The sequence below is a fragment of the Streptomyces sp. NPDC002076 genome, from assembly GCF_053593835.1.
On record NZ_JBSFDI010000016.1, the window covers coordinates 171116 to 228786 of the forward strand.

Annotated in this window: 48 protein-coding genes (2 of these 48 running past the window's edge); 30 read left to right on the forward strand and 18 right to left on the reverse strand. The window is 65.4% G+C overall.

What is annotated here, in order from left to right; genetic code table 11:
- Positions 1-439 carry the beginning of a tyrosine-type recombinase/integrase gene (locus tag ACWCQS_RS30480; RefSeq protein ID WP_451007424.1) on the reverse strand. Its footprint begins 1445 nt before the window's first position, so the window shows 439 of its 1884 coding nt (coding positions 1-439); it begins with the start codon at positions 437-439; its stop codon lies beyond the left edge, outside the window.
- A 154-nt stretch (positions 440-593) separates the two neighbouring features.
- Here ACWCQS_RS30480 and ACWCQS_RS30485 point away from each other — a divergent pair, with 154 nt between their 5' ends.
- Both ACWCQS_RS30485 and ACWCQS_RS30490 read left to right on the forward strand, forming a co-directional pair.
- Complete coding sequence (locus ACWCQS_RS30485) at positions 594-842, forward strand: DNA-binding protein (RefSeq protein WP_451007425.1); 249 nt, start codon at positions 594-596, stop codon at positions 840-842.
- 134 nt (positions 843-976) lie between these two features.
- Entirely contained in the window at positions 977-1924 is a 948-nt protein-coding gene (locus tag ACWCQS_RS30490; protein ID WP_451007426.1) for a recombinase family protein, read from the forward strand.
- On the opposite strand, the gene ACWCQS_RS30495 is transcribed toward ACWCQS_RS30490, so the two are convergent.
- Together ACWCQS_RS30495 and ACWCQS_RS30500 are read right to left on the reverse strand one after the other, a co-directional pair.
- Positions 1921-2688, reverse strand: a complete 768-nt coding sequence (locus ACWCQS_RS30495; protein ID WP_330340116.1) for a hypothetical protein — start codon at positions 2686-2688, stop codon at positions 1921-1923. The genes ACWCQS_RS30490 and ACWCQS_RS30495 overlap by 4 nt on opposite strands.
- A gap of 4 nt (positions 2689-2692) precedes the next feature.
- The gene (locus tag ACWCQS_RS30500; protein ID WP_451007427.1) at positions 2693-3235 is read right to left on the reverse strand and encodes a hypothetical protein; all 543 of its coding nucleotides are present in this window, start codon (positions 3233-3235) and stop codon (positions 2693-2695) included.
- An 846-nt stretch (positions 3236-4081) separates the two neighbouring features.
- On the opposite strand from ACWCQS_RS30500, the gene ACWCQS_RS30505 reads away from it, so the two are divergent.
- The 14 genes from ACWCQS_RS30505 (at position 4082) to ACWCQS_RS30570 (ending at position 17251) form a co-directional block, all read left to right on the forward strand.
- Positions 4082-5230: a ParB/RepB/Spo0J family partition protein gene (locus tag ACWCQS_RS30505; RefSeq protein WP_451007428.1), complete on the forward strand. Its 1149-nt coding sequence runs from the start codon at positions 4082-4084 to the stop codon at positions 5228-5230.
- 202 nt (positions 5231-5432) lie between these two features.
- On the forward strand, positions 5433-5846 hold the full coding sequence (locus ACWCQS_RS30510; RefSeq protein ID WP_451007429.1) for a hypothetical protein: 414 nt from the start codon (positions 5433-5435) through the stop codon (positions 5844-5846).
- Positions 5847-5979: 133 nt separating this feature from the next.
- Entirely contained in the window at positions 5980-7314 is a 1335-nt protein-coding gene (locus ACWCQS_RS30515; protein ID WP_451007430.1) for a putative antirestriction adenine methyltransferase, read from the forward strand.
- Positions 7315-7316: 2 nt separating this feature from the next.
- Positions 7317-8249: a ParB N-terminal domain-containing protein gene (locus ACWCQS_RS30520; protein ID WP_451007431.1), complete on the forward strand. Its 933-nt coding sequence runs from the start codon at positions 7317-7319 to the stop codon at positions 8247-8249.
- Between the two features lie 281 nt (positions 8250-8530).
- Positions 8531-9121, forward strand: coding sequence for a hypothetical protein (locus tag ACWCQS_RS30525; protein WP_451007432.1), 591 nt, complete (start codon positions 8531-8533; stop codon positions 9119-9121).
- Between the two features lie 267 nt (positions 9122-9388).
- Positions 9389-9811 (forward strand): hypothetical protein, encoded by a 423-nt coding sequence (locus tag ACWCQS_RS30530; RefSeq protein ID WP_451007433.1) that lies wholly within the window; start codon positions 9389-9391, stop codon positions 9809-9811.
- Positions 9812-9864: 53 nt separating this feature from the next.
- Positions 9865-11301 (forward strand): terminase large subunit domain-containing protein, encoded by a 1437-nt coding sequence (locus ACWCQS_RS30535; protein WP_451007434.1) that lies wholly within the window; start codon positions 9865-9867, stop codon positions 11299-11301.
- An 86-nt stretch (positions 11302-11387) separates the two neighbouring features.
- A complete protein-coding gene (locus ACWCQS_RS30540) occupies positions 11388-12266 on the forward strand; it encodes a GNAT family N-acetyltransferase (RefSeq protein WP_451007435.1) in 879 nt (292 codons plus the stop codon).
- Positions 12267-12387: 121 nt separating this feature from the next.
- Positions 12388-14166 carry a hypothetical protein gene (locus tag ACWCQS_RS30545; protein ID WP_451007436.1) on the forward strand — a complete coding sequence of 593 codons (1779 nt, stop codon included), beginning with the start codon at positions 12388-12390 and terminating at the stop codon, positions 14164-14166.
- A 91-nt stretch (positions 14167-14257) separates the two neighbouring features.
- Positions 14258-14965 (forward strand): hypothetical protein, encoded by a 708-nt coding sequence (locus tag ACWCQS_RS30550; protein ID WP_451007437.1) that lies wholly within the window; start codon positions 14258-14260, stop codon positions 14963-14965.
- A gap of 106 nt (positions 14966-15071) precedes the next feature.
- Positions 15072-15488, forward strand: coding sequence for a head decoration protein (locus ACWCQS_RS30555; RefSeq protein ID WP_451007438.1), 417 nt, complete (start codon positions 15072-15074; stop codon positions 15486-15488).
- Between the two features lie 15 nt (positions 15489-15503).
- Positions 15504-16553: a major capsid protein gene (locus tag ACWCQS_RS30560; RefSeq protein WP_451007439.1), complete on the forward strand. Its 1050-nt coding sequence runs from the start codon at positions 15504-15506 to the stop codon at positions 16551-16553.
- The gene (locus ACWCQS_RS30565) at positions 16553-16840 is read left to right on the forward strand and encodes a hypothetical protein (RefSeq protein WP_451007440.1); all 288 of its coding nucleotides are present in this window, start codon (positions 16553-16555) and stop codon (positions 16838-16840) included. Before ACWCQS_RS30560 ends, ACWCQS_RS30565 begins: the two co-directional genes overlap by 1 nt.
- Positions 16841-16918: 78 nt before the next feature.
- The gene (locus ACWCQS_RS30570; RefSeq protein ID WP_451007441.1) at positions 16919-17251 is read left to right on the forward strand and encodes a hypothetical protein; all 333 of its coding nucleotides are present in this window, start codon (positions 16919-16921) and stop codon (positions 17249-17251) included.
- A 668-nt stretch (positions 17252-17919) separates the two neighbouring features.
- On the opposite strand, the gene ACWCQS_RS30575 is transcribed toward ACWCQS_RS30570, so the two are convergent.
- The gene (locus tag ACWCQS_RS30575; RefSeq protein ID WP_451007442.1) at positions 17920-18507 is read right to left on the reverse strand and encodes a VUT family protein; all 588 of its coding nucleotides are present in this window, start codon (positions 18505-18507) and stop codon (positions 17920-17922) included.
- 484 nt (positions 18508-18991) lie between these two features.
- Here ACWCQS_RS30575 and dpdE point away from each other — a divergent pair, with 484 nt between their 5' ends.
- From dpdE to dpdD, 8 genes are read left to right on the forward strand one after another with little or no spacing between them, the layout of a single operon-like run.
- Positions 18992-22273, forward strand: a complete 3282-nt coding sequence (dpdE, locus tag ACWCQS_RS30580) for a protein DpdE (protein WP_451007443.1) — start codon at positions 18992-18994, stop codon at positions 22271-22273.
- On the forward strand, positions 22263-24863 hold the full coding sequence (gene dpdF, locus ACWCQS_RS30585; protein WP_451007444.1) for a protein DpdF: 2601 nt from the start codon (positions 22263-22265) through the stop codon (positions 24861-24863). Before dpdE ends, dpdF begins: the two co-directional genes overlap by 11 nt.
- The gene (gene dpdG, locus ACWCQS_RS30590) at positions 24863-25792 is read left to right on the forward strand and encodes a protein DpdG (protein WP_451007445.1); all 930 of its coding nucleotides are present in this window, start codon (positions 24863-24865) and stop codon (positions 25790-25792) included. Before dpdF ends, dpdG begins: the two co-directional genes overlap by 1 nt.
- A complete protein-coding gene (dpdH, locus tag ACWCQS_RS30595; protein WP_451007446.1) occupies positions 25785-28886 on the forward strand; it encodes a protein DpdH in 3102 nt (1033 codons plus the stop codon). The genes dpdG and dpdH overlap by 8 nt, the downstream gene beginning before the upstream one ends.
- Positions 28883-29569, forward strand: coding sequence for a hypothetical protein (locus ACWCQS_RS30600; protein ID WP_451007447.1), 687 nt, complete (start codon positions 28883-28885; stop codon positions 29567-29569). Before dpdH ends, ACWCQS_RS30600 begins: the two co-directional genes overlap by 4 nt.
- Positions 29566-34068, forward strand: coding sequence for a protein DpdJ (gene dpdJ, locus ACWCQS_RS30605; protein WP_451007448.1), 4503 nt, complete (start codon positions 29566-29568; stop codon positions 34066-34068). Before ACWCQS_RS30600 ends, dpdJ begins: the two co-directional genes overlap by 4 nt.
- A gap of 17 nt (positions 34069-34085) precedes the next feature.
- Positions 34086-34583 (forward strand): phospholipase D-like domain-containing protein DpdK, encoded by a 498-nt coding sequence (gene dpdK / locus ACWCQS_RS30610; RefSeq protein WP_451007479.1) that lies wholly within the window; start codon positions 34086-34088, stop codon positions 34581-34583.
- Positions 34580-36619, forward strand: coding sequence for a protein DpdD (dpdD, locus tag ACWCQS_RS30615; RefSeq protein ID WP_451007449.1), 2040 nt, complete (start codon positions 34580-34582; stop codon positions 36617-36619). The genes dpdK and dpdD overlap by 4 nt, the downstream gene beginning before the upstream one ends.
- Before the next feature lie 55 nt (positions 36620-36674).
- Here dpdD and dbpB (ACWCQS_RS30620) read toward each other — a convergent pair whose 3' ends face one another.
- From dbpB (ACWCQS_RS30620) to ACWCQS_RS30635, 4 genes are read right to left on the reverse strand one after another with little or no spacing between them, the layout of a single operon-like run.
- The gene (gene dbpB, locus ACWCQS_RS30620) at positions 36675-37772 is read right to left on the reverse strand and encodes a DGQHR domain-containing protein DpdB (protein WP_451007450.1); all 1098 of its coding nucleotides are present in this window, start codon (positions 37770-37772) and stop codon (positions 36675-36677) included.
- A gap of 49 nt (positions 37773-37821) precedes the next feature.
- Complete coding sequence (gene dpdA / locus ACWCQS_RS30625; RefSeq protein ID WP_451007451.1) at positions 37822-39057, reverse strand: tRNA-guanine transglycosylase DpdA; 1236 nt, start codon at positions 39055-39057, stop codon at positions 37822-37824.
- Positions 39054-40196, reverse strand: a complete 1143-nt coding sequence (gene dbpB, locus ACWCQS_RS30630; protein WP_451007452.1) for a DGQHR domain-containing protein DpdB — start codon at positions 40194-40196, stop codon at positions 39054-39056. The genes dpdA and dbpB (ACWCQS_RS30630) overlap by 4 nt, the downstream gene beginning before the upstream one ends.
- On the reverse strand, positions 40193-40990 hold the full coding sequence (locus tag ACWCQS_RS30635) for a hypothetical protein (protein WP_451007453.1): 798 nt from the start codon (positions 40988-40990) through the stop codon (positions 40193-40195). Before ACWCQS_RS30635 ends, dbpB (ACWCQS_RS30630) begins: the two co-directional genes overlap by 4 nt.
- 202 nt (positions 40991-41192) lie before the next feature.
- On the opposite strand from ACWCQS_RS30635, the gene queC reads away from it, so the two are divergent.
- Genes queC through ACWCQS_RS30655 form a run of 4 tightly spaced genes read left to right on the forward strand, consistent with a single transcriptional unit; the run spans position 41193 to position 43667 of the window.
- Positions 41193-41903 (forward strand): 7-cyano-7-deazaguanine synthase QueC, encoded by a 711-nt coding sequence (gene queC / locus ACWCQS_RS30640; protein ID WP_385013924.1) that lies wholly within the window; start codon positions 41193-41195, stop codon positions 41901-41903.
- Positions 41904-41905: 2 nt separating this feature from the next.
- Positions 41906-42541, forward strand: a complete 636-nt coding sequence (gene queE / locus ACWCQS_RS30645) for a 7-carboxy-7-deazaguanine synthase (protein ID WP_451007454.1) — start codon at positions 41906-41908, stop codon at positions 42539-42541.
- Positions 42541-42897: a 6-carboxytetrahydropterin synthase QueD gene (gene queD / locus ACWCQS_RS30650; RefSeq protein ID WP_451007455.1), complete on the forward strand. Its 357-nt coding sequence runs from the start codon at positions 42541-42543 to the stop codon at positions 42895-42897. Before queE ends, queD begins: the two co-directional genes overlap by 1 nt.
- A 2-nt stretch (positions 42898-42899) precedes the next feature.
- Positions 42900-43667: a GTP cyclohydrolase, FolE2/MptA family gene (locus ACWCQS_RS30655; protein ID WP_451007456.1), complete on the forward strand. Its 768-nt coding sequence runs from the start codon at positions 42900-42902 to the stop codon at positions 43665-43667.
- Between the two features lie 250 nt (positions 43668-43917).
- On the opposite strand, the gene ACWCQS_RS30660 is transcribed toward ACWCQS_RS30655, so the two are convergent.
- From ACWCQS_RS30660 to ACWCQS_RS30700, 9 genes are all read right to left on the reverse strand, one after another.
- Complete coding sequence (locus tag ACWCQS_RS30660; protein WP_451007457.1) at positions 43918-45444, reverse strand: amino acid permease; 1527 nt, start codon at positions 45442-45444, stop codon at positions 43918-43920.
- Positions 45445-45489: 45 nt separating this feature from the next.
- A complete protein-coding gene (locus ACWCQS_RS30665; protein ID WP_451007458.1) occupies positions 45490-46341 on the reverse strand; it encodes a hypothetical protein in 852 nt (283 codons plus the stop codon).
- A 526-nt stretch (positions 46342-46867) separates the two neighbouring features.
- Positions 46868-47620, reverse strand: a complete 753-nt coding sequence (locus ACWCQS_RS30670; protein WP_451007459.1) for a TylF/MycF/NovP-related O-methyltransferase — start codon at positions 47618-47620, stop codon at positions 46868-46870.
- Entirely contained in the window at positions 47617-48585 is a 969-nt protein-coding gene (locus tag ACWCQS_RS30675; protein WP_451007460.1) for an LLM class flavin-dependent oxidoreductase, read from the reverse strand. The genes ACWCQS_RS30670 and ACWCQS_RS30675 overlap by 4 nt, the downstream gene beginning before the upstream one ends.
- A complete protein-coding gene (locus ACWCQS_RS30680; protein WP_451007461.1) occupies positions 48582-49670 on the reverse strand; it encodes a phosphotransferase family protein in 1089 nt (362 codons plus the stop codon). Before ACWCQS_RS30680 ends, ACWCQS_RS30675 begins: the two co-directional genes overlap by 4 nt.
- Positions 49671-49687: 17 nt before the next feature.
- Positions 49688-50734, reverse strand: a complete 1047-nt coding sequence (gene trpS / locus ACWCQS_RS30685) for a tryptophan--tRNA ligase (RefSeq protein ID WP_451007462.1) — start codon at positions 50732-50734, stop codon at positions 49688-49690.
- 11 nt (positions 50735-50745) lie between these two features.
- Entirely contained in the window at positions 50746-52788 is a 2043-nt protein-coding gene (locus ACWCQS_RS30690) for an aminotransferase class I/II-fold pyridoxal phosphate-dependent enzyme (RefSeq protein ID WP_451007463.1), read from the reverse strand.
- Positions 52785-53642 (reverse strand): hypothetical protein, encoded by an 858-nt coding sequence (locus ACWCQS_RS30695; protein ID WP_451007464.1) that lies wholly within the window; start codon positions 53640-53642, stop codon positions 52785-52787. Before ACWCQS_RS30695 ends, ACWCQS_RS30690 begins: the two co-directional genes overlap by 4 nt.
- The gene (locus ACWCQS_RS30700) at positions 53627-54247 is read right to left on the reverse strand and encodes an HAD-IA family hydrolase (protein ID WP_451007465.1); all 621 of its coding nucleotides are present in this window, start codon (positions 54245-54247) and stop codon (positions 53627-53629) included. Before ACWCQS_RS30700 ends, ACWCQS_RS30695 begins: the two co-directional genes overlap by 16 nt.
- Positions 54248-54818: 571 nt before the next feature.
- Between ACWCQS_RS30700 and ACWCQS_RS30705 the strand changes: the two genes are divergently transcribed.
- Together ACWCQS_RS30705 and ACWCQS_RS30710 are read left to right on the forward strand one after the other, a co-directional pair.
- The gene (locus ACWCQS_RS30705) at positions 54819-56057 is read left to right on the forward strand and encodes a helix-turn-helix domain-containing protein (RefSeq protein ID WP_451007466.1); all 1239 of its coding nucleotides are present in this window, start codon (positions 54819-54821) and stop codon (positions 56055-56057) included.
- Between the two features lie 548 nt (positions 56058-56605).
- A complete protein-coding gene (locus tag ACWCQS_RS30710; RefSeq protein ID WP_451007467.1) occupies positions 56606-56800 on the forward strand; it encodes a hypothetical protein in 195 nt (64 codons plus the stop codon).
- Positions 56801-57060: 260 nt separating this feature from the next.
- On the opposite strand, the gene ACWCQS_RS30715 is transcribed toward ACWCQS_RS30710, so the two are convergent.
- On the reverse strand, positions 57061-57671 hold the 3' portion of the coding sequence (locus tag ACWCQS_RS30715; RefSeq protein ID WP_451007468.1) for a hypothetical protein. It continues 373 nt past the right edge of the window; only the last 611 of its 984 coding nucleotides appear in the window; its start codon lies beyond the right edge, outside the window; it ends in the stop codon at positions 57061-57063.

The following is a 57671-nucleotide window of genomic DNA, read 5'->3' on the forward strand; positions in this document are numbered from 1 at the left end:
GACTCACCTTGAGGTCACGGCGCTTGATGTGGCCGAGGTGAGGGACGAGGTAGTTGGTGATGTGCTCTTCGTAGCCGTGGCGAGTGGTGCGGGCGAGGGACTTCTTCGCCTTGATCCAGCGCAGGAAGAAGTCGCCGCACTTCTCGTCGGACAGCACGTCGGTGCCGGCGGTGGCGGCGTCGTACAGCTCCTTAGCCTTCTTCTTCGCGTCGTCCTTGGTGGCGAAGCCGCCGCGGCGTACGCGCTGGCGCTTGCCTCCCTCGCCTGCTTCCAACTCGAAGTAGAACGCCCAGGTTCCGTGCCCCTTCCCCAGTTTGGGACATGTTGTGCCGATGGAGCCGATCTTGGGATTGCCCTCGGCGTCGAGGATGGGCTTGCCGTCCTTGTCCTTGAGTGGCCCCTTGCACTGACATCGCCGGTAGTAGCTCGGCGAGAACATCCGACCCCCTGCTATCAACTGGCTCGCTGCCAGTCGCCGTTGTACGCACGTGTCCGTACGTGTCTTGCTTGCTCTCTCTCGATCTTGCTGGGGCTGTCGGACACTGTTGTAAAGTCGCCTACAAGTTGGCGTGGGGGAGATTGCGACCAACGAAATGACTGCTCAGGAAGCGGGCGGGCAGGCTTCGGCCGGGGCGATGAGCCTGGAGGAGCTCCTGTCTCTTCCGGCCACGGTCAACGTGACAACTGCTGGGCGTGCCCTCGGGATCGGCCGTGACAAGGCGTACGAGCTGATCCGCAACGGGTCCTTCCCGGTCCGCACGCTCACGTTGGGTCGGACGGTACGTGTGCCGACGGCGGAGCTGTGGAAGCTGCTCGGATTGGAGGAGCGGCGCGGAGCGTGATGAGTCGAGAGGTGTTCGGACGATTTAGCAAGATTGTGACCTATCTCCTGTAAAGTTTTACGAGTGGGGGGGTCGGTAGGAGGGGCGAGGAGATGCCAAGGCTGTACGGCTTCGACGACATGGCGTACCGGCGTGTGCGCGAGAGCGAGGCTGAGGGCATTCGGGCTGCCGCTTCTCGGCGGCTGCTCAAGCAGAGCTACCCCGCCATCTGCGAGTGGATGAACGCGGAGGGGTACCGCACCACGCGGGGCGGTCTCTTCAAGCCGGACGTCCTGGCGAACGTCCTCGACCACCCGGCCATCGCCGGCCTGGCGGAGGACGAGAACGGTGAGTTGGTCGAGACCGGCGGCCCGGCGATCATCCCCCCCGAGGACTTCGTGGCTATCCGCGCGATGCGTCCCTCCAACAACCCGGACACCAAGCGGGCAGCGCAACGTGAGTACCTGATCTCCGGCCCTCTGGGTGTCTGTGGCCTGTGCGCGACCACGCTCAGCGCCTCGCCCTCGAACAGCGGTACCCGCGGCCACCGCTGTGCTCCGAGTACCGCGCAGCATCCCGGCGGATGCGGCAAGGTCCGCATCAATGCTGACCTTCTAGAGATCTACGTGGCTGAGCACGTACTGGCCGAGCTGGCCAAGCCGGAGGTCAGTGCACTGATCGGGCAGGCACGCGACCAGTTGCTGGCCGAAGCCGCTGAACTGCGCAAGAAGGCGGCTGCCGCGCGGCGGCGGCAGAAGAAGCTGGGCGAGGAGTACGCGACCTCGTCGGGCATGTCGATGAAGGCATTCAAGGCGGCCGATAGGGAGCTTGCACAGCAGATCCGTGCGGACTCGGCACAGGCCCGCTTCCTTGAGCAGGCCAAGCACGTCCCGGTCGGGGCTGTGCCGGACCTGGTTCGGTGGTGGAAGCACGCACCGCTGGTCGCGAAGAGGGGGGTCTTGGTCCTCATGCTGGAGCAAGTGGCTGTGTACCCGGCCGCGTCCAGGGGCTCGCGCACGGTGGACGCGGACCGGGTAGCACTGCACTGGCGCCGGTGGGGTGACGCCGAGTATGGCGAAAAGGTGGACGAGAAGTCCGCCTAGCCTCTACTGCCCACGCGCCTGCGGCTGGCGTCCGCTCTGACGGTGGCCAGGGAGAGGCCGATGGTCACGCATCCGATGGCCAATCCTGCCAACGCGGGGCTGATCGCGTTCTCTACAGACAACGGCCATGCGTGGCCGGCGTGGACGGCAATGAGGTAGCTGCTCCGGCTCATGGCGTAGGCGAGTCCGAACGCGCCGCCTGCCGCGCAGATGCTCAGGCCGAGGGCGGAGGCATGGCCGCGCAGCCGCGTGCGGCGGGCAAGGAGTGCGGAGATGGTGCTCACCTCCAACGCGGCAGCTGCGGAGAAGGCTAGATAGGTGAGCAGATACACGGTGACCTGGTGGTCACGCGCGTAGACCGTGGACAGGTCGACGTGTGCCGTGTCTATGCGATGGAACTCCCACAGGAGAAGCACGATGACGGCGCATGTGGCCGCCACGCGCTTCGTGACACTGGCGTTGACGCGCTCCCTCGGGTGCCGCCAGTCCACCACCATGACCTGGAGTCCGGCGCCGAAGACGACCGCCGCGAGGTCCGATGCCAGCGTGGCCAACTCATTGCACTTGGCCACCTGATCGACTGCGTCGGCAACGGTGGGGATTGCAAGAAGCGAGCCGATGAAAGCACTCAGAGAGGCGATGGCCCGCGCTCGCCGGGCCAGGCGGTACTCGGGCTTATGCCGACGCTGGAGGGTGGTGTACAGGCACAGCGCGCTCGTGAGCGCCGTGAGCAGGGCACAGGCGCTGAAGATTGGGCCGTCCAACGGGTCAACGTCCTTCCAGATCGGCCGCTGCCCTCTCAGCGGCTTCGTCCCAGCTCAGGTGGCGCCGCGGTCGCCCCTCGCGGGGCTGGTCGACGCCGGGGGGAGGTGGGGGGATCGCGGGGACGTCGTTGGACAGCCCTCGTCGACCACGGATCTCCCGGAGCCTTATGTTGATTTCAAGAATGTCCTGCACCTCAAGGCCCTGCATTAAACGCAGAGTCTCACGAGCTTCGGGGCGCTCCCGGTACACGGTGAGCGCAGTCAGGTCGTCCCACTCTGCCCCTGGCAGCAGGAACGCCGCCGGGGCGTCAAGCGCCCCAGCAAGAGCGGCAATTGTAGACGACGTCGGGTTGCTGCTCGTGCCGTTCAGCAGGCTGTTCACCTGACCATGGGACAGAACTGGTTTGCGGTGTCCCGGGGTTGACGTTGCCTGTGCAACGTCGCGGGCGCTGGGAGTGAACCCGTCCGGGTCTCGTCGCAGGCGCAGCAGGGCGAGCAACTTCGCGCTCAGGCTGCTGGGTTCGAGCCCGTCAGAGGTGTCTTCCATGCCCCGCCAACTCTGCTGTGTCGTATGCTCACCGGCAGGTGACTGGCCGGTAAAGAGCGTCCCACCTCTTACAGTACCTTGCAGGTCGGACGGGTTATAAGGTCTATCGGACAGTTCCCGGGGAGTGTCGACGTGTGTGCGGCGGGCGCCGCGACGCTCCTGGCGTCTGCTCGGCGGCAGGCGTTTCGAGGGGGAGTTGCACAGGGCGGGCGGTGGCGGCGCGCTTGCCGTTCACGGGAGGAATCGCATGTCCGGGATAGACGAGCGGCGGGTCGCTGCGCTGGCGAAGATGCCCCCGAGGATCCTGCGAGGGCAAGGCGGGGCCAAGGATCTGGAAGAAGCGCGCAAGCTCGTGGAGTGCGTAGCCCTGATGCATCGGGAGAAGCCCAGTACCAACCCTCAGGAGGGCGGTCACGCTTGAACCGTCGCGGCATCGCCGCGATTGAGCAAGAGATAGGTGACATTATTGAGAGCCTGAGGTAAGTTCTAAGGCGTCGAGGCGGGTACAGCAGCCGCAGGAACCCGCACGGCAACGTCGCGCAAGCGGCATCCTTCCCTACTCCTCGCCGGGCGGCCGACCCCCCGCGCCCCGCCTGGCGAGGAGTCGGCTGTCCGGTGCGGCCGTCGGGGTGTGTGACGGGAGCCAGCCCGCCATTGACCGCTCGGTCGTGGCGGGCTCTCTCGTATCCGCAGCCGAATGGAATCTAGAAAAACGGGGGTGTTTCCTTTTTGAATTCCCTTGAATTAAAAGGATTTCCCACTTGCCTTGGCGGTATCTGCCATTAAGATATAAGTGTAAGAACAAAGGGAAATACCCTCTAAAGAGAATTCAGAAAGGCGCGGGAAATGACCGACACCAGCAAGGTCGCTTTCGTTAACATCAAGATCAGCGAGATCGCCCCCAACCCGGAGCAGCCCCGCAAGTTCTTCTCCGAGGAGGCGCAGCAGGAACTGACCGCCAGCATCAAGGAGAACGGCCTCCTCCAGCCGGTCGTCGTCCGGCCGGTCGAGGGCGCCAAGGTCCCGTACATGCTGATCGCGGGTGAGCGCCGCTGGCGGTCTTGCAAGGCGGCCGGCCTGGAGGTCATCCCGGCCAAGGTGGTCGAGGGCGCCTCCGAGGAGGAGGCGTACGTCCTCAGCATCGCGGAAAACGTGAACCGCGCCGACATGACCATCATGGAAGAGGCCGGCGCGTACGCCGACCTCAAGGCCGCCGGTTGGACCCCGGCGAAGATTGCCAAGCAGTTCGGCAAGACGGAAACCCACATCACCTGGCGGCTCGGCCTGCTCACCCTGCGCCCCGAGGTCGCGGAAATGGTCGACAATGGCCAGATCAAGAACAACCTGGCTTGGCACATCGCCCAGCTCACCCCGGCCAACCAGATGGTGGCTGCCATGCGGTACGTGCGTGGCGACTTCGACAGCGAGGCTGAGGCGCAGCACTTCGCGAATGGCCTCAAGCTGATGGAGCAGCAGACCTCCCTGACCAACGAGAAGGCTCCGACAGCCGAGGAGCAGGAGACGCGGAAGAAGGCCAAGGCCAAGGCGAAGGACGGGCTCGGCAAGGCTGAGGAAGTCCTGATCCCGCTGCTGGAGGAGCTGGCCGAGAAGAAGCCGGAGGACCTGGCGGTCATCCTCGGTGACGACCTCAGCCGCCACGTGCGCGTCGTCGGCCGCCTGTACGCCAAGGTGCAGATGGTGCGGAACCTGCTGAGCAAGGCCCAGGGCATCCAGCGGGCCATGGAGGCGGAGTTCAACAAGGCTGCGATCGAGGTCCAGCAGGAAGCGGCGGCGAAGAAGGCGGAGGTTGAAGCCAAGCCGGAAGCGGCCGAGGCGGAGATGCCCAAGGCGAAGGAGGCGGCCAAGCCGTGGCCGGCAGCGAAGAAGACGGCTGCGAAGTCCACCATCGCGAAGCCCGCGGCGCCGACGGCTACCACGGCAAAGGTCCCGGCGCCTCGGACGGTCGCCAAGAAGGCCGCAGCGGCAGCGAAGTAGTCAGAGGGAGGGGGGTCGCGCCCAGCGGGCCCCCTCCCTGCTGGCATGTATGGCCACTCGCCGGGCCCGCAGGGGTCAGCTCCCTGCGGGCCCAGTGCCGCTCAGGTCCTCGGCGGCCTGAGCGGAGCACTGACGACATCCGGGCGCCCGTCGGCGGCGCCGACGGGCGCCCGGCCACTGAGCACAGATGAAAGGAAGCTGCGTGCTCACCCTGTTCACCAACCGGTTCCAGGCGTTCCAGCCCCCGCAGGGAGTGCCGGTGCGCATCACCCTGGGCGCTCCCCGCTTCAAGCTCCCCTACTCCCTCACCCACTCGGTGCGGGAACTCGCGCCGCGTCGTGACTACCTCTCCAGCCCCGAGCCGGAGTTCATCGCGGCCTACCGAGCCGACCTCGATCAGCTCGGGCCTGAACGGATCACAGCGCGGCTGCGGCAGATCACTCAGGCGGAGGGTGATCACCGTCTGGTTCTGCTCTGCTTCGAGGACCTGGCCAAGCCGGGCCTGTGGTGCCACCGCCGAGTGTTCGCCGCGTGGTGGAAGGATGCTACGGGGGACGACGTACGAGAGCTGTCCCCGATGGAGGATGGCCACTACCGGCAGGGCACCTTGATGTGAGCGTCGGAACCGCGCCCACGAGATAGGTGACATGATTCCAAGGGGCTGCCTGCTCCTTGTGTAAGGTTCCAGCGCAGCGCCCGGCCCGGCATCCCACCGAGGCCGGGCGTTGTCGTACGTCGGGAGGCGAGAGATGTTCCAGGGCACCATCCCGGGCCCAATGCGCTCCATCGTGCGCGAGACCGCCAGTCAGTGGCCGAGCGGCCCGATGTACGTCCCGTGCTGTGGCAACTTCACCATCGAGCGCAGCGTGGCCGGCATGGGCTTCGCCCTGCACTCCTCCGACGTGTCCATCTACACCAGCGCGGTCGGCCGGTGGCTCACCCGCCAGCCGCTCGGCATCCAGCTCCGTGAGGAGAGTCGAGACGAACTCGGCTGGCTCGCCGACTCCTTGGACGACGGCGTCGGAACCGTTGCCACGCTCATGCTCGGCACACGGTTCCTCGCCAGCGTCGGCCGCGAGGGGCTGTGGCACGAACGGGTCGTCCGCTCCTACCGGGAGCAGTGGAAGGCCAAGCACGCAGAGACGGTCGAGCGGCTGTCCGGCTCGAACATCGAACTCGCCTCCTACGAGGTCGAAGACGTGCGCTCCTGGCTCCAAAAGGTGCCCAGGGACGCCCCGGTGTGCTCCTTCCCTCCCTTCTACGGCGGTGGCTACGAGAAGCTGTACGAGCCGCTGGAGGCGCACTTCACCTGGGACGCGCCCGAGTACGAGCCGCTGTCGGATGACGACGTGATCAGCGTGCTCGGTGCGATCACGGACCGGCCGTACTGGCTGACGGCCTCCAACCACGACGTGCCCGAGCTGCACCGCTACCTGCGCGGGGTGATCAAGGCGACGCCGCGTGCCGCTCCGTTCTACGTGTACGCCAGCGAGGCCAGGACGAGGATCGTCGCCCCACGCCAGCCGATCGAGCCGGTGAAGGCCCCGCGGCTGCGACAGGGGCAAGAGCTGGTCGGCCCGCTCACCCTGTCGCTGCTGAAGCCGGGCCAGTTCAACGCCCTGCGTTCCCGGTACCTGAATCCGAAGATCGCGCCGGGTGCGGCGAACCTGGCCGTGGCGGTGAAGGACGGCAGGGGCCGGGTGCTCGGCGTGTTCGCGATGGCACCGAGCTCGTACACGCCGGACGAGGCGTATGTGCTGTCGGACTTCGCGGTCGCGCCGACCGACTACCCCCGGCTGTCGAAGCTGATCGTTCTCGCGGCCACCAGCGCCGAGGCGCAGCTGCTGTGCCAGCGGGCGTTCTCGCGGCGGATCCGGTGGGTGTCCACGACGGCGTTCAGCAACAACCCGGTGTCGATGAAGTACCGCGGGCTGCTCAAGCTGACCAAGCGCGGTCCGTCGAACGAGGACGGCTGGAAGTTCCAGCTCCAGTACCAAGGGGCGATGGGCGAGCACACACTGGCCGACGGCCTGGAGAAGTGGGCGAAGCGGTGGGGCGCCCCGATGACGAAGACGGGAGTCTGACCATGGAGGAGACCACGCGCCTCGCCCCGCCGCAGATGATGCAGGGCGACCCGCGCACGCTGACGCTGCTCGACGTCAACGCCAGGTTCCTGCCACACGAGCAGTTCCGGCAGCTCGTGGCCAACATCGCGCGCGACGGCTGCCTGACCTCGACGCCGCTGGTGTGGAACGACCGCGAGACGGGGCGGCTAGTCGTGCTGTCGGGCAACCATCGCACGCTTGCCGCGATCGAGGCCGGCCTGTCGCAGATCTGGTGGATGCAGATAGACGAGCCGCTGCCCCGCCAGCGGCAGATCGCGCTGCAGCTGTCGCACAACGCGATCGCGGGCCAGGACGATCCGGCGATCCTCAAGGAGCTGTACGACGAGCTGGAGTCGGTGGAGTGGCGGCAGTACACGGGTCTGGACGACAAGGCGCTGGACCTGTTGGAGAAGGTGGACGTCGCCTCCCTGGGCGAGGCGAATCTCGACTTCGCCAGCGTGCAGTTCATGTTCCTGCCCGATGAGCTGGAGCGGGCCGAAGCCGCGTTCGATGCCGCCCGGTCGACGGCGACGGCGGACCAGCGGTGGCTCGCCGGGCTGGAGCAGTACGAGCCGGTGCTCGATGCGCTGGAGACTTCCCGGGCCGCGTACAAGATCGGCAACAGTGCGACCGCGCTCGGCGTGATCCTGGCGGTGTTCGAGCGGCACCTGAGCGAGCTGGCCGAGGGCTGGTTCGACACAGCCTCTGGGGAGCCGAAGCGGGCGGGGACGGCGCCGCTGGAGACGGTGTTCGGCGTACGGGAAGTGCCGGTGGAGACAGCGGCCGTCGTACGAGCCGCCATCGACCGACTTGTGAAGGACGGCAGCGTGCCTGCGGTGGAGCCATGGCGAGCTCTCGAAATCCTCGCTCGTGGAGCTCATGATCAGACGGCTGAGCCCCGATCTCATGTCTGATACGCCTCAGCCAGGTCGCGGGCTGGCCGAGGCGCCAGCGCCGCATCGGTTGGTGGCCTAGTCGCCCTATGCTGCCACGCTCAGTGCCGGCACAACTCATGCGGACGGTACCAGCGCATTGTCATCGGAGTCGGCATCGGCCAGGCAGCAGGTCATTCAGGCCGGTCCCGGTCAGCCGCCGAGGAGACGAGCCGTTGGCGGTCCCGGTTGGCAGGGGAGCAAGGCGCAGCCTTTGGTCGAAGCGTCCGTGGGCTTCGAGCCGGAAGGGCCGCTGGTGCATCATGAAGCTGTGGGTGGCCGACTGGGAACAGTCAGTGTTTGCTGGGGGTCTCATGCCGCATGTTCGCGGATATTACCGAGCCGACGGAACCTGGGTGTCGCCGCATGAGCGCGGTGCACCCATCGGAGCGCGCATTACCGGCGAGGAGGACGGGTCCAGCATCTGGTACTGGATCATGGGGTTCACTGCCCTCACCTTGCTGCATGTCGGTCTGGCAGTGACCGCCGCCCCTGACTACCTGATGGGAGCTGCCCTTTTCGGCGCAGCCGACGTCGGCGCTCTTCTTATTGCGAAGCGCATAGGCGCTGAAAGGCGGGTATTGGAAGCGGAGCGGTTCCGTCAGCAGAGTTCGCAGAAGGATGAGGCAGAACGCGCGCGCCGTGAACTCGATGCCTACGTATCGGACTTAGCTGCGGCAGGCGCCGAACACGTGAGGGAGCGCATCCACGACTTGGAGCAGTGGCAAACGCCGGATGGACGACCAGGGCCCTACGCACCGACGGTGCGGCCGCCCCGCCCGACCTGCCCGCGTTGTGGAACACAGAAGTACGGCCACCCTGGCTCGGAAACCTGTTTTTGGTGCGGACAGTGAACGACGGACGACCCGGTAAGCGTTGGTCGCACCGACAGTTGGAAGGGTGCCTGGGCGAGGCCAGACACCTGCTTCCCGCCCCGCTGCTGTCTACTCTTGTGCCCTGGACGTGGCTGTCAATCGGTGGCGCTGGGGGAGAAGGAAGGCTAACCGGTGGCTGACCGGGGCCTCGCCGACCCATGGGAGCGGCAGGCGCGTGAGTCTCCTCAGGCTTTCGAGGCATTCGCTATGTACCGCGATCTCGGGCCCGGGAGGAGCGTCACAAAGGTGGCACGCGAGTTGCATAAATCTCGCGCGCTCTTGGGCAGGTGGTCGCGTCAGTACGCCTGGGTGATGCGGGCGACAGCGTACGACCGTGAGCAAGACCGACTGTTTCTCGCGGAGCAGGCGCAGGCGCGGCGTGATCTGGCGCGCCGGCACGCGAAGTTGGCGCAGGCCGTGCAGAGCAAGGCGGTGGCCCGTCTTCAGATGCTGGACCCGCGGGAGTTGTCGCCGTCTGAGTTGCTGCGCTACATCCAGGTTGCGGCGGAGATCGAGCGGCGGGCCGTGGGTGAGGCGCCGGAAGCCGGGGTGGTCGAGGACCGCGACCAGGGCGCGGACGTGGCTGCGCTGTCCGATGAGGAGCGCCGGGCCCGGATGGATCAGCTGCGCCGTGAGCTGGAGCGGCGGTTGTCGGAGGGCGCGCAGTGAGTCGGGGCCGGGCCAAGCGCCGAATGGTCGAGGGGCTCGCGGACCCGTCGGTGATGAGCGAGGAGCAGCTGCGGGCCGAGGTCGCCGCGCTGATCCGCGCCGATGAATTGTCGGCGCGACGGTGGGCGTGTGAGGTTCCGGACTGTGACGGGCTACCGCACGCGGACTGGCTGCACCACCATGCGCGTGCGGCGCAGCGTCAGCCGCTGTGGCTGTGGACGGTGTGGATGCTGCTCACCGGCCGCGGCTGGGGCAAGTCGCGGACGGCGGCGGAGACGGTGAGGCAGTGGGCGCAGACGCCAGGGTTGCAGATCGCGGTCGTGGCGAAGAACGCCACGCTGGTGCGGGACATCTGCTTCGAGTCCCCCAAGAGCGGGCTGCTGTCGGTGTTCCCGCCGGAGGAGGTGGCGAAGTACAACTCCAGCCTGGGCGAGACGACGCTCCGGCTGACGAACGGCACGCTGATCCGGGGGTTCGGTGCGGAGACGCCGGACAACCTGCGGGGCTGGGCGTTCGACAAGGCGTGGTGCGACGAGTACGCGGCCTGGTCGCGGCACACCGCCCAGGAGGTCTACGACATGCTGTGGTTCTGCCTGCGTGAGGCGGACACCCCGCAGGTGGTGATCTCCACGACGCCGAAGCCGCTCCCGCACGTCAAGCGGCTCGTCGAACGTGGCCGGGTCCAGGAGAATGCGCACCTTGAGGGTGGGGCGCCCCCGCGGGTGGTGCTGACCCGTGGGCACATGCGGGAGAACGACGCGAACCTGTCTGCTGCGGCGCGCGAGGAGCTGGAGCAGGAGTACGCCGGCACCCGGCTGGGGCGGCAGGAGCTGTCCGGTGAACTACTCGAGGACGTGGAGGGCGCGCTGTGGAAGGGCTGGATGCTGGAGGTCGAGGGCTTCCGTCCCCGGCCTGAGTACCTGCCTGACCTTCAGCGGGTGGTGGTCGCGGTCGACCCCGCCACGAAGTCGCACGAGAACGCGGACATGACCGCGTTCACGGTGGCGGGGCGCGGGTTCCCGGCGGAGACGATGTTCGGGGACGACCGGCCTCGCGGGTATCTGCTGCACTGCGAGCAGGACCGGTACACGCCGACGCAGGCGATGAAGCGGGCCGCCGAGCTGTATCACGAGCACCGTGCGGACTGCGTGGTGATCGAGGCGAACAACGGCGGTGACTACCTGCCGGCGCTGCTGGAGCAGGTGGACCCGACGGTGAACTGGCGAATCGTTCACGCCACGCGGGGGAAGCGGGCGCGGGCGGCACCAGCGGCCCAGATGTACGAGCAGGCCAGGGTGTCGCACGTCGGTCCGGCACGGTTGTTCGCGGAGTTGGAGGAGCAGATGACGACGTTCGTCGGCCAGGGCGAGACCGAGGACTCGCCGGACCTGCTGGACTCGGCGGTGTGGGCGCTGTGGGATCTGTTCCTCGACCCGACGATGCCGCCTCCGCGGGGTGCATCTGATCATCGACTCGACAGCCGACGCTGAGGAGCGCGTTGGTGCACTGCTCTCTGTCGCCTCGCCTCAGCGGAAAAACCGCAGGCGTAGGCCGACAGCACGAGGGATCATGAGACATGCGCCCGGATGGCTGGCACCTCACGGAAGACCTCGACGACTTTCTGGCCCGAGCCGGAGAGTTCCTGCGCTCGCGCCCCGCCCTGCACACCGTCCCGCTGACGGTAACCGAGGCGTTGCGCACGCGCGGGGCGCATGCGTACGGCGCTGAAGCCCCCGTCTTCGGCTGGCTGGAGCAAGCGGGCGAGGTTCGCGCGGCCTTCTTCCGTACCCCGCCCCGACGCCCATACCTCACCCCTCTTACCCCCGAGGAGGCCGACAGCCTCGCCGCCGACCTGTCCCGCCTCGGTCGCCCTCTCCCTGGCGTCAGCGCGGACCACGACACCGCCACCGCCTTCGCCAAGGCCTGGCAGCGGCACACGGGCGCAACGCCAACGCTCTACGAGCGCGAGCGCCTATACCGCCTCGACACGCTGACGCCACCGGAACTGCTCCCGGAGGGACGGGGTCGAATCGCGGGCGAGCAGGACCGCGAGCGACTCATCCGTTGGCACCGCGAGTTTATTGCCGACATCGGAGGAACTCCCACTGCGGACAGCAGCTCGTGGGCGGATACGCGCATCGCCCACGGACGCGTCACGTTCTGGGAGACCCCGGACGGCACCCCCGTCTGCATGGCGGGCGTGACCCCGATGGTCGCCGGCCAGATCCGCGTGGCCCCTGTCTACACCCCGGCCCACCTGCGCGGCCGGGGTTACGCGGGCGCCGCGACGGTCGAGGTGAGTCGGGCCGCGCTGGCTGCAGGCGCGGCGGAGATCTTGCTGTTCGCGGACCTAGCCAATCCCACAAGCAACGGTCTCTATCAGCGGATCGGGTACCGCCCGGTTACCGACTTCGCGGTGTACGACTTCTCGTGTGCCGCGCCAGAAATCCGTTGAAGAACTCTGGACGGCCCCGTGAGGGTAGCGAACACTTCTGCCCTCAGGAGACCTCGCTGCGGACACCGGAGCCATTGTGGGCGGTACGGTTTCTGCGGCGCGGGGCCGACTGCCAGGAGACATGGTGGGCCTGCGCCAAATTGTGATCGATGCATGGTCGTGGCTGAACTACAAGCCGGTGATGGCGGAGGCCGGCCGTCCGGGCAGCCGCGCGTTCCCAGAGCTGGCCAAGGCGTGGGTCCCGCCGCACGAGTTGCGGCGGCTGGCCGCGTACAAGGTGCTCGCGTCGTACGACAACAATCAGGCCGGGCAGCTCGCGGCGGCCGGTGGTGATGCCAGCGCACTGGAGCGGCGGGAGCTGGGAGACGCGGCGAAGCTGGTGGATACCGCGCTGGGCTACCTCCTGGGCTCGGAGCAGAGGATCACCGTCGAGGGGGCGGAGCACGCCGACGCGGAGGCACCGGCGCCCGGTGCGGCGGAGGCCGCAGCGGTGCAGGACCGGTTGCGGAAGTGGGGGGATAAGGAACTACTGACGTTCCGGATCCAGCAGGCGGAGCGAGGGGCAGTGCTGCTCGGGGACAGCGTGATGGTGCTGGCGTGGAACCCGGACAAGCAGCGGCCGACGCTGCGGGTCTACGATCCGGGGTTCTTCTTCCCGCAGTGGGGTGACGAGGACGAGGACTTCCCGAGCCGGGTGCATCTGGCGTGGGAGCTGCCGGCGGACGACGAGGCGGGGTTGAAGGCTCGGGTGCGTCGGGTGACGTACGAGCTGGGGCCGATCGCCGAGGGCGTGGGCGGCGAGGACGTCGAGGGCGGCGGCAGCACTGCGGGGATACGCACGTACCCGTGGGAGCCAGGTCGGGCGTCAAACGTCACGTGCTACCTGACGGACGCGGAGTGGCTGCTGGAGGACCTGAAGAACGGCGAAACGCTGGATCAGCTGCCGATGGACAAGGCCGCGTACCGAGTGCGCCCTGACGGCACGGAGCTGAACCGGCTGGATCTGATGATCGACTTCGTGCCGGTGGTACACATCGCGAACACCATCCCGGACGGCGGGGAGCACTGGGGGCGCTCGATTCTGGCGCGGGTTCTGCAGGCGCTCGACGAGCTCGCGGCCACCGACTCCGACAGCTCGGCGGCTTCAGCGACGACGGGCACGCCGATCATCGGGCTCGCCGGGGCGCGCCTGCCGGTAGACCGGGCCACGGGCAAGCCGCAGGAGCTTCAGGTGAAGGCCGGTGCGGTGTGGCAGCTCGGGGAGACGGGGCGGATGGATGCCTTGGACACGTCGCCGCAGTTGGCCGAGCTGCGAGCCCGGGTTGATCACTTGCTGGAGCGGATCGCGGCGAACAGCAGGGTGACGGCCGCCGGGCTTGGGACGCTGGACGCCACGGAGGTGCCGTCGGGTTACGCCCTGAAGCTGGCGCTGGGCCCGCTGGATGCGCTGGTCGGCATGATGCGGCTCGCGCGGGAACATAAGTACCGGCTGCTGTTCAAGATGGTGCAGCGGTTGTACCAGGCCGGGCGGGCGGAGGGTTGGTCGTCCGGGGAGACCCTGCCGGCGCGGCTGGCGTGGGCGCCACACACTCCTACCGACCGTGCCGCGGTGCTGGAGGAGGTCGTCACGGCGTACGGGGCCGGGGTGCTGTCGCTTGAGACGGCCGTAACGATGCTGATGGAGGCCGGATACCCGATCAAGGACGCGTCGCAGGAGGTGGCCCGCATCCGGGCGAAGGCGGACCAGGAGGCCGAGGTGCGGATGGCGGAGGCTGCTGCTCGACGCGGGCACGACGAAGGCGACGGGGACCAGGAGCAAAACGGCGGGATGGCGCCGGCCGACGGCGGCAACCGGGTTGGCATGGAGAGCGAGCGGGAGCCGGTGGCGGCAGACCGGTGAGGCAGCGTGCTTGGGAGATGGAAGCTCTTGGTCTGTCGGCGTCGGTGGCTACACTGATCGACGGCGCGGGGGCGCGCTCTGGAGGAGATGTATGGTCCGGCCCCTGCCGTCTCGCCGTCCTGTCGGCTTCCGCCGTGACGGGCGGCTGATCTACCCAATCCTCGGTGCCTCGGCAGAGGACGAGACGAACGACCAGCTCGACGACGCCACGGACAGCGGCGGCCAGGAGCATCAGGTCACGGTCACCCAGGACCGGTTGGGCAAGATGCTCACCCGCGAGAAGGCGCAGGGCGAACGAGCCGCGATCAAGCGGCTGTTGGCCACGCTCGGGTTCGACTCCCCGAGGGCCCTCACCGAGTTCGTGACCGCACGGCGAGAGGCTGAGCAGGCCGCGCTGTCGGAGGTGGAGCGTCGGGAACAGGCGGCTGCCGAGCGGGAGTTGCTGGCTGCGCGACGGGAGGAGCTGGCCGCCGAGCGGGAGAGGGCGGCGCTTCGCCGGGCCGCGCTGGTGGCTCTCGGCGCGGAGGGCGACGATCTGGCGGACGCGGAGCGTCTGCTGGCCGTGGACGACGAGGACGCGGACGAGGCGCAGATCCAGTCGGCGGCCGAGGCCTTGCGGGCACGCCGCCCTGAGCTGTTCGGCGAGTTCCGCAAGCCGGTGCCGGCGGCCCCCGCGGGCGCTCCGGCGGGGCGTGGCCCGACCCGTAGGACCCCAGTGACCAAGCCAGGTTCGGCTGGACTGGAGATGGCCAAGCGCCGTGGACTGATCCCGGAGTTCAGCGACTCCGCAGCCCGATAGCCCGGGCCTCAGCCCTTGGGGGACCACGCCCCCTGAACTTCGTGGACGGCATCGCCTCCGTGGGCGGTGTGCGGAATCTGACCGCAGCGTCCATGGAGACACACACATGACCATCCAGCCCGTCTCGAAGTCCGAGTACACGACCGCCAACCGCGAGTGGCTGGCATCCCTGCACGGCACCGACTCCGTCGACACGATCACCCTCGATCTGAACCTGTTCTGCGAGGGCACGCACTACATGTACGGCGACGGGTGTGACCCGTACGGCCAGGTGCTGTCCGGTGTGCCGGTTGGCAGGGTCGCGGAGTCTGGCCTGTACGGCCCGTACGACCCGGAGGCGCACTGCGGCCGCCAGATCCTGCGCGGCTTCCTGATCGCCGAGGCCCCGTTCGCGCCGGGCCAGACCCGTGTTCCGGCCGCGCTGCTGTGGCACGGCGCGGTGAAGGCGTCGAAGGTGCCGGGCGGCATCGACGTGTCCCAGCTCGTGTGGCACCCGCGTGCCGCGCAGATCCGCTTCGTGTGAGCGGGGGTGTGAGCTGTGACGATTCAGGACCTGCTCAAGGACGTCTCGGTCATGGACTTGACGGCGTTTGCCAGGGCGATCCCGTCCCCGAAGGACTTCCTCCTCACCCAGACGATCTTCCCGACGGTGGAGGTGCGGGAGGTGAAGTGGCGTACCAAGGACTCCGGCCGGTACGTCAACGTCGCCAAGTACCGGGCGTTCAACGCGTCGGTGCCGTTCGCTACCCGTGAGGCGTGGCAGACGTCTCGCGAGGGTGCGCTGCCCGCGTTGGGGCAGAAGCTCGTCGTCTCCGAGCAAGAGCAGATCCTGCTGGAGGCGTCGCACGGCTCGGACCAGGACCGGCTGATCGAGTTGCTGTACGACGATGTGGAACGCCACGTGGAGGCGATCCGCTCCCGGCTGGAGCTGGCGGCCGGCGACGTGCTCGCGGACGGGAAGTTCTCGCTGGTGCAGGAGAACGGGCTGACGCTGGAGGTGGACTGGAACGTTCCCGCCGAGAACATGCCAGTCGCCGCGCGGCCGTGGTCGGACCCGGCCTCCGACCCGATCGCGGACGAATTGCGGTGGATCCAGCACCTGGACGACATCGGCGCTCCGGAACCGGAGCTAGTGATCACCTCGCGGAAGGCGTTCAGCTACCTGGCGGCGAACAACGCTTACAGGGCGGCCTACTACGGCAGCGTGAACCCGTCGACCACGCCGACGGCCACGCTCACCCCCCAACAGATCAACGTGGTGCGCGGCAACTACAACCTGCCGCCAATCCAGTTCTACAAGGCGCAGGTGCGGGTGGACGGCAAGCCCCGCAAGGTGCTGCCCGAGGACCTGTGGATCCTGGTGCCGCCGGAGCGGGAGAAGTGGGCGCAGACGATGTACGGGGTCACGGCGGAGGCCCTGGTGCTGTCCCGTGGTACGAACCCGGAGATCATTCGGGAGGACGCGCCGGGCCTGATCATCACCCGCGGCGTCCAGGATGACCCGGTTCAGATCTGGACCAAGGGCGCTGCGGTCGGCATGCCGGTGATGCACACCCCGGACGCGCACATCGTGGCGAAGGTGCTCTGATGCAGGTACGCCGACTGATCGCCGCCGTATACGTAAAGGATCCGACGACCCACGAGGACCTGGTCCTGCTGCCGGGCGAGAGCCCGGCGCCGGAGATCGCTGCCCTGGTGAAGAACCCAGACGCCTGGGACGTGCCGCCGCAGGATGACGCCGAGCCGGAGGCGATCGCAGTCGGTGATCCGGACCCAACTGCGGGTGGCGCCGAGCCGGAGTTGGGACAGGGCGAGGCCAGCAGGGGCGGCACGAAGAAGCCGCCGGCGCGGCGGACACGCTCGTCCTCCGCGTAATACGCTCACGCGTACGGCACGGAGCCAGCTTCCCCCGTCTGGCTTCGTGCCGTACCTCATGTTGGGGATGTGAACCAGGTGGACGATTTTCAGCGGTCCTGGCTGCTCGCCCAGCTCGGCCCGGACAGCGACCCCACCGAGCTGGAGCGCCGGTTCTTCCGGCTGCGCTCGGTGCGGGCGGTCGCACTTGAGGTCCTGGGCGAGCGGCGGGCCAAGCTCCTCGCTGACCCACTGAAGGTCACCGTTGACGGCGTGGTGACCATGGACCTGCAGGAGAACCTGCGCGGCATCGAGCGCCAGATTGCGGTCGTACGGCAGGTACCTGCGCCCGACGAACCGCCAGGGGACGGAGAGCAGGCGAGCGAGGCTCTGGCTATGGCTTGGCTTGTGTCGGCCCGCCGCTACAGATAGTGCCTGCCCTCGAAGCGCCCCCTGCAGGCCGCAGGAGCAGGTGCCCCTGCGGCCTGCCTCAGGGCTTCACAGCCAAGGCCAGTGGCTCCAACTCACCGCTCCAAGTACCAGGGATGCACCGGTTGCACCTGCCACGATCGCGGGCGAGATGTACACCGCGAAGACGGTGCGGCCTCCGATCAGCAGCTGTACGTTTGCTCGCCGTACAGAGGAGGAGGCCGACGGCGGGGCCTCCGGAACCCATGGGCCGTCTGCGGGGCTCTCCCCGGGTGACTGCTGGCCGGAGCCTGTGCCATGGTGTGTACTCACCAGTTGTCCTTTCGCATGAGCACGGCCGCCGTCTCCCCTGGCCGCCAAACCTGAAGAAGACGGTGGCACGCGACACTCGGTCCCCCCGGGTTCGAGAGGACACAAAAGGGCCCCACCAGACCTAGGCATGGTGGGGCCCTCATTGATGAAGCGACCGTAGCGAAGGGCCGAGGATCATGGCAAGTTGACCCAGGACCTGCCGTGGCTTCGTGTAACCTGCCCTCTTCGCCAGAGAGTTGGTCGTAGCGAGTGCTGACCTGCATACCGATGCACCTGGGCGCCAGCGATCTTGAAGGAGTACAGGAGAAGCTCGGTCGGCCGCTCGAACACGCCGCCGTTGCAGCCCAACGATGGGCCGCTCAGGCGGCTGCTTGCTTCCGGCGTCGAAGTACAGCGAGCACAGCGATGGCGGCGAGGGTCATCCACGCCTTGCCAAGGATCTGGCCGGGAAGGTACTCGAAGGAGCCGAAAGCGAGCTTGAGGAAGAGCAGGCTGTCCGCGAGAAGGCCTACCGCGTTCGAGGCGAGCATCGCGATCAGCAGCCCACGCTTCCGCAAGGGCTCGTAGACGGCGAAGTCCATGGTTTCAGCGACCGCGAAGGCCGCGGCTGAGGCGACGGCGAGCTCTGGGCCGGCGAGGACGAACGACAGGACGGTGCCGACGGCTATGGCTGCGAGGACGGCGCCGCGGCCAGCGGATTCACGCGCGAGGTCACGAAGGACCAGCGCGAGGCCGACCATGTAGACCCCGGCGGGGGCGGCGTAGCCGAAACCGACGGGAACGGCTCCGAACTGGGTGACGGCCAGGTTGGCCGCGGGGATGGTGGCGACGTAGGCCACGAGGGTCGCGATACCGGCAGGGGCGGGGAAGTTCACGTTCTTCTTTCTGTCTCTGTGATGTGATCGGTGCGCCGATACCACGCCGCGGACGGACAGCGAGGCGAGCACCGAGACAGTACAACCCAAGCCACTGACAGTGGCACCGGGCCAAGGGGCGGAGAGACTGTCCGGGATTGAGTGCACTGCCGTCGGCATATGCGCGTCAGGTAGCCACGATGCCTCGTTGTCGGAGTGGGGCGGTGAGCCCCGGCCTTGAGTAGGCCATCGCAGCTCAAGCAACGTTTCACCGCCGGTGGCCGCCAGAGGAGCGTGGAACACGGCAGCACCCAGTGGTCCAGCGCCGCTTCGACGCAAGACTTCGTTTCAGCCGCATTTTGTGGGTCGTTACATCCGGCGCAACCTAGCCAACATGGCCGAATCATCTCTATTTAGAACGCTATGTGTCATCGGTCCGGCGGCACCTCGGTAGCACCCTCTATCCACTATCGAACATGAGTATGGATTTGTATGTTGTTTCGTTGACTGTGTTGTCAGTGGGTGCGCCTAAGCTCATGTCTGTTGTTAAATCAGCAGGTGGGGGGCGAGCAGAGGAATGTCTCCGGACTTCAGAGTTGGGCACCTTGTCACGTTCACAGGGGCGCCCGGAATCGGCCGCGTGGCGGCGGTCACCGACGACTTGCTGCACGTGGACTTCTTCGAGTCCACGGCCGAGCCCAGGATCGAGACCCAGGCCGTGCCCCAGGTCGACTGCCAGCGCGCGCGCCTAAAACCCGAAACGCGCGTGTTCCGCCACAACCCCAGCACCGGAGAGTGGATGGCGGGCCGCGTACTGCGCCCGGACCACGGCGGCTACTTCGTCCGCTTCCCAAACGCCGACTACGACATGCCCGTGGCCGAGTCCGAACTCCGTGTGCGGTGGAACAAGCCGGTACGCGACCCTCTTCAGGTTCTGGTGTCTGGAGGTAATGAATCCGGACATCTTTACAACGCGCGCATCCCGATGCTGCACAACCTGGTCGCCCAGCGTGCTGCCAGCGCGAGCACCCCAGCCTTCCTCGCTGCCGCCGTCGAGATCTACCCACACCAGGTCCGCTCGGCGCTGACGGTGTTGTCGGACCCGGTCCAGCGATACCTCCTCGCCGACGAAGTCGGACTGGGCAAAACCATCGAGGCCGGGTACGTAATCCTGCAGACGTTGATCGACAACCCACAGGCGCGCGTCCTCATCCTCACCCCTGACTCTCTGCGCCGGCAGTGGGTAGCTGAACTGCGCACCAAGTTCTTCACCGATGACTTCCCACGCCGCGTCAGGATTGCTCCGCACGACTCCCCCGAGAAGTGGAAGCAGCACCACGGCAGCGATCTTGTCGTCGTCGACGAGGCCCACCTGCTGGTGCAGGACCGTGATGACACGGACCCCACCTATCGCGCCCTGTGCGATCTCGTGCACCCCGCGTCGAAGGTCCTACTGCTGTCCGCTACACCCGTGACCTCCAGCCACGCCACCCACCTGGGCCTTCTGCACCTCCTTGAGCCCAACGTGTACAAGTGGAGCGAGAGGGAGACGTTTGAGGAGAGGTACAACCACCGGGCGGAACTGGCGAATCACGTCCTCAGCCTCGACGCCGAATACCATCCGCTCTTGCCGTCGACGATTGACATCGTCAAAGAGTTGCTACCTCCGGAGGACAGCAGGTTCGAGGCCCTGGCCGGCCATGTACTCGAGCTCCTCGACGCGGAAGGGAACCTCCGCGAGGGGACCGGGATGCAGGACCTCTCGGCACGCGTAACTGAACTACGAGCTCACATCAGCGAGACGTACCGACTGCACCGGCGCGTCATCAGGCACCGCAGGTCACACGTACTGGAACAGAACGATGACTCAGCGGCAGCGACCTATGAAGTACGCGGCCGCGCCGAGCCTACGAAGCTGATATCTGAGTCATACTCCCCAACCGCGGACAACCTCCTTGAGTGGCAAACCCGGTTGTGGGGACATCTCCTTGATGAAGGACGTGAGAGCGAGCGCAGCAACTACGCGCTTGTCCTAGCTGTACTCGCCTCCCGCCTCGGTGGCACATCCGGTGACTACCTCGACGCACTCCGGTGGCGGGTGCATCGCGACGAGGGCGCTGCCAAGCGTGCCGGTCTGAGTACCCGCGAACGGAACTACCTCACGAGCCTGCCGGTGGCGCCTCACGAGGCCAAGACCTTGGCGAGTCTTGAGTCACAGATCGTAGACGCCCACAACGTCACCGAAGTCGACGACCTCATCGAGGCCCTGCTGCCAGCCCTGCGCAAGCGCACGCACATCATCGTCTTCTGTGGCCCAGGCACACTCGCTTCAACACTCACCGAACGCCTACGCACTCGCTTTTCCCAGGTCGGTCTCTTCGAGCACACCCGCAACGCAGGCCCCGATCTGTCCGAACGCGCCATCGCCGCGTGGCGCGAGCACTTCACAACGGCTGCAGTTCTTGTCGCGGATGACTCTGCTGAGGACGGGCTGAATCTTCAGGCCGCCCAGATCGTGATCCACGTCCGGCTGCCGTGGTCCCCCAACCAGCTTGAGCAGCGACTCGGCCGCACAGACCGCTATGTCGAATCCCGGCAACAGCGCAGCAAGCCGATGCAGTTCGTACTAACAGACCCCGAATCCCACACCGAGGCATGGCTGTCGCTACTCACCGACGGGTATCGCATTTTCGAAGTGTCGGTCTCCACGCTCCAGGACGCCATCGCGCAGAGCCAGGCCGATGTCTGGGCGGAAGCACTCGAGCACGGGCCGGAGGGCCTGACCGGTTACGCAGAGACCGTCCGGGACCTACTCAAGCACGCTCGCGATGAGATCGACATGATGGACACCCTTGAGTCGATCTTCGACACATCCCCCGACGACATCGACTTCGCCGAGCGGCTCACAACGTTTGAAGCCGACTGGAACACGACGCGCGAGGCCTTGCTCGGCTACACCGGGTGGGACGGTTCAGACGGGGTCAAACTCCGCCACACCGAGCGCAAGATCAACGACTGCTTGTGTGAGGTCTTCAACCTCAACTCTCGCCCTCTCATCTCCCCTCACCTCTACGACGGTAAGAACCTCACAGAGGACGCAGCGAAGGGCACGTTCAGCCGCTCAGCGGCGCTCAATGCCTCCGGCACACGCCTCTTCCGCATCGGGAACCCCCTCGTCGACACTCTCGCAAACGTCGTCTGGTTCGACGACCGCGGCCAGGCCACAGCCTTCTGGCGCGCGGATGCGAACCACCGGGGTGGGCCAGAGCCCTACTTCGGCTTCGACTACCTCGTCGAAGCCGACATCTCCTCGGCACTCGAACTCGCGCTGCCACAAGTGAAGAATCCTAACGATGCGAGAGCAGCTTTGAGGCGCCAGGCCGAGCAGCTTCTCCCGCCCTTCACGCTGAAGGTATGGGTGCCTGCTGGTGCCACCGAGGCCTTGGCCGACGAAGCTACCCGGGACCGTCAACTGGACGTTCCCTACGGGGTAACGGACCACAACTACAACTCGGGCAACATCCACGAGTTGATGGATCTGTTCGACGGGCAGCCCGGATACGAAAAAGCAGCACGTTCCGCCGAAGCAGTCGCCCGAGCAGAGCTCAAGCGAGTGACGAACTTGGTGGACAAGTGCGACCAGGCCCAACGCCAGGGCCGGGCACGCCTCACGGTCGCCAGAGCACAGGCCGAGGCCCGCCAAGCAGCCGGCCGACTCCTGGGGGACGCGGAGAGCTACCTGCGGGACGTCGCCATCACTGACGCTCTGGTACAGGGATTGACCGACCCGTCGATCCAACTCGTGTCCGCGACGTGCCTCCTCAAAACGGGTCTCAGGAGGATCCGTCGTGGCGACTGACAACTGGACCGGGGCCAAGACACTGTTCGACTACCTGTTGAAGCACCGACAGCTTCAACACCTCCCGGAACTTCCTGGAGCGAAGGGAACGCTGCGCAGGCTCCGCGATGCTCTGGTGAGTGAATCCAGCGGGTGGAGGGACATCGCTTCGCTAACTCGGCAGATCCTGCTTGAAGCTCAAGCGCGAGAGAACACATCCGGATTCACGGTTCCTCTCCTCCCGTGGCTGCCCACTCGTGACCAGTGGGAGGTGATGCTCTGCCAGGCCGGGCTGCGTGACGGTGGCTCCAACTTGTGGGTAACCGCGCTCCCGTGGCATCCGCCTGTCTCCGATGACACATCCCGCGCCGCAGCTGAAGAGGATCTTCGCCAGGTGTATCTCGGCGAAGATTCGCCGCACCGACGGAAACTGGAGTCGTATCCCGCCGATCCGTTCTTCACGGCTGCACTGGGCGACGACCACAGTCACTATGTGTCCACAGGCCAGCGCCAAGCCGCCAGGGCTATTGCGCTTGCCGAACCGGGGAGCACCACGATCATCTGCCTGCCCACAGGGCATGGAAAGACGGCAGTAGCAATCGCCCCCGTGCTTCTGGCGAGCGCGAGTAGCGGCGTCTCAGTCATCGTCGTGCCCACGAGCGTACTCGCGGCGGACCTGGAACGACGTGCCTTCGAGATCCTTGAACGGAACGGGCACCACAGCCCCACGCGCCGGTATGCGTACACCAGTGGGCTGTCTAACGAAGGCCGGCAACAGATGCGGGACGACATCGCTGCGGGCCGCCAACGACTGGTGTTCACTTCACCCGAGGCTCTGGTGCAGAGCTTGAAGGCGCCACTGGAGGACGCTGCTGAGGCCGGTCTGCTCAACTACTTCGTCATTGACGAAGCCCACCTGGTCGAGCAGTGGGGTAACAGCTTCCGTACCGAGTTCCAGACAATGTCAAGCCACCGCAGGACCTGGCTGAGCAAGGCCCCGGAGGGCCGGCAACCAGTCACCGTTGCGATGAGCGCGACGCTCACTGGTCAGCAGGTAGAGACGCTCGACACGCTGTTTGCCTCGCCGCAGCCGGCGAGCATCGTTTGGGCTTCCCAACTTCGTCACGAGCCGAGTTACTACATCGATACCTTCCGGGACGAGGCCGAACGGGAGGCCGCAGCCCTCGACGCTGTATCGCATTTGCCGAAGCCGATGATCCTCTACACGACCAAGGTCGCACATGCGCAGGAGTGGACGGACCGTCTTCGGGACTACGGGCTCCGCCGGGTAGCTAGCGTGACCGGTGACTCCACCGACACCGAACGTCGCGACGCCTTGGAGGGGTGGAGCGGCAAGACTGCCGAAGGCGACGTGCAGACGCGGTACGACATCGTGGTTGCTACCTCTGCCTTCGGCCTGGGCGTTGACCTCGATAACGTCAAGACGATTGTGCACGCCTGCCTGCCAGAGACAGTGGACCGCTACTACCAAGAAGTCGGCCGTGCCGGACGTAACGGAAGCCCGTCAATCGCGTATCTGGCCACCACGCGCAAGGACGAACGCATCGCCAACAAGATGAGCGACGAGGTGGTCATCGGGGCCCCGCGCGCGTGGCAGCGATGGGAGGCGATGTTCCACAGCCGGGTCACCACCCAAGATCGCCACCGGGTGAGCCTCGATTCCTACCCCCCTGACATGAACGAGGGCTTCCAACGGAACCGGAAATGGAACATTCGGATCCTGAACCTCATGGTTCGATCGGGGATGGTGGCCATCCACCCGCCTGTGGCACCCTCAAGAAATGAAGGCGAGTCAGACTCCCTCTGGAAGGCACGACTCGATCTGTTCTACGCGACAGCGGATGGCTACGCAGACGTAGAACTCCTCGACTCCGACGCCAGGAACAGTGAGAACTTCCGAACTCGATTTGAAGTCGAGCGCCAAAAGCTGCTGCAGGGGCGCATCTCGGCACTGCAAGAATTGAAAGCAGCTGTGCGGGGGAATCAGTGCATTGGTGACGTACTCGGAGCGTACTACCGCATTCCGCATGGCAGGGGCCAGCGTCGTACCGGCATCACTTGCCGCGGTTGCCCACACTGCAGGGCCACGGCCGAGCTACTGCCAACAGGGTTCTACCGACTTGCCGGAGAGCCACGCCCTCTACTTCCCCCACTCGAGCACCACGGGCGCCTGCCCCTGATGCAGTACTTCGGAGACCAGCAGTGCCTGAGCCTCTGGTGGCAAGACACTGGCGACCGTGCCTTCGTCGCACGTCTGGTGGAAAGCCTTGTCCGCCGCGGGATTCCCGTGGTCGGTGGGCCAGGCATGGACGCCCGCCTCAAGAGCCAACTACAGACGACCGCCCGCACCCGCACAGTGATCGTCGACGATGACGGTGCACTCCTGACGGACTGGCGCGGCCCAGTCATTTGGGTGGCGGACCCGAACGCAGCTACTTCAGGGCCGGAGGTTGCAATGCGCTTCGCCTGGGATGCACCGACCTACCTGATCCATCCCTGGGCGATGCAACACCCAGAACGCCGAGGTACGCCACTCGTCGCAGTCCACTCGGCGAACCTGTCGATCCGACGCGCCTTGGAGGAACTCTGATGACACTCCTGAACGTAGACGCAGCCATTCCCTCTCAGACATGGGCACTGGTGCGGCTTCTCGCCTACCTGGGGAAGAGCATCGCCCTGGACGAGGCTCGTGCACTAGTTAGCCCTCCGTCCTTGCGCTCAGAGGAAACGTCAACCAAGCCGCCCTTCGACTGCGCCATCAGTTCACTCCAGACCCTGGAATTGGTTCACATCGACGACCGGCAGGAACTCTCGCTAGCCGGCCGGACCAAGTCGCTTATCAATCACGATGATTTGGAGACCTACACGCGTATCCTTCGTCGCGCAGTCCTCGAAGCGGACTACAACACGGAACTGGGGGAGAGCAACGACGCAACTGGCCCGCGGGACCTGACTCGCGCCCTTGCGTGGTTCCTCGTACACGACCCAATGGAGCAGCCGATTCACTGGGTCACTGCTCAGCAGCTCCTGGATGAGAGAGACGGAAAAGACCGGAAGCTACTGAAGACCGAGATCCATCCCCTCTTCGCGAACGACACCCGGTGGACCCGTTTCGGTTACTGGGCAACTGCCCTGGGCCTCGCCGCTGCCCCTGTCCTCCGTACCGACGGCCGCACGCCTTTGGTGGCGGACTGCACGCTAGCCGTCAAGCAGACTGTGGCCGACCTGTGGCACGCAGGACAGCGCATCAATGCTGTTGAGGCCTTGCAGGTGCTGCGGGGGAACCTGCCCGTGCTGCCCGGCGGCGCACACTCGCTCGCGATAGGCATCCCAAGTCCCGGCGACAACGTGGCCGGCACCGCGCTCTCGTTTGCGCTTCTCCGTGGCCATGACGAGAAGTGGATTCGGCTGGAGCACGATGACGACGCCCGTCAGATCCTGCTCTTGCACGATCCTGAACGCCCCGCCAGCCCTCGCCCCGTCAGCGACATCACGATCCTGGAGCCCACCCATGGCTGACTTCCGCGGGATGCTCTGCTGGGAACCAGCAGTGGCAGCCTCCACCATCAACACCGAGGCGGTTAGCCCTTCACGGTCGGTTTTCTTGGCCACCCACGCGCCGCTGCGGATCAAACGTGCCCGGATCATGGACGGGAAAGAACTCGTCATCGAAGGCGCCCGGATCGACGAGTGGACAGTCCTCAAAGACTTCATGGCGCTCAGAGCAGACAGCGGAGCCCTGGTCGTACCGGTTGTTGGTGAGTCCGGCTCAGGCAAGTCGCATCTTGTCCGCTGGATCCGCGAGCAACTGGCCGAGATGAAGGACGGGGCCGACAAGAGGGAGGTGATCTACCTTGAGAAGTCCAAGACCAGCCTCAAGGCCGTCGTCAGCACGCTCATCGCAAAAGCGGAGAGCAGCGACCTGGCTCAACTCAAGGAGGACATCAATAAGTTCACCGAGGATATCGACGAAGAGTCTCTCGCAAGGCGGATCCTCAACGAACTAAGTGAAGCACTTGAGGCCACCCCCCCTAACGCAGAGTCGAGCCCACTGGCTCGAATGCTCGTCGGCCCTGGCAAGCTTGCTGCGGTGCTACTCGACCCGCACGTCCGCGCGGAGCTTCTAGCACCCGGCAAGTTCGTTCCTGAACTGGCACATCAGCTCATTCACAATCGCCAGGACGGGCAGGCTGACCGCCCCGAAGGCTTCAGCGTCAACGATCTCCCGCTCGACATTCGTGACATCCGATCTGCGTCGGGAATGGCACAACGCCTGCTCGGCACCATCAGCACCCGTGGTGATCTCCAAGAAATCTCGGTAGAGCTTCTCAACAGGCACCTCGAAGCCGCCATCAAGGGCGCTGCCAATCTTGGAGCAGGTCGGCTTCTCGATGCGATGACGCAGGTGCGAGAGGAGTACCACCGGCAGGGCAAGGAAATCATCCTGCTCATCGAGGATTTCGCCCTCATTCAAGGTGTCCAGCGAGACCTTATTGACGCCGTGGTAGAGGCTGCGAATCGTGAGGGCAAGACAACTCTCGCTCCCATCCGAACGCTCATGGCAGTGACGACGGGTTACTTTGGAAAGCTGGATGAGACGGCCGCGACCCGCATCCAGGCTGGCGCCGGCTTCGTCTACCACCTGGACGTTCCTTTCAGTGCGGAGGAGACAGGACGTACAGAGATTGCCTCGTTCGTTGGCCGCTACTTGAATGCCGGGCGTGTGGGACGCGAAGCCTTGGAGCGCGCGAACGACGAGGACATTCCTAACAAATGCTTGACCTGCGCTTTGCGGACTGAGTGCCACGAAGTGTTCGGGGTAACCGATGATGGCTATGGTTTGTACCCATTCAACGAGTCAGCTTTGGTAAGAGCTGTTCATGGAACAGCGGACAAGAACAAGCCATGGACCTTCAACCCGCGGGTCGTGCTGGGAAGTGTCGTGCGGCCGGTTCTTGTTGAACACGCCACGGCCATGCAGCAGGGCGAATTCCCCGACCCCGCGTTCCGGCAGCGGTTCCGGCCGACCAAGCTGGACAAGCTTCTCAGCCGTGACGTCCTCGGCGTCGTCGCAGACAACGATCACGACCCTGCCTCTGCCGAGCGCCGCAGGCTCGTCCTCGAGTTTTGGGGAGACGCCCCCGATGACGCCCGTGATCTCCACCCCACCATCTTGGAGGCATTCTCCCTAGAGCCGCTGGGTGGCGAAGGAGGACGAGGTCGCCCGCCTGTGTCTGCGTCTGTTCCCAAGCAGACGGGAGCCGGCGGGTCGAACCCCGGCACGGGAGTTGGTAGCAAGCGCGACGAACTCCCTGGGGAACTCCAGCGGGGGTTGGAGACGGTGGACGAGTGGCTTACCCGCGAAGGCGGATTGGACACGGCCACCGCAAACAAGATTCGGGGCGTCGTCTCGGCCGCGGTCGTGCAGCGGTATCAGTGGAACTCACCTCTGATGCGGGAGGTGGGATCCACGGAACTGCGGAGGGCTGCCTGGCCTAACAAGGCGACCATCGTGTCCATCGAGGGCGCGAAGGAAAACTTGCCAGGCGTCGAGAACGCACCCATCACTTTCTCTCGTCTGCCGAAGGACAGTTGGTTCTTCGACAGCATGCTGAGGGCTGAACGGAATCTCCCTGCGCGGGCCGAGGACATTCGGCGGCTCGCGTACCTGGCTGAGAAGCACAGCCGAGATCTCACCGTACGGCTGCAGCGGCACATGGAGATCACCGACGATCACCTCGTCGCGGGATTCCGCGCATCACTCCTTGGAGCTGCGCTGGCCGGCCAGGCGTGGCCTGGAATGCCCGCTTCGCAACTGATCGCCGCCGCGCTTGACGACGGGCAGGAGTGGCGGCGGGAGGACGTCTCAATCCGTGCAGCGAAGTGGATGGACGTGCTCCAGGCGCACCTCAGAGCCCGTCCCGAGGTCGTGAAGCAACTCCGTTACGCCGTCGGGATCACCCAGGGCATCGGTGCCGTGAACATGGTTGATGCTGCACGTGTGCTTCCACTGCTCGACAGGGCAACCGCTTCGTGGAGTTGGGAGGTCGAGGCACTCGACATCCCGAAATGGGTGAAGCCAGCCGTCACCGGGTTCGCATCTTTGCCGTCCATCGTCGAGAACCAACTCACAAGTCACGAAGAGTTGCTCGACTCAGTCCGAAAGCGTCAGCCGCGCGGCACTACGGGCGTCCAGACGATGGCAGCGATCCGCGACGTGCTCAGTGCCGCACGAGAGGTTGGACTACCACTGACAGCCGAACAGACACGGCAATTCGAGGCTCTGCTTCAAGGTGCACAGAGCGCGGACTGGAAGGCGATCTCTGCCCTCGAAGACGACCTGGCCAAGGCCGACGACGAGAGCCGCGACCCCGCAACCCGCCAGTACGCGCGCGTGGTTGCTGCCGTCAAGGACCGTGGCAACTCGCTTCAACTGATTCAACAGCTACTCGTCGCTGCCGACGCGTGGCTGGACGCTGCGCTCACCAGCGCCGAGTCGCGATCGAGTGGCTCTGCGAGCGACAGCGCCGCAGAAGACGTAGGGCAAATCTGTGTGGAGTGGCAGGCGCTCACGGCTGCCCCCTCTGCCGAGGACGACGGGGAGGACTGGTGACCGACTTGTCTGTGTACGACAAGGCCGTTCAGCTACAGAACCGCGCACGCCAAATCGCTGCAGGCGCAGTCGGTGAGAAAGAGGCCACTCGGGTACTCAGCCGTACTAAAGAACTCCGTCTGGCGCTTGCCGAACTGAGAACGCAAGTTGAGTTGAGCAATACCCTTGCGATGCTCGGTGCTGCGGACAAGGCCGATCTGTCAGGCATCAGCGCCGCACGTACCGCGTTCGAGCGCAAGGCCCTCAATGGCCTTCCCAGCGACCCGGTCTTCAACACGGCCAGGAAGAAAATCCAGGAGTTTGCGGGAAAGTTCAAGAACAACAACGCTGAGGCCTGGGTCACTTGGACCACAGCACAGCTCGCTGATCTTCCCCTGGTACGGATCCCCATGCTGTCGAGCGACGAACGCGAGGCAGCGCGCAAGCGGGAGAAGGAACTCCGCCAGGCGGTGGCGGCCAAGAACCTGTCGAAGGCAGACGTCACCCTCTTCACGAGCACGTACACCCTGCTCGCCGAGTCCCTGCGCGACAAGAGCGATCCCCCCAGCGAACTGCTGGAACTGTTGGCGCTGCTTGAGAAGCGCCCTAGCCCTACCCTGCGCGACATCACAGACGCCGACATCGCGCTGCTGCGTCAGTTTGAAATGGACCTTCACATCACCCTGCAGAGGACCGGAGCGTGACAGAGCAACTCGACATCCGCTTCGCGAACGAACTTCTGAACCGGCTGGAAGACCACGAGTTGCCTTTGCTGTCGTGGGGCGTCACGGAGACCGCGCTCTCCGAGGTCGAGGTCATCGAGACCATCGACGACCTCTTGAACAGCCACGACGCCGCTCCCAAGGCCATGTCAGCCGGGGCCGTGCTGGAGGAGTTGCTGCTTCGAGCTCTCCTTTTCGAGGTTCCGGTGCCTGTGGCAACGCCTCCGCGGTATCGCACCCGCTTGGCAGAGTCCCTCAGGCTTACATCTGGCCTGCGGCAGCTCTTTGCACCGGGTGGTTGGGCCCACGAGGAACGGCCTGGTTGGTGGCGGCACAAGCGTCGTCTCGTTGCCGACTACCGCCTGCATGTGGCACCGCGCCGATACCCAGAGCGAGACATCCCTGCGACGGACGTCCTGCACGAACTTGCTCAGTTGCCGCACTGGGGTGAGGTGCAGCGACATGTAGCGGAAGCTCAACTGCAGGGACGCAAGCTGGCACGCTTCCAGTTGGAAGCCACCCGTTCCATCTTCGCTTCGGTCACCTCTGGGCGCTCCAAGGGGATCATTGTCGGTGCCGGCACCGGTAGCGGGAAGACGCTCGCGTTCTATCTGCCGGCCTTCGCTGCCATGGCGGAACACGCCCACATTGGGGCGGCGCAGCGTGTGCAGACACTGGCGCTCTACCCACGCAAGGAGCTTCTGCGCGACCAGCTCCGGGAGTCGATCCGGGCCGTTAACGCTGCTGAGCAGGCACTGCGCCAGAGCAAGAGGCGTCCCATTCGCGTGGGTGCTCTGTATGGTGACACCCCGTGGAACGCCCAGGACCGGCGCTTGGAGCCGAACTCGGGGCTCGATAACGCATGGAAGCGCACCCGCCAGGGCGTGGTCTGTCCATATCTGCCGTGCCCCCAATCGGACTGCGGTACCGGGGACCTCGAGTGGACGGACGAGGACCGCAGGCAGAAACGCGAGCGGCTGACCTGCACCAAGTGCGGTTACACGCTGAACGAGCAGCGGCTTGCGCTCACTCGCGAGTCCTTGAGGAAGAATCCTCCCGACCTGCTGTTCACGACCACCGAGATGCTGAATCGCTGCAGTGGCGACAGCTACCTTGAGTACTTGCTCGGCTGGCGAGGCAGTAGTACAGCCCCATCGCTGGTTCTCCTCGACGAGGTCCACACTTACAGTGGCCTTCACGGTGCGCAGGTGGCCTTGCTCCTACGCAGGTGGCGGGAAGCAGCGCAGCGCCATGTAACGTTCGTTGGTCTGTCCGCGACTCTCCGAGATGCTGACAGGTTCTTCGCACAGTTGGTCGGTCTCCATCCTGGAGATGTCGATTCAATCGAGCCTGCTGACGATGCTATGAAGTCCGAAGGTCGCGAGTACGCAATCGCGCTCCGGGGTGACCCAGTATCCGGCGGGAGCCTGCTGTCCACATCGATTCAGACGGCCATGCTCTACGGCCGAATACTCGATCTGGACAAGAGGCGTTACCTGTACGGCTCCACGGGCTTCCTGTTCACGGATGACCTCGACGTCACCAACCGTTTCTATAACGACCTGCGAGATGCCGAAGGCGGCCAAAACCGCTCTGGCCGGCGAACCGGCCGAGGGCGCGTCCTGGCGGGCCTTCGCTCCTCGGAACGGAGCGAGCACGCCGCCCGCTACCTCGACGGCCAGTCGTGGGACATCGTCGAGAAGATCGGGCACGACCTGGACCCGACGCTTCAACTCCACCACCTCCGGGTCGGCCGTACGTCATCACAGGATGTCGGTGTCGATCACGACGCGAATCTGACCGTAGCCACCGCCTCCCTGGAAGTCGGGTTCAATGACCCGCGGGTGGGACTGGTGCTCCAGCACAAGGCGCCCCGGGACGCGGCAGCGTTCATCCAGCGGCGCGGCCGTGCCGGCCGAGAACGCGGTACAAGGCCGATTACAGTCGTCACGCTCTCGGACTACGGGCGGGACCGGCTCGCCTACCAGGCGTACGAAACACTCTTCGCCCCCGAGGTGCCTGCGCGCAGCCTGCCCATCGGCAACCGCTTCGTCCTCAAGATCCAAGCTACCCAGGCCCTCTTGGACTGGGCAAGCCGCAAACTCCGCTCTCGAAACCTGTGGGCCGACCCGAGGAAGATTCTCCGTGCCCCCAAAGGCCACGTCGTGCAAGACGAGGACCGCCCGGGTCACGAGATGCTGGCATCGCTCCTGCAAGCGATCCTTGAGAAGCCCGACCTCCAGGATGAACTCGCATGGCACTTGATGCGGGCCTTGCAGATCAGCGCCGATGAGGTCCAAGCACTGCTGTGGGAGCAGCCTCGGTCATTGCTGCTGTCCGTCGTTCCCACCGCACTGCGGCGGCTGCGAACTGACTGGTCGTTCCAGCGCATCGACCCGGGTGCGAAAGAAGGCTCTCTTCTTCCCGAGTTCATCACACGCTCGCTCTTCGAACCGCTGAACCTGCCCGAGGTCGAACTGATCCTGCCCTTCGACGAGAAGGACACCCTTGAGCAGTTGCCGATCGCGCGGGCGCTTCGTGAAGCGGTCCCGGGGCGTGTCAGTCGACGATTCGGGCACCGCCGCGATGAGCACCGCACCTGGCTCCCGGTGCCACCTCCCGGGAGCACCGCGCTGCCCCTGCCTCAGATCGTGCAGCATGCCGAACCTGAGGGAACCTGGCACCCCACCGAGTACGGTCCTGAGGGACTCCAGGTCTTCCGGCCCACGCAGCTGAAGCTGGCGCAACCTGAGCCAGAGATCTCCGACCGTTCTCAGGGGCTTCCCTTGTGGCGCACCCAGATCGTCGTGCCTGAAGAAGCGCCACCGACGCCGGCAGCTATTCCCAAGCCTTCCCTCTGGAATGAGCGTGTCAAGGCCGTCAGCTTCGCCACTCACGCGGCCGGCAACCCGATCGAAATGCGACGTATGACGATTGGCGCGGAGTGCCATGTCGCCCTCGAACGCGGTGAGAGCGAGACCCGCAAGGTCTACTACGAACTGCATGGCAGGCTTGCTGCCTTGGGTTTCAGGCTCGGTGTCGATGCTGTTCGTATCCTGCTCAGGCCCCTGGACACCTCAGACCCCCTGGTCAGGGAGTACTTGTCGTCTCCGCAATGGCGTTCCCTGGCCTTCTCGTACACCTTCGCCGAGGACCCCGCTCTTGAGGACGTCGCGAACACGTTCCAGCGCGCATGGCTCGGCCAGGTCTATCTCACTGCCTTTGCACTCGAAGGCCTCAAGGAGGGTTCACGCACCGCCGAGGAGGTGCGCGCGTCTCTCGCCAACGGCGCCTGGACGGGCGACCTGCCACGCATCTTGAGTGTCCTCTATCGCGACAACAGTGACCCGGACCAGATCATCGACAATGCTCGTCTGATCGACGGGCTCACAGAGTTGCTGCGGGACGGCCGAGTGCTCGCCGCAGTAGACCGTGCCGCAGAGCACCTCTTCGATCCGGACATCGCCACCCGCACTGAGGACCTCGCGCAGCGCGCCTATCGGGACACAATGGCTGCGGCGATTCTCGCCGCAGCACAGAGGGCTTGCCCAGACTCACAGGACGGCGACCTGATCGTTGACGTTCTGCCGGGCGCTAACGGCGAGCCCTCCGTCCTGTGGCTCAGCGAGACCTCTATCGGGGGCCTGGGCGTCATCGAGAGTCTCGTCCGCTTCTACGGAGAAGACCCTCGCCGCTTCTGGTCGCTGGTCACGAGCGCACTCGCTCCGAGCGACTACGAGTACGTTGACGCCACACTCACCCGGTTGCTGCGTCACCTCACTGAGGAGGCGGGCGGAGACGCTGCCGAAGCTATGCGTACATTGCGTGGAGCCCCAGATGCCGAGACAGCCCAAGCTGCCTTGAACACTCTCCTCGGTGCCTGGGAGCGGCTGGACGGCCGCCCTCGCCGCACAGCGGTCGCAGCATTGTCGACACGACTCCTCCGCCCAGGCTCAGGACCGGACACAGACGCACAGGCTCTCGCCATGGTGGATGCCTGGACCAAGCTGGAAGACGTGCTCGGAGTCGAGATCGACGCGAGCGTCATCGCCTTCGCCGTCGGCGACAAACGTCTGGACATCGGCGGGAGCAAGCAACTGTCGGCCGACCAGGCCTTCAGTCTGCTCTGGCCCCGAGGACGGCAGGCCCGCACGCAGGACCTCCAGCACTACCAGCCCTATGCAGCTGCCCCTGTTCTCGATCGGCTCCTCGTACGCGCAGCCCACGACGACCAACTACCCGAGGTAGATGTCACAGTCAGCGACTGGGTCATGGAGTACCAGAAGGCCTTGGCCGACAACGGCGCCGTGGCACTCACCTGCCCCGCAGACAAGGCGCAGGCGCTCGCGGAGGCCCTTGTCCGTGTGCCGGCAGTTCGTGTGGACAGTGACGTGATGAAGGTCTTCGGCGAGGTGCGCGGCTACGCCCGGCATGGGGACAAGTTGCGTGTACGAGTCGAGTTGCGGGAGGCAGCCCAGTGACGGAACTGACAAGGCCCATGCGCACTGGGGCTCGCACACGCCTAAGTGTCGACTCGGTGCTTACCGCCGCGTTGATGGCAGAGATACTCAACCCCAGTCAACACCTGTGGCTGGTGTCGCCGTGGATCACAGACGTCCAAGTCATCGACAATAGCTATGGCAGTTACGACGCCCTCTTCGGCGATGTCCCGCCCAGCATGTGGCGGCTCTCAGACGCAGTCCTACGCATCGCTGGTACGGGCGCTCGCGTCGATGTGGTCACGCGCCCTGATCCACACAACAATGCATTCCTGCGCCGAATCGAGGCAGCGGAGTTGGACACTCTTCACGTCCATCGCGACTCCAATGTCCACGAGAAGACGCTGTGCGGACAGGATTGGGTCCTCACCGGATCGATGAACTTCACGGTGCGCGGCATGGCCAAGAACGATGAACTGGTCACCTACAAAGTGGGCGGGCCTGATGCTGGGCAGGCACGGCTGGACCTGGCGCAGCGGTGGAGGAGCGGCTCGTGACGCAAAAGCAGGAACAATCCCGACAGTCCATCGAAAGGTTCTTGCTCCGTTTCTTCGGAGAAGGAAACGCTATCTGGCCGAACCTTGATCCAGCCTTCCCTTACAAGGACCGAACGCTCCCTTTTGTTGAGGCCCTCCGGCGCGGCGATGACGCACCCATAGTCCTTCCACGTCTGTACACCGGCCGAGACCGTTTCGTGGCATACGTCATTGCACGGGAGCCCGGTGAGCGGGCCAAGACAGCCGAGTTGATTCGCGCCTTCGCTGGCCCCACCTACATCGCGTACGACGAGCGGGTGGGTATCCAGCCCGCCTGGCTAGACCCTGACGACCCGGTCGAGCAGGCTATTCGCGACTTCGCTGGCGATCGCACCACCTTTCGCCTGGAAACCGGGCGCACTGCTGAGCACCGCGTAAACCTTGCCGGGGCGCTGGAGTTGATGCAGAGGACCCAGGCTCGCCGGCCACCCCGACTGTGGAGGGTAGCCAAGCCACTCGGTCGCCTCCTTGCAGAGTTCGACGCCGCCCTCTCGGCGGGGGCAGAATCAGCCTCCAACATGGTGCTCGAACATTTGGCGGCGGCTGGCGGTGTGACCGCGGCTAACCTCGCGAACTTGCGGATCAAGCGACTTGATCGGCTCGGTCGCAGCGACGAGATCCTACAACTACCGGAACTCGCCGATACTCTTAGCCAAGACCCTCCGCTCCCGGTAAAGGAGGCGGTACTGAACGCTGTGTACGCAGCGTTGGAAGCACCGCTTGCCGAGGGAAATCTACCGGCTGCCAAGGCGAGGCTTGAGGAGCGAGGGCGCTTCGTCCCTGATCTCCTTAATATCGAGGCAGGCTCGCTCGGAGCGGAGGCCCTTACGGTTCTCCTGATGGCGGCTTCCGTTCTCGAAGATAGGCCCGCGTTGCAACGTCTTACATATGGCGTGGAAAACGCAGGCCGCATTGGTGAACTCTCCCGCCACGTCTGGGAAGAAGCTCAGCGAGTCCTTGGCACGCCTCACCCCGCTGGTGCCGATTCCGCACTGGTGGAACCAACTCCAGCGGCTACCAAGGCGGCATCCCCCGGATCAGACGCATCTCCGGCTATTGAGTCTTGGCCATCCCTACTGAAGGCACTAGCCGGCATCACTGGTGAGGTCAAGGCCATACTGGACAACCGCAGTTGGACCTCGTGGGAGTCGCCAGCCGTACATGATGCTTTCCTTGCCGATCTCCTGGACGGCCTCGGAGATCTCGCAGCAGAGGAAGCGTGGCTGACTGTTGGTGCGTTCATCGACGCCGTTGGATACGGCACCCCAGCGAACCTGACCGCTCATGCGTTCATCCGGAACGCCGTCACCTTCGACCGGTTCGGCCCAGGCGACCTCGCTGCGCTGCAAGCACTGACAGAGATCGCTCTCCGAGGCAACCCTTCGGCACAGGCCTACACCGACCTTCTTGATGAGATCGGTGCCTATAGCAACCGCTGGGTGTCACCCGAGCGGGCTGCAATCGCTCTGGACTTCGTCGACCGACTGTTCCTGGCGGCGTGTCCGTCACTCGACGCCCGAAGCACCCTGGCGTACGGCCTCCTGGAGCCACTGTGGCGCCATCAAGGGAGGCTCAACGAGGCCGACTTGGCCTTCGCGAAACGTCTCTCGCACGAACTAGGCGTCGACTTCCAGTGGCAGGATCGAGTCGAAGCCAACGGTGCGCCAGAGACGCCGCTAGCCGAGCTTCCCTCGATGAACGTGCTGCTGTACTCCCTGGATGAGGCTGTCGTCGCACGGTGTGCCGAGGAAGTCGAGCGTCTGGCACCCGCGGTGAAGACTGCCACTTCCTCCGATAAGGCTGGCAGTACTCAACTCCGCCACAAAGCACGGTCGGCAGATCTGGTCATCTTGGCGACTCGCTGCGCAAAGCACGCAGCGACGAATTTCATCACCCAGCACGCTCGCACCAAGCACATCCACTACGCCGACGGAAGTGGGTCGGCATCCATGCTGCGAGCAGCGGTCAACGGTCTTCGCGCTGCATCGAGCGGCTAATGAACTGGTGGCCGCCCCGGACATCAGGGCGGCCACCGCATCGAGGCTACGAGGGCTACCGGCTGACCAGGGCTTGCAGGTAGCTGCTGAGCAGGCGTACGTCGTTGGATGTGTTCTGCAGGCTGTTCCAACGGCGCTCCTGACCGTCTGCGAAGACCCAGTCTCCGGAGGTCCAAGCCACGTGGGGCTCCAGCCCTCGCAACACGGCGCGGACGTTGTCCCAGTCGACCTTGTCGAACGGGATGTCCGCGGTGAGCCGGTCCATGACGAAGCCCATGGCCTGGATGCCGACGCCGTGGGTCAGCCTGGACTCCCTCGGGCGCTTTTCCCACGCATCGCGGAAGATACTTGCCACCGGTGTCCAGAAGGCGAGCAGATGGGCCAGCATCCGGTCCTCATCACCGCTGCCGTCGGTGGCATTGCGGTACTGGTACAGGGCCCCCTCGTAGATGCTGTGCTCCAACATCTTCAGGATGCTGTTGTCCTTGATATCCCCGGTGGGGGAGGTGGGGCTGCTGATCCTGCCGGCGAAGGGCCCCTCCCCCATGTTCAGGTGGACCATGAGCCTGGCGGCGAGTTGGCGCCGCGCGAGCGACCGCGGCAGTTGGCCGGTAGTTTCGGGCAGGAGTTCGTACACGAGGCCCTTAGGGAGCGGCTTCGTGGAGTTGACCAGGATGAACTGCGACCGCTGCTCCTCCTGCCCCGAAGCAATGAAGCCCACAGCTGCCACAGGGAACTCAGCGAGGTCCGCATCCCTGATGGCTGCGCTTCGCTGTTGTCCGTCCACGAGCCAGGCCGGCTTGTCCTCATCAGCCAGTGACTCGTCGACCGGAATGATCAGTTCGCCCGGGACGGAGTACTTCACGTCACTGCCGCGGACCGCAGGCTCGAACCTCACGCGCTCGTCGAATGCGAGGACCAGGGCGTTGGGGAGCATCGCTCCCTCGGACTCGAGGTAGCGCCGGATTGAGCGGATGTGGCTGAGGACCTCGGGCCGCTGGTACCCCTGCAAACGCTTCTGTCCGTCACGGCGGACGCGCGAGACGGCGGCGAAGTTGTGCAGTTTCTTGCCGTCGACAGCGAAGCAGTAGATCTCCTTGGTGCCTTGGAGGATCTTGAGGGCGGGTAGCTTCAACTCGTAGCGGTCGGCCACATTATCTCCTGGTTGGATAGCTTTTGAGTTTTATGCGCGTTCTGGGTAATTATGTGAACGACAGCTTGCGCATCTTGGCTTCGAGGACAGTCATGTTATGGAATCCGCGACGTTTATTTCGCTCAGATCCACGGAAGATGACCATCTCGATCTTGTGTTCCTTGCATAGATCGCATGGACAGTCCTCCCACGGACGGTCAGCGAGAGTTGGTTTGCACCTCTCAACTTGCTTCAGCTTCTTCTCATCACCGAGAAGCGCCTGGTAGGCGCGCAGTGCCTCCATCACCTCTTCCGTGTCTGCCTTGCGCTCGTCGTACTTGCGGAGCAGATGGAGGCATTCTCGCTCGGCCTTGATCGCCGCAGTCTGAGAGACGACACCGGCGAGGATGAGCCGCTTGAGTGTGGGGTTTCCATCGACCTGCGGGACTCTGATCGCCGTGTAGGAGCCGTTGGCAGTGTGGTAGTTGTTGCGCTCGTCCATGAAGGCCTGACGGAACGCCGAGGTGCTGTCGAAGCTGCCGACGTAGTACTTGGCGAATTCCTCCATACTGTCAACACGGGTGATCCCCAGCAGGTGGAATTCGACACCGTCCGTGCGAATCTTAGCGATTTCCTTCAGGCAGGCCACGATTTCGTGGGTCTTTAGCGGTACCATGCCTCCCAGGGCGATGCGCTTGTATCCCATTCGCTGAAGTCGGGCGACGCTGTCCGCATAGCTGGCTGGACTCCACCCCTGAGCTGCGCCGACCGGTTCGAGCTTGTCGTCCTCGTTCAGTATCTTGGAGTTTCGGGCCCGGACAGCCCCAATGAATTCTTCTGCCAACTCCAGTGAAATCTCGCGACGCTTCGCCCATGCTGGGTCGACGTTTGTATCTTCGGGGTCGTAGCCGAAGATCACATGGTCGATGCTGATCCCTGAATTGAATTTGCAGCCGATGTAAAAATCGAGGACTTGCTCGACAGAGTAGGGCGGGCGCTCTTCATTGATATAGTTGAATGCGCCGCAATCGCCGAGACTCCTCATTGTCTTTGGGAGTCTGAAGAACTCTCGAACCCCGAGGCGGTAGAGTCGCTCGCGCTGAGGGGCGCTATACTTCCCTGCCCCCTTCACCGACCCGTCAACAATGGCCTTGCTCACCAAAATCCCGTCATATGGAGCTGGATTTACAGCCTGGTGAGCATAGAGATCATCTCTTTGCCGAACACGGTAGGGGGAGTACTCATCGTTGATGAAATCGTATGTGGGACTGACTTGGTCTTGACTGTCCGGGAAGTAGAACTTCACGACGCGCTCATCCTCGACTGCAGGTAGATTCGGATCAAAAGGTTGGACAGGGTGCTGATATGGCGGGGTGTGTTCTGCAGTTCATTCCAGGGAATGTTGAGTTCCGGCCAACGACCCTTGGTCCAATGACAGTGAGGCTTGACGAGTTCCAGTTCCGCCATTGCCTTGTCATAGGCATCTTTCGACCCGATTTCTGCACTCACCAGCACACGGTCCATTATCCGATCCATGAGGCGTCCCATTGATCGAATTCCGACACCGTGCATGAGTCGGCTCTTTGCTGGCGATAGCCCCCAAGCCTCAGGGAAAGTGTCTCTGACTGCCGTCCAGTAGACAACGAGGATGTCCCTCATCGCTGCGGTGTCGGTGGTCCCGTTGGAGAGGTTCTTGTACGGAAAGAGGACACCGGAGGGAGCGAGTGATTCCTCGATAGCAGAGATGAGACTGTTGTCCTTGACTACGGCCTCAGACTTTCTATCGCCCGTAGTTGAGGCCTGTTTAATCAGCCCCTTGAAGGGTGAGTCGCTGTCTAGGTTAAGAGCGTTGACGAGGGTGGAGGGAAGCTTCCGAGCAGACAGTCTGGTGGGGAGCTTCGTGTTGACCTCGGGCAGGAGTTCTGACACCAGGTTGGTTGGAAGCGGCGACACGGTGTTGACCCGTAGGAACTGGTCGCGTTGGACCTCAAGGTCTTCGGCAACGAATCCTGCGACAGTGATAGGGAGTTTCGACCTCTTCGTGCGGGCGAGTGCGAGGCTTCGCTGCTGCCCGTCCACAATCAAGGCGGGGCGAGGCGCTTCGTCGGAATCCGGCAGAGGAATCTCGATGGTCCCGATAGTTGCCAAACCATCGGTGCTGTTAGGCCCTCGGCTGCCTTTGAAGCGGACAGAGGAGGGGAGAGCGAGGATGAGACCGTTCGGGAACAACACGTCCTCGCCGTCCAGATAGTCGAGAATCTGCTTGACGTGTTGCTTCTTCTCGGGCCGCTGGTAGCCAAGCAGCTTGCCGGCTTCGTCACGGGAGATCCGGGCTACGTCAGCCACACGATCCACCTCTCCGGCTTCGAGGGCGAAGACATAGAGAGGGATGCTGGGATTCTGCTCGACGCGCAGGGCTCTGCGCCGGATAAGGTTCTCTGTCACAGCTTCCCCATGGTCTTGATGTAAAGGGTGGCGAAGCGGCTCTGTTCGCAGGCCAGGCCTTCATCTCGGAGTTGGCGCAGGAGACGCGTCCTCGAGATACCAGGCTGGGATGCAGTCCGTTGTTCGATAAAAGCGACCACCTGCTCATTGGTCATTGGCTGACGGTTGTGCTGCTCGGGCCTCGACTCGCTCACTGCCCACTTGTTCCAGGAGTCCCTGGTAGCGGTTGAGGTCAGGTGGCCGTCCTCGCAGTGCTGGAGCCAGGACGCGGCCATGCGAACGTTGAGACTCGTGAGTGTTCCGCCCAGGGCGCGCCTCAGCCCTGCATCCGCCGGGACTCTTTGAATGCCGGCGATCTCTTCCGCTCCACCGAAGAGCAGGGCCTCGCTGGCGACCTCGGCTAGAGCACGCAGTTCCGCTTCCATGGCCTTTGCGTAAGCCTCGGAGAGAACCATCAGAACGGGGCCAGCCTTGCCGAGTTCCTGCATCGTTGCCCGACCGGTTGCCTCTTGAAGGTGGCTCCACCACTGGGCGGTCTCTTCTGCGGTGGTGGCCACAGAGTCTGCATGTCGGGTGCTGAAGGTCGCCGCGTAAGAAGGAGCGGACGCGGTTATGGGCTGAAGCCCGAGGCCGGCAGAGGCCACCCAAATGTCCGCTTTGAACCCAACCTTAGCGGCCCCTTCACGGAGCCGGAGAGCCTGTGTCCAGTGGTCGCCGCGATAGAGCTCGGCGAGCGAGCGAGTGTGCGAGGCACTGTTGATGCGGTCGCTCCAGAGCGCGGCACGCTCCTTCACCGGTCCTGCAGGGAGCTGCCTGGCGTGCAGTTCGGTCTCTGGCACAGCAGCCTTGCGGTCCGTGCATGTGACGACCAGCGTTAGTTGCCTCACGCAGCCCCTACTCCCCGACGACTCTAACTGGAAGATTGTTGCCGTTACTCTACCTGCCAGTTTTCACGCTAGGGTTCAGCCGTACACAGGACCTAACTAGGGAGCAGGCATGGCGGAGCGTCCCGCGATCGTTCTATTGAGTGGCGGGCTGGACTCGACGACTGTTCTGGCGATCGCCAAGGACCAGGGCTACACGCCGTACGCGTTGAGCTTCCGCTACGGCCAGCGGCACAGTGTGGAGCTTGAGGCCGCAAAGCGCGTGGCCGCGGCGCAGGGGGTTGCGCGTCACGTGATCGCGGACATCGACCTGCGAGTTTTCGGTGGCTCGGCCCTCACCTCGGACATCGAGGTCCCGAAGCACGAGTCCCTGGATGCCGCTGACGACAAGGGCATCGACAGCAGCGTGCCCATTACCTACGTTCCGGCACGCAACACGATCTTCCTGTCCTTCGCGCTGGCCTTCGCGGAGACGGTAGGGGCGAGTGACATCTTCACGGGCGTGACGGCGGTCGACTACAGCGGCTACCCGGACTGCCGGCCCGAATACATGGAGGCCTACGAGCAGATGGCCAACCTGGCCACCCGCGCCGGAGTCGAGGGCACGCAGAAGCTCAAGCTGCACTCCCCGCTCATCTCCATGTCGAAGGCCGACATCGTCCGGGAAGGCCTGCGCCTTGGCGTGGACTACTCCCTGACGTCATCGTGCTACGACCCGGACGAGCAGGGACGAGCCTGCGGGCACTGCGAGACCTGCCTGCTCCGTCTCAAGGGCTTCGCCGAGGCTGGCGTCACCGACCCTGTGCAGTACCAGGGCGCGTGAGAATGACCTACCTGGTCAAGGAGATCTTCTACACCCTGCAAGGCGAAGGGAGCCACGCAGGCCGTCCGGCCGTCTTCTGCCGCTTCTCCCGGTGCAACCTGTGGACCGGACTGGAGAAGGATCGGCACCGTGCGATCTGCCAGTTCTGTGACACAGATTTCGTCGGAACTGACGGAGAAGGTGGCGGCAAGTTTCGGAGTCCGGACGACCTCGCTCAGGCAGTCGAAAACGCGTGGCCGTCGTCCTCCAGAGAGCACCGCTTCGTGGTGTGCACGGGCGGCGAGCCGCTCCTGCAGCTCGACGAAGCAGCGATCGATGCGCTGCATGCCCGCGGCTTCGAGGTGGCCGTCGAGACGAACGGCACGCGTGTGCCGCCCAAGGGCATCGACTGGCTTTGCGTCAGCCCCAAGATCGGCTCTGAGCTGGTCGTGACCAGCGGTGACGAGTTGAAGTTGGTCTACCCCCAGTTGGGAGGGGACCCCCGTCAGTTCGAGCAGTTGGACTTCCGGTACTTCCGGCTCCAGCCCATGGACAATCCTGACGTTGAAGCCAACACCAGGGCGACGGTCGAGTACTGCATGAAGAACCCGCGCTGGATCCTCTCTCTCCAGACGCACAAGTATCTGGGAATTCAGTAATGGAAATCTTCCGCGAGTTCACGTTCGAAGCCGCGCACCGCCTGCCCAAGGTTCCCGAGGGGCACAAGTGCGCGCGCCTGCACGGCCACTCTTACAAGGTCATCGTCCACGTAGAGGCACCCGTCGACCCTGAGGCGGGTTGGGTCATGGACTTTGGGGACCTCAAGAAGGCCTTCAAGCCCATCGAAGCACAACTCGATCACTACTACCTCAACGACATCGAGGGCCTGGACAACCCGACCAGCGAGGTCCTCGCCCGCTGGATCTGGGATCGGCTGAAGCCGGCGCTGCCCCACCTCTCTGCGCTCACCGTCCGCGAGACGTGCACGTCCGGCTGCACTTATCGGGGCGAGTGACCATGCACGACATCCAGAACGAGACCGATGCCCGAGGTATCGAGATCGACGACGTGGGCATCAGCGGGCTGCGGTACCCGCTGTACTTCGAGGACGGTCACCTCCGTCAGGAGGGCATCGCCGAGATCGAAGTGACCGTGCGGCTCCAGCACGACCGCCGCGGAACTCACATGAGCCGCATGGTGGCCTTCGCCCATGAGCACCTGCGCCGCTTCGATCCCCGCAAGCTGCCGTACCTCCTGAAAGTCGGGGCCGACCTTCTGGATGCACCAGCATTCGCCGTGGCGATCGATGTTCCTTTGAGTACGACAGTGGTGGCACCTGCGAGCGGTCAAGAGTCGCTGCAGGTCCACGATGTTCGCTTCGAAGGCCGCTGGGACAACGGTGCCACGACGGTGGTCACGTTCGTCACCACCGAAGTGACCAGCCTGTGCCCGTGCTCGAAAGCTATCTCGGATTACGGCGCCCACAACCAGCGCAGCCGGGTCACCCTCTCCGTGACGGGACACGGGGATGCGCCTTACCCCTTCGGCGTGCAGGAGGCCGTCAGGCTCCTGGAGCGGTGCGCGTCCGCGCCGGTCGTGCCCTTGGTCAAGCGCCCCGATGAACGAGTGCTGACGATGCAGGCGTACGAACACCCCATGTTCGTCGAGGACATGGTGCGGAAAGTCAGCCACGACTGCCGCGAGCGAGGTCTTCGTCACTCGGTGAAGGTCCGCAACCTAGAAAGCATCCATAGCCACGACGCCGTCGCATACGTCACTGGATGAGCCTTACGCCCCATGTAGACGAGTGAGCCGCATCGTTGGTGGTCAGTGCGTTTGCTTGGGGCCCTTCCAGGGGGCACCGGACTGCGTTGTGAGGCCGTGCTGTTCGAGCGATGCGAGCGGTCGTGCAGCAGCGCGGGAGTTACCGGCTTCGGCGCAGGGTGCTTCAGAGGAAGAGGCCGCTTTTCCAACGCTGCAGCGCGCGTGCCTATTGTCCTGCCCGGGTGGCACGCGCACTGCAGCACTGCTTGGCCTACAGGCCAGCGATTTCCTCTGTGGCAGTGTCTCGGCGGAGGGTTGAGCGCCGTGGCTGTGCGGGGTTGAGGAACCACTTGCGCGCGGAGGCCAGCCACCAGATAGCGCAGAAGGCGATGACGACGCCGACCGCGACAGGCGCGTAGTTGAAGGTGTGCGCGGTGACGGGCGAGGTCTGCGGCAGCATGAACAGCACGGTGATCACCAGCACCCAGGCGACCGCTATCGTGCCGACAACGGGGGACCAGGAGCCGAGGTGCCAGGGGCCGCGCTCGAACCGGCTCCCCTGGCGCAGCCGGAGGTAGGTCGGGATGACGTACGCGATATACAGGCCGATGGTCGCGATCGAGGTGACGGCCGCGTACGCGGTGGTGTTCCACAGGTAGGGAAGGCCGAGGGCGAAGGCGCCGCCCGTGGCGAGCCAGACGGCGTTGGTGGGCGTGCGCGTAGCGGGGTTCAGCTTGTGCCACACCTTGGAGAAGGGCAGGGCGCCGTCGCGGGAGAAGGCGTAGATCATGCGGGAGTTGGCGGTGACGGACGCCATGCCGCAGAAGAGCTGGGCGACGATGACGACCAGCAACATCCACTTGCCAGCCGCAGCGCCAAGAGCATCCATGAGGATCTGCGCCGGGGGCACCCCGGTCCCCGAGCCGAGTGCGCCGGCGTAGGACTGGATGGCGTAGGTGAAGCCGAAGAGGAGGATGAAGCCAGCGGCGAGGGAGACGAGGATCGAGCGGACGATGCCCTTGGGGCCGGCGGTGGAGGCGTCGATGGTCTCCTCGGTCATGTGGGCGGAGGCGTCGTAGCCGGTGAAGGTGTACTGCGCCATCAGCAGTCCGATCAGCACCACATAGGCGCTGGAGGAGAAGCCGGTGTTGTTGACGAACTCGCCGAAGACGAAGCCGGTCGACCGGTGGTGGTCGGGCACGAGCACCAGGGCGCCGCAGATGACGACGACGCCGAGGATGTGCCACCAGATGGAGACCTCGTTGAGGAAGGCGACGATGCGGACAACGAAGGTGTTCAGCACGCCGTGCAGGGCGAGGATGATCCCGAACAGCGTGATGGTGTGGCCGGGCGTGGCGGTGAAGCCGAACTGAAGGTCGAGCAGGGCGTTGAGGAAGGTGGCGGCGCCGAAGTCGACGCCCGCGGTCACCGCTATCTGGCCCAGGGCGTTGAACCAGCCGGTGAACCACGCCCAGGCCGCGGCCGTTCTCGCGGGGGCCATGCGATGTGCCCAGAAGTACAGGCCGGCGCTGGTCGGGTAGGAGGAGCAGACCTCGGCCATCGACAGGCCGACGAACAGTGTCATCAGGCCGACGAACAACCAGCCCCACATGATCACGGCTGGGCCGCCGGTGTTCATGCCGTAGCCGTACAGGGTCATGCAGCCGGACAGGATCGAGATGATCGTGAAGCTGACCCCGAAGTTGGCTCTGCCGGACATCGAGCGGGAGAGCGTCTGCTGGTAGCCGAGTTGCTTCAGGCGTTCCTCGTCGGAGACGCGGGAGACGTCAAGAGGCATGGGGGTGCCGTCCTTCGTACATCGGAGGGGGTGGTGTCAGGGTGGTCAGGGGTGCCGGCGTCGCGGCGGGCTGTAGGCCCAGGCTCGGTGCCGCAGGAACAGGTCTTCGGCCTGGCCGCAGTAGGACCACGGGACGCGGGTGGCATGGGGGCCGATCGCGTCGAAGACCTCCGCCGCTTCGCTGTGGCGGTTGGCGAACGACAGGGCGTGCGCGAGGTAGTTGGCGTCGTCGGCGAAGCAGGCATGTGGCCGAGGGGCGCGGTAGCGCCACCAGCGTTCCAGCACGGGGTCGATCTGCGGGCAGTCGATCGAGGGGTGAATGGTCAGTCCGTAGGCCGTCCGGTCGCGCTCCTGACGGGATCGGTGGGCTTCGGCGATCACGACCAGGGGCAGGACCGCGATCGGCAGTCCCTGCGGGGCGATGGACGCCTGCTCCTCGGCCCACCACATCGCTTCACCGGGCCGGCCGTGGTATCGCTGCAACAGGTACGTGGTGACTTCGTGGTGGGCCTCGCGGTTCCACGGGTCGCGCTGCTTGATCTCCGCCCACACCTGCCGCAGGGTCGCCCGGTTCGGTGCGTGCGTGCGCAGCAACGCGAGCATCACCACCAGGGGCGCGACGTCGTGCGGCCACACCTCCAGCGAGGTGCGGCAGGTGGCCCACGCTTCCCGCATCAGTGACCGGCCGCTGTTCCGCCCGGCGATCATCGCGCGGAGGGCTTGTACGTTCGCGAGCAGGGCCAGGGCGTGCGGTGAGCGCGGTTCCGCCTTCGCCCAGGTGTCGGCGAAGCGCAGCCGCGCACCTGCTTCGGCGAGAACCTGGAGGCGGAAGATCCGGCGGTCCCAGTCCGCGCCGGTAGAGGTCAGCATCTGCTGCGGGCCCTCCCAGCGCCCCATGGAGGCGTCTTCCAAGGCCCGCCGCAGTGCTTGGTCATCCCGGGCCGGGTGTGTGTCGAGGGGCTCTCTGGTTCTCATCCTTTCTTGTTCCCACTCAACCTCCGCTGGCCGTAGCGGTCGTCCCGGCGGACCGTACGCTCGCAGGCGGCTGGTCCAGAGGCATCGATGCCGAGAGCGGGTGACGGGGCGCTGATCATGGGACTGTGGACCTCCTGTGATGACGCGGGCGGGGTTCCCTGGAACCTGGTTTGGTCACCGTCAGGCAGCAGCTCGCCCCGAGGGTGGTGCAAGCGCCCGATACCGGAGCGGTCATCCGCCGATGCCGTACTTCACCTCGCTCGCAGCGCAGAGAGCGGCGAGTTCGCCGAAGCCGTGGCGCAGCACGGCACCGAAGCGCCGCTCGGCGAGGTGGATGGCCAGGGCCACCGGGTGACCGAGGCTGTTCGAAGATGGTCATCACCCTTGCTCGGGCGGACGTGTCAACGAGCCGGTCAGTCTGCGGGTACCAACCCGTGAGTCCTCGGGGCTATCGACCGACTCGGACGTGCCCCATAGCTTCTGCGGCAGCCTGCCTCTCGGGAAGTGGCTGGCTCGGCGGAGCGACTGCTGCGGACGGGGAGAAGTGCATGAGATGCCCGGTGTGAGCGGGCTGCTCTAACTGTGTGCCCGGGTGGGAAGCCAGGTACTCGCGGAACGCCTGGGTCTCGCCGGGAAAGACCCCGTAGTTGTCCACGATCACGATGCCGCCCGGGGACACGAGGGGAACGAGTTCGGTGAGGCAGGTGACGGCTGGCTCGTAGAGGTCGGTGTCGATCACGAGCAGCGAGATGGCGAGCTCGGGGTGGTTGGCGACGTACTGCGGAACCGTCTCGCACACGTCGCCAGGGACCAGGACCGTGTTCGCTTCAAGCCCGCGCCTCCGTTGCCCCAGGGTCTCAAGCAGCTGGTCTGCTCCGATGCAGTTGAGGCCGGCGACCTGCTGGATGTGGTCGACGATGCGCTGGTCGGATTCGGCGCTGGTGTGGGGGAACTCCCCGAACGTGTCGAAACCAATGAGGGGCCGGGTGTGCTCGGACTCCAGCAGGTGCCGCAGCATCGCCCACATGGTGAAGGATCCCCCGCGGAAGACACCGCACTCGACGATCGCACCAGGGACCGTGCGGATCCGCTGGTAGAGGTCATAAAGCGCGATTATCTTGCCGATGCGGCTGGGGCCACAGGTCAGGAGGAAGTCCTCTTCGTGCTGGAATGCTGTGGCCGGATCGGGAAGGTCGATCATGCTGTTCCATACCTTTCTTCCTGGGTGAGTGGCTTAGCGGTGGTAGTGGCTCCGGCCCGGCGAGCTGCGGCCGTGAGCAGGTCGATCTGCTCGTCGTCGAACAGACCGAAGGGCATGCCGAGGGCGCACACGACGTGGTGGACCCCGAGGCTCTCCCATGCGGTGAGCCGGCTGTGCACCTCGTCAGGAGTGCCGATCAGCCCCCGTTTGCGCCAGGCGTCGAAGCTGAGCCCGTCGAGGTGGCCGCCGGGTACCCAACGGCGCAGCCTGGTCCACCGCTGGTGGAGATCGGCTTCGTCCGTTCCGATGACGGTGGTGAGCCCGACGGAGCGCAGGATGGGGGCGCTTTTCCGTGCCGACGGCTGCGCTGCGTTCAGCCGCGCGAGACGCTGCCAGTAGGCGGCAGGGGTGGGGTCCCAGGCCAGGTTCCAACCATCGGCGATGCGTGCGGCGACGCTCAGAATGCCGCTGCGTTTGCCTCCGACCCAAACCGGCGGTGCCGTAGGACCCAGCTCGGTGCGGATCAGCGCAGCAGTCCGTTCCACGTCGGCGAGCCGGTCGGCGGCTGCGGAGAACCGACGACCTGCCGCTGCGAACTCCGCGGCGTTCCAGCCAGCGCCGAGGCCGATGTCGAGGCGTTCTCCGGCGAGATCGGCAACCGTTGCGATCTGGTGGACGAGGAGTTCGGGCTCGCGCAGCGATGCGGGGGTGACTAGAGATCCGAGCCGGATGCGACGGGTGGTCGCGGCGATCGCGGCCAAGAGAGTCCAGCAGTCCGGGGAGCGGCGACGGTCCTGGGAGGCGACGTCCAGCCAGAGATGGTCGGACACCCAGAGCTGGTGCAGTCCGACCTGCTCCGCTCTTTGGGCGTAGGCGAGTGCCCTGCGCGTCCGGTGTGCTCCGGTGACCCCTGGGTTGGGGAAGAAGCCGTCGTAATGGGGCAGTGCCAGGCCGATCGTGATCACCCCAGGCTCCCCTCAGTCTGCTGCGGGTGGGTGAAGGCTTCCAGCAGCGGGTGCGGACGGTCGGAGTACGCGGAGTCGAGGATCCGGGCCGCCTCGCCCAGGAGTGGAGCGAACAGGTGGTGTCTTCCCTCCACGATGACCTTGGGTAATTCCCGGAGCAGGAGCATCGCGGTGTGAACAGCGAGCGCACAGAAGTCCTCTTCGAGTTCAGCGGGCCGACTCATCCGCCGGAAGGCGCGCACCGCCGGGGCGGTCCACCTGGAGAGAACAGTCGGGGGTGTGCTGCTGTAACTGAGCGCGAGTGCGGACCGTGTAGGCGTGACCCCGCCGTGCGTGCCGGCCAGGAGGCTCTCGACGTACCACCAGCCGACGAGGTGGCTTGTCATCATGCGCCAGTCCTGATGGTGACCGGACCACTCCCAGTCCACCAGGTGCCACTGCTTCGCGTGGTCGAGCAGGACGTTGCGGGGTTGTGGGTCTCCGTGGCAGGCGACGCGAATAGTGGGTGGTCGGAGGACTGCCAGCCGATGCAGCATCCGGTCCAGGGATCCGTGGTCCGTGCCGTTGACGATGATGTGGTGCTGGCCGTCGATCGGTATTCGCAAGTGGTGTGCGGCGTGGTTTAAGCCGTGGCGGCCACGTTCCAGTCGCAGTGTGTGTTTTCTGGTGGCCAGCGCAGGCTCGAAGCCGGGCCGTGCGGACTGGAGCCATACCTGGCAGAGTGCCTCGGTCACCTCGGTCCATACCGCGGCTGCCTGGGTGGTGGGCCCGGGACGGAGGGCGGCGTCTGCCAGGGTGGTTACCGAGGGACAGCGAGTGATCAGCGTGTCGCTGTCGTGGTGGTGGCCGGCGAAGAGGACCTCGGGAAGTCTGGCGCCGAAGTAGGGGGCGATGGTGTCCCGGGCGCGGGCCTGCTGGATGGCGGGCACTCGCGGGTTGCGGGCGGTCTTGACGGCCACGAGCGTGCCGTCAGCGCGTTGGACGATGCGGACAAGGGCTCCCGAGGAGCCGGTGCGGACGATACGGACGGTGTGGGCGGTGCGGGAGCTTAAGGACCGCTCCCGCACCGACGTGCCAGAAGGCATGGGTCTCCCGGTGTCCTTCAGGGTGCTGTGTCTTCCCTGCTCTTGCGGGCTCGCTCGGCCTTGCGGCGCAGCTGGTTGTAGGCGGCGGTCAGGCCCATCGCCTTGCGGGCTTCAAAGACCACCTGCTGCACTTCGCGGCGGGTGCGTTCGGTGCCTTCGACGATGATTTCGTCGACGAGGCCGCTCTGCTCCTCGTAGTGTGCGCGGCGCTCCCGCATCGGGTCGAGGAAGCGGTTGATGGCGGCAGCCAGCTTGTCCTTCACTTCGACGTCGCCGACCTTGCCCGCTCGGTAGCGTTCCTTGAGGTCGGCGACCTCCGCGGCGTTGTCGTTGAAGACGTCGTGGTAGATGAAGACGGGGTTGCCTTCGACCGTGCCGGGAATGTCGGCGCGGATCCGCTTGGGGTCGGTGTACATGCCGGCGACCCGCTTGCGGACATCCTCGGCGCTGTCGGAGAGGTAGATGACGTTGCCGATGGACTTGCTCATCTTGCCCTGGCCGTCGGTACCCACCAGGGTGGGCACCTCGCTCTCGACGAGTTCGGGGACGGGGAAGGTCTCTCCGTAGAGGTAGTTGAACCGGCGGGCGATCTCCCGGGTGACCTCCACGTGGGCGTGGTTGTCCTTACCGACGGGGACGACGTGCGCTTTGACGCAGAGGATGTCGGCTGCCTGGAGCACCGGGTAGCCGAGCAGGCCGTACGGCATCTCTTCCTTGCCCGCGTCCCGAGCCATGTCCTTCAGGCTGGGCACGCGCTCCAGACGCGGCACGGTCACCAGGTTCTGGAACAGGGCGTTGAGCTCGGTGACCTCGGGGATGGCCGATTGCAGGTAGAACGTCGCCCGGGTCGGGTCGATGCCGGCTGCGAGGGAGTCCAAGACCATGTCCCGGGCATTGGTGGAGACCTTGGCGATGTCCTCCCGGGTGTTCTTGGTGGTGAGCATGTGCAGGTCGGCGATGATCAGGAAGGTCTCGTACTTGTGCTGGAGCTGCACCCGGTTGGCGATGCTGCCCACGTAGTGGCCGAGGTGCAGCTTTCCGGTGGGTCGGTCTCCAGTGAGCATGCGCTGGTCTGTCATGGAACTGATGGCCCTTCAAAGCTCTTGTCGTGCAACGACGGTCGATGAGATGAGGTCCCATTCTCGCCGGTCGTGTCCTGCTGTAGCGCCTCGATAAGTGGTTCGACGAAGGGCACGTCGATCAGATGGAGCTGTATCCAGCCGGGCATCGACCACCGCCGGCCGTCTCGGAACGGCGTCCCACTGGACCGCAGGCGCCTGGTGACCGATGCGTGGCGCGTGCCGAGATCCATCAGGAGGAAGTTCCCCTCGGTGTGCACGTAGGCGATGCCGAGGTTCTGGAGGGTTGCCGTGAGCCGTGCCCGGGCTTCGTGGCTGGCCTGTACCGTCCGCTGACGGGACTGGTCGTCCCTCAGCGCGCTGTGCGCCGCGGCGAGCGCCAGCGAGTCCATTGTGTAGGGGAGCCGCTGGGCGCGCAGCCGATCGGCCAAGGGGGTGACTGCGAGTGCGTACCCGGCTCGGGCGCCGAGCAAGCAGTGAGCCTTGGACATCGACCCGAACAGCACGGCACGCGGATAGCGGCTGAGCAACAGCGAGGCCGGCTCGATGGGCGTGCGTATGAAGTCGGCGTAGACGAGGTCGAGCAGTACGACGGCGTCATCAGGCAGGGCCTCGAAGAGGCGGTCGAGCAGCTCGGTGACTTGCCCGACGGCTCCGGAGACGGAGTGCGGGACGTCGATGACGCAGAGTGCCGTGTCCTGGTCAGCCAGACGGGCCAAGGCCGAGGTGTCGTGGGTGAAGGTGCTCGGATCCCACGGGGCAGCCGCGTACCGCAAGTTGTGGCGCTCGGCGAGCCCTTGGTACAGCTCGAACGTCGGCTCTGTTGCGACCACCTTTCCACCGGGGCGGGCTTGGATGCGGAAAAGCCAGTCCATGACCTCCGTGGAGCCGTGGCCCACCACAACCTGGTCAGGGTGTACTCCGGAGCGTTCCGCGATGGCAGCCTCCAGGTCGGTGGCGTCGCGGGGTGGCGGGCGGTGCAGTCCGCCTGTGGCCTGCCTGACGGCGGGTCCCACCTGCGAGGAGGTGCCTGCGCGCAGGGGCGTCGTGGTGGCGGCGCGGAGCCCGGCGACGACCCCGGTCAGGTGCTCCGCCTTGCAGTCCCCGCAGCTCCGACCTGACAGGCAGCCTTCCAGCGCCCGCTGGGCGGTCTCCGGTGGACACAGCAGCTCGATCATGGCGAACGCCGAGCATCGCGTCGCGTCCCCACCCAGGGAACGCTGCTCTTCGACGCTCGCCCGACCACCGGTCCGTGAACGCAGGAACTTACGCTGGACCGTCGCCTCGTCGTCGTCCGCGAAGACCACGGAGGACGGCTCGCGGACACTGCCCCGTTCACCTTCTCGCCGCAGGCTGGGGAAGAGTCGGCGGTAGAGCAGCTCCGGTGTTTTGGCGTCGACAGCCCGTGCGGCTTGGGGAAGCAGGGCCGAGTGCGGTGCTTGCATGGCGTCGACCAGGGCGACACCTCCCTCCTCCATGCCTGCCGGGGTGTAGAGGAAGAAGCTGATCATGGCTTCCAGGTCGGTTAGTGCGCTCGCTGGCGTACTGCTGTCCCAGCCGTAGAGGCGGCGCATCCTGTCCAGCCGCAGCCCGGACAGCGCCTGGTGCTGCCACCGTCGTAGCTCGGGGCCGTACTCGATGAGCTGGTCGGGCACCGAGGCTCCTGCGTAGTGGCAGACCGCGGTGCGGAAGCCATCGACGATGGAGGTGGAATCGTCCGAGGCGTCGAACAGCAGAAGGTGCGCACCGCTGTCGGCCATCTGAGCTGCTGTACGTGCCAGTCCGAGGTGGCCCAGGTGCAGGCGCCGACCGGCGAACCCTACGCGGATCGGAGAGGCGGCCGAGCGGGGGGACGGTTGCGAGGCACCGAGCGTCTGGGTCGCCCAGACTTCGCCGGGGAGCATCGGCTTTCCCGTCTCCTGCGCCCGGTCATCGGAACAGACGACCGGGCGCAGGCCGAACTGCCGTGAGCGGTGCTCTTCGCGCGCGGCGGTCTGCCGGTTACATGCCGCGTGCCACGTCGCCAGGGTCGTGGTCACGGTGCGCCTCCTCCCTCGGCGATGCCATGGAGGAACTCCAAGGCCGAGTGCTGTTCGTGAGGCGTTGCATGAGCGTCCGTTTTGCCGAAGTACACATCCGGGAAGCCGGGGTCCGCCTCATGGCACACGGCTCCGAAGGCCCAGAACCGGGCCGTGCAGCGGGCACGTTCCCGGTCGGCGTCATCGACTGGTGTCAGCCCGGTGTACACCCAGCCCTCGTGGGTGCCCGCAGGCGCGACGTACCCGGTAGCCCGGAGTGCTTCGAGGTACGTATGGCGCTGGTACCCCCACACGCGGGTCATCAGCGGGGGGTTACGAAGGAGCCTGGCCAGGTAGCCCGCAGCGTCCGGGTAGAGGTCGAGGAACGCCAGATGAGCGTGGGCAAGCAGCTGGTCCGCGCTCCAGGCCGTGTCCGGCTGTCCCAGGGCGAGCAATTCAGCAAGGGGCGCCAGGAACCGGGCCGTGTGCTGCGAAAGCGACAGGTCACACTCGAGCCGGTCGGACACGAAGGGGCCAAAGAGCTTCAGCGTGAAGTATCCGCCGAACTGGCGCCTCAGTCCGTCGTTTGCCAGATCTTCGTGCGACAGCACGTAGATCGTCACGGGCGTCGCACCCCACGAGGCACTTCGCCTGTGCGGAGCACTGCTGAGGCTGCCGTCATGGAGGAGAAACGCATCGAGGTCGCTACCTTCGCGCCCCCGGCCGAGCGGCAGGCTGCCGTAGAAGACCCACTGCCGGCCCTCGCGGGGGATGTCGGCCACGACAGGTTCCAGCAGGGCGATGAGATCGGGGATCCGGTCGACGAAGTCCTGGCTGATCACCTCTTCCACCGGACCGGTCAGCATCCCAGCCACGCGTCCACCTCCTCCGACCATCGTCCGTCGGCGTCGGCCAGCAGGCTCCTGACACCAAGCGACCTGGCGGCAGCGACGTTCGCCGGCTTGTCGTCCACGTAGAGGGTTCGGGCCAGGTCAGTGCTGCCGAGCACCCGGTCGTAGACCGCTCGATCCGGCTTGACCGCCCCCGTGAGGCTGGAGATCCACACGTCCGAGAAATGGCCGGCCAGGGCGAGCGCCTCCAGCCTCGGGACGAGCCACTCGTGCCGGTGGTTCGAGACCAGGATCAGGCGGGCCTGCCGTCCCCAGGACGGCAGTCGACGGACCACAGGCATGGCCCGCATGGACTGGTCCACGACCGTACGCCACACCGCTGGCGCACGCTCCAGCCCGCAGGCCGTGGCCAGGGCGGTCCAGAAGGAAGCCTCATCCATGCGGCCGGCCCACAGATCGTCGCGGAACCGTTGCCGGAACAGCTCGGCGACCGCAGTCGGCCGCAGGCCGCTGGAAACGGCGACGGCGCGGAACAACGGCTCCATGGGTTCGCCCAGCAGGACCCCGCAGGCATCCAGCAGCAACGTCCGCTCCGGCGAGTCGGGGTGCAACCGCGATTGGCTCCTCACGGCGTCCTCCGGGCCAGCTCGTCGCGGCCGCCATCGCTGCAGAAGAGGATCTTCTGTGCGTCACTCACTGGGGGCATAGCGATCGCGGACGGCCCCATCGATAAGGGGGTGCACGTCGGCGGATAGCGCATGGTGAGGCTCCATCGGTAGATCGGTGATCTCGGTCAGAACCCAGCCCTGCGGTCGGCTGAACCCGACGACGAGCTGATCGTCGGGCGGGGGAAGAGCGAGCGCCCTCCGGGAAACCAGTCCGCAGGCGGTGTGCGTTGTGTACAGAACAATCCCACCGGGAAAGACACGCGAGCGGACAGACTGTCCGCACGTTCTTCGTGCACGGGTCTTGACTTGTGCGCCAGTCCTCGTTAAAGGGCGGATCTCTGACGAGAGTCATCGAAGGGTGTAATGCGTGCCATTCATATCGAATTGACCGGTTCTGCGAGCGGAGTCCGTCTGATGTCCGAGCATGCACATGCCGACGACGCTGCTGTTAACACTTGGCGCGCCGCTCCGAGGGACTGGACATTGTCCGTACGCTGAGCGCAGTGCTCCGTCGCGAAGGGATCGACCACTGATGAGTGAAAACCTGACGCTGGGAGACCGTCTCCGTATAGCCCGCCGGACACGGAAGCTGTCTGCCGCTCAACTGGCCCAGAAGGTTGCTATATCACCCAGCTACGTCCAGAAGCTGGAGTCCGGCGCGCGAAAGGCTTCACCGTCGCTTGTCCTGGCGCTCGCCAAGGCACTCCATTTCGGACCCGAGGTCCTCACCGGCCAGCCGTACTACGGTGAGCCGGAGGCGGAGGACGGAGTGCACGCAGTAATCCCGGAACTCCGGCGGATCATGCTGTGCTACGACACCCCGGACGAACTGGAGATCGCCCCGAGGGCACTATCGGTGCTCGCGTCCGAGGTCGACCAGGTGGCCGCTCTCCGGCGAGACGCGCGCTATGCCCCCATGGGGCCGCTCCTTCCTCCGATCATTACGGAACTGACGCATCTCGCCCTCGGCGGCCGCAACGGCGACCAGGCCAAGGCGTTCTGGCACCTCGCGCGTGCCTACCGGGCGGTGAACTCCCTTGCCCACAAGATGGGCCATCACGACCTGTCCAACACGGCACTTGAGCGGGTGCGGTGGGCGGCGGACCAGTCCGGTGATCCGCTGATGAAGTTCACCGCCGGATACCTGGTCGCCGGTGCGATGCTTCGCCAGGGGGCCTACTCATCCGCTCGACGCAAGCTCCAGGCACTGCGCCAGGAACTGGAACGCGTCCAGCCGGAACGCTCCTTCACCAACGACGCGCTCGCGGTGGACGGCGCGCTGCTGCTGAAACTGGCCGTGCTGGAGGCCAGGGAGAACAACCCGGACCGTGCGGACGACTACCTCCGCGAGGCCGAGGTCGTGGCCAGTATGGCCGGCAACCGTGACTCCCTCGCCTATGAGATGTCCTTCGGGCCGACGAACATCCGCATCCACGAAGTGCACGCCATGATCGACATGGGGGACACGGAACAGGCGCTCGCCCGCCTAGCGGAGTGGTCTGACGTCCCAGGCGAGGAGTGGGCACCGCCAGCCTCGACGGTGGGTGAGCGGTCGAGCCACCACTTCATCGACGTGGCCTCGGCAAAGCTGGCCGTAGGAGACCGAGCGGGTGCGTTCGGGGATCTGCGGCGTGCACGTAAGGTCGCCCCGAACCACACGCGATTCCACCCCTCGGCTCGCGAAACCGTCGCGGCACTCCTGCGGATGGACGCACACCCCTCCAACGAGCTGTCTGCATTCGGAAGTTGGGCCGGAGTTATCACAACCTGAGGTGCAGTCAAGGTACTTGGAAGAGAAAACCCACGGACAATCTGTCCGCGCACGGAGTCAGCGGCGTGGAAAGGTCTCCTCACAGATGGTTCTGAGGAGGCCGCTTCCATGTCCGACGTCACCCCGCGCGTTCCCGCTCTGCCGCCTCGGTGGATGCCGATAGGCGACGATCCCGAGCTGTGCTCGGCGGGCCACTGGTGGGACGCCATACGCGCCGCGGAGATCACCGGCCGGCGCGCGATCAAGCTTCTCCGCGAGGACGGTGCGGCGGTCGGTCCCGTCATCCTTGACCCCGGAGGACCCGAGCCTCGCCTGTATTTCCTCGTGCCTCCAGGCACGGCCGCCGACTGGGAGGAGCCGGGAACGGTGCCTCTCGGACAGAAGTGCCACGTCGTCGTGCCGCCCGCCGCGTCAACGGAGCCGCCCGGGTTGCACTGGCACGTCTTCCCTCCAGGGCCGAGGTCGCTGACACAGCCCGGCCCACTGCGGAAAGCCCTCGGCCAGGCGCGCAAAGAGCGGAGCGGCCCAGCGGAGGCAACAGATTCCTGATGTCCCTGAATATCTCCCTCGTCCTGCTGCTCGGGATCATCGAGGTTGTCCTGATCCGAGGCGGCTCCCTAAAGGCCGTACCCGCAGTCGTCAGTGTGCTCTTCGGATTTTTCCTGGCGGGCACGTCAATGGCGCCAGAGATCAATCGGCTGGTCTCCAGCGTTGTTCACATGATCGGCCAGATTCAGCTCTAGCAGCTCTGAGCACAGTCCGGGGCAGCCGACCAGTGCCACCGGTCCTTCAGCTACCAGGCAAGCAGGGCGTGTGCGCTTGGCCATGGCTTCTGCTTGTGGCGGAGACCAATGTCCACGAAGGGCGCGACGCACCGGGGCGGGAGTGGTCTGGCCCAGGGCCTCGGCGACGCCTACCGGGATGCCGAGCGGCGTCCTGACAGCACGGCCCTCGGCCTGAGCTGAGCGGCTGTCTGTCGAAACACTGAACGGGTGGCCCCAGGTCAGAGTGCCCAACCACGCCGGTTGGCCAGCCATCGCAGTGTGACCTCTCCACACCACGTCTGGTGCTGGCGAAGATGCGGTGACCAGGCTGCTGCGGGCTGTCCGCCGGATGCGAGGAAGAAACCGGACAGCGCAGCGAGCGCCGCATCGAGTTGCTCGTCGGCGACGCCGCGGGCGGTGGGGTGCTGCGAGAACAGAGCGGTGGCGTCGTGGCCGTCGGCGTAGGCGGTGGCCAGGAGCAGGACGAGGTCGGACCAGCTTGCACCCAGGCAGGGCCAGTTCCAGTCGCAGATCCACGCGGTGCCGTACGCGTCGATCAGCACGTTGTCCTGTCGTAGGTCGTGGTGGAGGACGGCATTGCCTGCGACGGCCTCCCGCCATCCGCTTTCCAGGCTGGCCAGCACGTCCAGTAGGTCGAGTGGTACCCAGGAAGGCAGGGCGTTCGTGGGCGTGGCGCCTCGGGCGAGGTTGCGCCAGTCGGCGAAGTCACCGCCGTCACCCACCGGCTTGAGGCCCACCTGTTGGAGTGCTGTGGGTGGGGTGGAGAGTGCCTCCGCCGTGATCGTGTAGGCGTCGAGGGTGGCTGTCAGCTCATCAGGCTTCCATGGTG

Bases quoted from the DNA above. Each gene is read 5' to 3' on its own strand.
- ACWCQS_RS30485 (WP_451007425.1), top strand. From the start codon at position 594: ATGACTGCTCAGGAAGCGGGCGGGCAGGCTTCGGCCGGGGCGATGAGC.
- ACWCQS_RS30500 (WP_451007427.1), bottom strand. From the start codon at position 3,235: ATGGAAGACACCTCTGACGGGCTCGAACCCAGCAGCCTGAGCGCGAAG.
- ACWCQS_RS30505 (WP_451007428.1), top strand. From the start codon at position 4,082: ATGACCGACACCAGCAAGGTCGCTTTCGTTAACATCAAGATCAGCGAG.
- ACWCQS_RS30515 (WP_451007430.1), top strand. From the start codon at position 5,980: ATGTTCCAGGGCACCATCCCGGGCCCAATGCGCTCCATCGTGCGCGAG.
- ACWCQS_RS30520 (WP_451007431.1), top strand. From the start codon at position 7,317: ATGGAGGAGACCACGCGCCTCGCCCCGCCGCAGATGATGCAGGGCGAC.
- ACWCQS_RS30525 (WP_451007432.1), top strand. From the start codon at position 8,531: ATGAAGCTGTGGGTGGCCGACTGGGAACAGTCAGTGTTTGCTGGGGGT.
- ACWCQS_RS30535 (WP_451007434.1), top strand. From the start codon at position 9,865: ATGAGCGAGGAGCAGCTGCGGGCCGAGGTCGCCGCGCTGATCCGCGCC.
- ACWCQS_RS30540 (WP_451007435.1), top strand. From the start codon at position 11,388: ATGCGCCCGGATGGCTGGCACCTCACGGAAGACCTCGACGACTTTCTG.
- ACWCQS_RS30545 (WP_451007436.1), top strand. From the start codon at position 12,388: ATGGTGGGCCTGCGCCAAATTGTGATCGATGCATGGTCGTGGCTGAAC.
- ACWCQS_RS30550 (WP_451007437.1), top strand. From the start codon at position 14,258: ATGGTCCGGCCCCTGCCGTCTCGCCGTCCTGTCGGCTTCCGCCGTGAC.
- ACWCQS_RS30555 (WP_451007438.1), top strand. From the start codon at position 15,072: ATGACCATCCAGCCCGTCTCGAAGTCCGAGTACACGACCGCCAACCGC.
- ACWCQS_RS30565 (WP_451007440.1), top strand. From the start codon at position 16,553: ATGCAGGTACGCCGACTGATCGCCGCCGTATACGTAAAGGATCCGACG.
- dpdE (WP_451007443.1), top strand. From the start codon at position 18,992: ATGTCTCCGGACTTCAGAGTTGGGCACCTTGTCACGTTCACAGGGGCG.
- dpdG (WP_451007445.1), top strand. From the start codon at position 24,863: ATGACACTCCTGAACGTAGACGCAGCCATTCCCTCTCAGACATGGGCA.
- dpdH (WP_451007446.1), top strand. From the start codon at position 25,785: ATGGCTGACTTCCGCGGGATGCTCTGCTGGGAACCAGCAGTGGCAGCC.
- dpdK (WP_451007479.1), top strand. From the start codon at position 34,086: ATGCGCACTGGGGCTCGCACACGCCTAAGTGTCGACTCGGTGCTTACC.
- queC (WP_385013924.1), top strand. From the start codon at position 41,193: ATGGCGGAGCGTCCCGCGATCGTTCTATTGAGTGGCGGGCTGGACTCG.
- queE (WP_451007454.1), top strand. From the start codon at position 41,906: ATGACCTACCTGGTCAAGGAGATCTTCTACACCCTGCAAGGCGAAGGG.
- queD (WP_451007455.1), top strand. From the start codon at position 42,541: ATGGAAATCTTCCGCGAGTTCACGTTCGAAGCCGCGCACCGCCTGCCC.
- ACWCQS_RS30655 (WP_451007456.1), top strand. From the start codon at position 42,900: ATGCACGACATCCAGAACGAGACCGATGCCCGAGGTATCGAGATCGAC.
- ACWCQS_RS30660 (WP_451007457.1), bottom strand. From the start codon at position 45,444: ATGCCTCTTGACGTCTCCCGCGTCTCCGACGAGGAACGCCTGAAGCAA.
- ACWCQS_RS30665 (WP_451007458.1), bottom strand. From the start codon at position 46,341: ATGGGGCGCTGGGAGGGCCCGCAGCAGATGCTGACCTCTACCGGCGCG.
- ACWCQS_RS30670 (WP_451007459.1), bottom strand. From the start codon at position 47,620: ATGATCGACCTTCCCGATCCGGCCACAGCATTCCAGCACGAAGAGGAC.
- ACWCQS_RS30680 (WP_451007461.1), bottom strand. From the start codon at position 49,670: ATGCCTTCTGGCACGTCGGTGCGGGAGCGGTCCTTAAGCTCCCGCACC.
- trpS (WP_451007462.1), bottom strand. From the start codon at position 50,734: ATGCTCACTGGAGACCGACCCACCGGAAAGCTGCACCTCGGCCACTAC.
- ACWCQS_RS30705 (WP_451007466.1), top strand. From the start codon at position 54,819: ATGAGTGAAAACCTGACGCTGGGAGACCGTCTCCGTATAGCCCGCCGG.
- ACWCQS_RS30710 (WP_451007467.1), top strand. From the start codon at position 56,606: ATGTCCCTGAATATCTCCCTCGTCCTGCTGCTCGGGATCATCGAGGTT.